Raw genomic sequence first — 57671 nt, 5'->3', positions numbered from 1 at the left:
CAGGAAGCATTATTCGGTGTCTCTTACGAGTCGTGTTGCTGGCAGGTGCGCGTGTTTAGGCGCAGCTATATCGCCGTGACCGACACAACCGCACAAGCCAATACTGACCGTAACTCCAGCACATTCTTTATTGAAGTGACGCTGAAAGGTCTTGCTGGTATTGGCAGTCGCGTAGATGCCCTGCTCGAACGCAACGTAATTGGTTACTCACAACTCGCAAAAACTGAGGACAGCTTCTAATGTGGCGCCCGCTAACAAAACTCATATTTACTTCGACCCTATTGATTTCGGGCCTCTCGAGCAACCTCTGGGCTGCCGCCAAACCCTTAGATCAAATCGCGATTATTGTGAATGATGGTGTCATCCTGAATTCCGATATCGACACGCGTGTTGCGGACCTCAGCTTTCAAGCTCAGCAGCGCAAAACCGCAGTTCCCGACGATAAAACCTTGCGTCAACAAGCGCGTGAGCAGCTCATTCTTGAGACACTGCAAATGCAGTTGGCTGAGCGCAATGGCATTCGTGCTGACGACACCGCCGTGATTGCCACACTCAATGGCATGGCGCGCCAAAACGGCATGACCCTAGATAAGTTCCGTAGCCAACTCGACTCCACGCCCGGAACCAGTTTCGCTGGCGTTCGCGCCGCAGTAGAGCGTGAGCAAGTCATTGAACGCCTGCGTCAACGTCGCATGGGTGAGCGTATTCGTATCAGCGATGCCGACATCGCCCAGTTTATGTCCACACCTGCCGGCTCCGAGCTCAATCGTCAGCTGGATGAACAACTTAAGCCCGCAGCAAAGCCCGTAGCGCCTGAGGTGAAACCCGCCGTCCAACAATTTCTGGTGACACAAATTCTCGTGCCCATGGAAGAAGACGCATCCCCGCGTAAGCAGCTAGAGCTCACTGCCCTGGCGGAGCGTCTGCTAGCCGTACAACGCACGGGGGTAACACCTGAAGAAGCCATTGATAGCCTGAAAGGCAAAACCAGCGACGCCGCCATTGAGCCTTTGGGCTGGCGTGCGATTGAAGACATGCCCACGCTGCTTATTGACCCCATTAAGCAACGCATTGCCGGAACGGAGCCTAGCTTGGTTCGTTCGCCGCGCGGCTGGCACCTGCTTTGGCTGCTCGATCGCCGTGAGCTTAAAGCGCCCGAGTCGGTACTGCCGCCGCCCCCGCCCGCACCCACCACGGTCGTGGCCCAACGCCAGGTTCGGCACATCCTGATGCGCCCTAATGACTTGCAGTCCAGCGACGATGTTCGCCAAGTCATGGATGGCATCTATCGCCAACTGACCAAGGGAGCCGACTTCGCTGAGCTGGCACGCTTGCAGTCGCAAGATCCAGGCTCCGCGGTAAAGGGTGGCGATTTAGGCTGGGTATCACCCGGCGATATGGTTCCTGAATTTGACCGCATGATTGGCAAAACGCCCATGGGCCAGATTAGTCAGCCGTTTTTAAGCAGCTTTGGCTGGCACATTCTGCGCGTGGAAGGCGAGCGCAAGCAGGATATGCGCGACAGCATTTTGAAAGACCGCGCTCGCCAAATTCTCTTTGCTCGAGCCTATGACGAAGAGCTGGGAGCCTGGCTGCGCGAACTGCGCTCCGAGGCTTACGTGGACTATCGCGGCGCGCGCTAAGCGTCCGCGAGTCGATAGCCAACGCCGGGCTCGGTGAGCAAATACCTAGGCTCACTCGGGTTCGGCTCTATCTTCTGCCGCAACTGTCGCAAATAAATCCGTAAATAATGCGTGTCATCACTGTGGTGACGCCCCCAAATAGCCTGCAGTAACTGGGCATGGGTGACCACGCGTCCCCGAGACTGCGCCAAGATGGCCAGCAACTGAAACTCCTTTGGCGTTAGCTTCAACGCCTCCTCAGCCAGCCAAACCTGATGCTTCTCCAAGTCCACACGCAATGCACCCACTGCGTATTGTTGGGCAACCGGTATCGACTCTAGGCGTCGGCGCTGCGCCACGCGCAAGCGCGCTAACAGCTCCGCCACACTAAACGGCTTGGTAAGGTAGTCCTCGGCACCGGCATCGAGCGCACTGATTTTATCGGACTCCTGCGAACGCGCAGAGACCACGACCACTTGCGCATCACAGCGTGCCTTCAGTTCCGGCAACAGCGCTAAGCCATCGCCATCCGGCAATCCTAAATCGAGCAGAATAAGCGCCGGATCATCTAAGGCGACCCGAGCAAGTGCTTCATCGGCACGCATGGCCGTGGTCACGGCATAGCCTTGTGCAGTCAATGTGGTCGATAAAAATCGGGACAAGCTGGGGTCATCTTCGATGATGAGAATATCAACCGTCATGACGCGTCCTCATCCTGAGTGATGGGGCTTGCTTGCGTAGGCCGAGGCAAACTCAAGATAAAAACAGCCCCTCGAGGTTGCCCACGCTCCGCACGAATATGCCCGTGATGAGCCTCTAAAATGGCGCGACAAATCGCGAGACCCAAACCCGCTCCTGGAATGGGGCCTGCGCTATCGCCGCGATAAAACTTTTTAAACAGTTGGTCAGGCTCTTCACTAAAGCCGGGGCCGTCATCCGCAATGGCGAGCTCCACGCGATCCTCGAAAACCTGTGTAGAAATGACAACATGGGCTTCGGGTGGGGTGTACTTGCCGATGTTCTCTAACAAGTTCACCAGCACGCGCTCGATCAAACGCGGATCAAAACGCAGCAAGGGCAATTCATCCGGCAGGCTCAGCGTGATCTGCCTTGGCGCCAGCTGCGCACGCCACGTCGGCATCACAGCGCCAATAATTTCGTCCAGTGCTTGCCAGTCTTGCTGCAAAGTCACGGGCCCAGACTCTAATCGAGCCAGCTCCAACAGATTCTCCACTAGCGCCTGCATACGCCGAGACTCGTCATAAATGAGCCCGACCAAGCCTTGTCGCGCGGCTGGTGTGAGCACGACCTCATCCGACATGAGTGATGAAGACGCGCCAATTAAACCCGCCAGCGGCGTACGCAAATCATGGGATAACGCGCTGAGCACGGAGTTACGTAGCCGCTCTGTCTCCAACTCACGCGTGTAGCGATAGAGTCTATCCAGTTCACGAGCCCGCTCTGCCGACTCCAAGGCCTTATCTCGCCAACGCGTGGTGAGCTGGCTAATGAAAACGCTCATGGCCATGGTGATGACTGCCGTGATCGCATACTGACTGAGTTCGGCCGCATCCAAATAGCCGATCGGCAAGTACAAGCCGGCATAAGCCAAGCTGGCTAATACCGAGGCCAATAGCGCCGCTCGCCCACCCGCCACGTAGGCCACGGAGACCACGGCCAACATAAAGAGCAACACCAAATTCGGCAGGGACACATAACGCTGCAAGAACCACGACGCAGCGCTCGCCGCGGCGACCGTAATTATGGCGAGCAAATAAGGCTTGGCATGTGGCCATAGGCGGTGGATAGCGAATCTCCCTTAGGCAGTACGAGAAGCGGGTGGCATGAGAAGTTTTACGGGATTTTTACTTGGCGACACCGCGTACTACCAAGACAATGCCAACTGTACCCAGCAGCGTCAACTGGACCCCTGGTTACCGGTGATAAGTCTTATGCGGCAAGCCTTGTCATTGCATGTCCGACGTCGGTGTCCACTCCTCTTAGGTTGGCTATGGCACAATAGAGTGGATGACCGACGCCCAGGATGTGATTTCCCCCGATGATCCCCCGACTTGCATTAACACCAGGCGAACCTGCTGGCATCGGCCCCGATCTGCTGGTCATGCTTGCACAATCCGCTTGGCCTGCTGAACTCATTGCCATCACAGATACTCAGTTATTGACGCGTGCAGCACAACGGCTAAAGCTCCCGTTAACGCTACTGCCACATGACCCTTCCAGCGCCGCGTCAGCACATGTACCGGGCACCCTGAAAGTAGCGCAAGTTCCCCTCGCACACATCGAACGACCGGGGCATCTGGATGTCAGCAACGCGCACGCCGTATTGGCGACTTTAGATCGCGCCTGCGATGGCTGCCTGAGCGGTGAGTTTGCCGCCATGATTACCGCCCCCGTGCAGAAGTCGGTCATTAACGATGCCGGCATCGCGTTTAGCGGTCACACCGAATACCTGCAAGCCCGTTGCGATGTGCCTCGCGTGGTGATGATGCTGGCCTGCCCCGGATTGCGTGTCGCGTTGGCCACCACCCATCTGCCGTTGCGCGACGTAGCGGATGCCATTACCCCGGAACGTCTAACGCAGGTCCTGCAGATTCTGCATCATGACTTGCGCACGAACTTCGGCATCGCCGACCCACACATTTTGGTCGCCGGTCTGAACCCGCATGCCGGTGAGTCCGGCCACCTCGGTCGCGAAGAAATTGAGGTGATTGAGCCCACCCTGAATCAACTCAGGGCCCAGGGCATGAACCTATCCGGCCCACTGCCCGCCGACACGCTATTCACGCCACGCCTGCTCGCTGGCGCTGATGCCGTGCTCGCCATGTACCACGATCAGGGCTTGCCGGTACTGAAACACGCCGGCTTTGGCGAAGCTGTGAATATCACACTCGGCCTGCCCATCATTCGTACCTCTGTAGATCACGGCACAGCACTCTCGCTGGCCGGCACCGGCCTGGCTGAAGTTGGCAGTCTTCATGCTGCCGTTCAAGAAGCCATCCACATGATTCACGCCAGAAACAAAACCTAATGAGCCACACACCATGAGTCATCCGCAGGGCAAGAAAGGCAGTCGCGTTGTTGAAGGTCACGTCGCGCGCAAACGCTTCGGGCAGAACTTCCTCAGCGACGACCGTGTTATTCAGCAAATCGTGGCCAGCTTTCAGCCCAGCACAGAGCAAAATGTGGTTGAAATTGGCCCTGGCCTAGGTGCGCTGACCAAGGTGTTGTTGCCCGCGCTAGGGCATATGCAGGTGGTCGAGCTGGACCGGGATTTGGCCGCCCGCCTACCGAATACCCTAGCGGGCATGGGCGAGCTCGTTATTCACAGTGGCGACGCGCTTCAGTTCGACTTTGCCCCCCTAGCAACCGCCCCGGGTGCGGCAGACCTCCGTGTCATCGGCAACCTGCCCTACAATATTTCCACACCCCTGATTTTTCATTTGCTGGACCAGGTGGGTGTGATTCGCGACATGCATTTCATGCTGCAAAAGGAAGTGGTTGATCGGCTCTGTGCCGAGCCCGGCAGCAACGATTACGGTCGCCTGTCCGTCATGGTGCAATACCGTTGCCAGCCCGAATGGCTGTTCGATGTACCACCGGAAGCCTTTAGCCCGCCCCCCAAAGTGACCTCGGCCATCGTGCGCCTGACACCGTACAGCGAGCTGCCCTCCCCCTGCCGCGACGAGAAGCTGCTGGCAGAGGTGGTCATGGCGGCCTTCACCATGCGCCGCAAGACTTTACGCAATGCACTCGGACGCTATCCCGAAGAAATTCTACGCAGTACGGGTGTCAACCTGACCAGTCGCCCTGAGACATTGTCCGTGGCAGACTACGTTGCAATCACCAATGCGTTAGCGGAAGCCAAACCATGAGCCAATCAGTGCATTCGGTCGATGCCCATGGCATCAGCATTCAAGTGCGCAGTGAGTACTTGGCGGAGCCATCGAATCCGGCCGAGAAGCGCTATGTATTTGCTTACCATATTCGAATTCGTAACGAAGGCGCCCGCACCGCGCGATTACTGACTCGGCATTGGATCATCACCGACGCCGAGGCACGCGTGCAGGAAGTTCGGGGCGATGGCGTGATTGGCGAACAACCCACATTGGCACCGGGCGAGCATTTCGAATACACCAGCGGCTCTGTGCTAGAAACCCCCGTGGGCAGCATGCATGGCAGCTACGGCATGATCAACGAAGTTGGCGAGCGCTTTGAGTCGCCCATCCCAGCCTTCACGCTGGCCATTCCGCGCGTACTCAACTAAGGGGCAGATTGCATGGCGCACTATGCCATCGGCGATGTGCAAGGTTGTCGCGCCGCGCTGGAAAACCTGCTCGACACCATCGCCTTCGACCCGGCACAAGATCGGCTCTACTTTGCTGGCGATCTGGTTGCTCGTGGTCCCGATTCCTTAGGCACGCTGCGTCTAATCCATGCCCTCGGTGCGGCAGCAGACACCGTGCTCGGCAATCACGATTTACACCTCATAGCCGCCCATCACGGCCTGGCCACGCTGAAAGCGAAAGACGGCACGCTCCCCATTCTCGACGCATCCGATCGCACGGCACTCATGACATGGTTACAAGCACGGCCACTGTTGATTGAGCTGCCGGATGTCGCCGCGCAGCCGCATGTGCTTTGCCATGCAGGCTGGCTCCCAGGCTGGACACCCGCACAGGCTCGCGATCACGCGCAGGAAGTCGAAGTGGCACTTCGCGGCGCAGATGCCCTGAGCTATCTCGCCAACATGTACGGTAACGAACCGGCCATCTGGCGCGATGATCTGGCCGGCGTGACACGCCTGCGAGCCATCACCAATGTCTTTACCCGCATGCGACTGCTGCATGCCGATGGCGCACTCGATTTCCTGCACAAGGACTCGCCGAATACCGCGCCCAGTGGCCTTAAGCCTTGGTATGCCGCCGACCTCCGTGCCCTGGGCAACACCCGAATTATTTTCGGGCACTGGGCCGCCATTCTCGGCATCACGCATCAGCCGCAGTGCATTGCGCTGGATACGGGCTGCGTCTGGGGCAACCACCTCACGGCCTATCGGCTGGAAGACGGCCGACGCTTCCACAGCCGTCCGGGGTTGCGATGAGCGGACAGCGCTATCAAGCCTATCGCGTCGGCGGCGCTGTCCGGGATCGTCTGCTCGGCCTGGACGTGGTCGATATTGACTGGGTCGTGGTGGGTGCCACGCCCGAGGACTTGCTGGCGCAGGGCTATCGCCAGGTCGGCAACGAATTCCCCGTCTTCCTGCACCCACAAACACAGGCTGAATATGCGCTGGCTCGCACCGAGCGCAAACACGGCAGTGGCTATAACGGCTTCATTTGTGATTTCTCGCCGGATGTCACGCTGGAAGCGGACTTACAACGCCGCGACCTGACCATCAATGCCATGGCCGAGCTCGACGATGGCAGCATCATCGACCCTTGTGGAGGGCAACAGGACCTGGCAGCACGACTGCTCCGCCATGTCTCGCCAGCCTTCGTCGAAGACCCCTTGCGCGTACTCCGTGTTGCCCGCTTTGCGGCACGATTTAAACCCCTGGGCTTTCATATTGCGCCGGAAACCTTTGCTCTGATGCAGCAGCTCAGTCGCAGCGGTGAGCTGCAAACGCTAACACCCGAGCGCGTTTGGCAGGAGATGTCACGCGCATTGGCGGGGCCGCGCCCCGATGTATTTTTTGATGTCCTACAGGACTGCGGTGCGCTTGCCATTTTGCTGCCGGAAGTGAGTCATCTCTTTGGCGTTCCGCAGCGCGCCGACTATCACCCGGAAGTGGATACGGGCCTGCACACCCTGCTCAGTCTGCAACAAGCCGAGCGACTAACGACCGATGCCGCAATACGTTACGCCGTCTTGCTCCATGATGTTGGCAAAGGCCTCACACCCACGGATGTGCTGCCCCGCCATACTGGCCACGAGGCGCGTGGCCTGCCCTTGATTCGCGCCATCGGCCAACGCCTGCGCGCACCCAAGGCGTGGCAGGAACTGGCGCTGCTGGTGGGCGAGTGGCATCTCGACTGTCATCGCGCCGATGAATTACGCCCAGACACGCTGTTGCGCAAATTGACGTTGCTGGATGCTTGGCGTCGCCCCGAACGCTTTGCCGACTTCCTGACTGCCTGTGAAGCCGATGCACGTGGCCGCACCGGTTTGGAAGATCGTGATTATTGGCAGCGGGATTACTGGCTCGGTGCATTTGCTGCCACTCAGGTCGACATGCCTGCACTGCTGGCACAAGGCCTGAAAGGCGCTGATATGGCAAAAGCCATTGCCGAACAACGCCTGAGTCAACTCACCGATTATCGTAACCACTATCGACACCTGAGCCCTCGCCCAGGCTAAAACGAGATGCCCATGACTCACGACGATCCGTTAAATGCTCGCGTAGTGCTTATTACCGGTGCCGGTCGTCGCGTCGGTGCCGCCACCGCACGGCGTCTGCACCGACAGGGCTGGCGCGTGCTACTCCATTGCTTTCACTCACAGCGCACCGCTCACCTGCTCGCCGATGAGCTCAACGCTTTTCGCCCGGACAGCGCCCGTGTGCTCATTGCCAACCTCAGCGATGCCCGTGCCGTGACCGCGTTGGCAGTCGCCAGCATCGATGCCTATGGGCGATTAGACGCCCTGGTGAATAACGCCTCTTCGTTCTATCCCACCCCCGTGGGAACAACGTCACAAGCGCAGTGGGATGACCTGTTTGCCAGCAACGCTCGCGCGCCCTTTTTTCTCAGCCAGGCCTTAACTCCCGCCCTCCAAGCCAGCGCACGGGGCAGCATCGTCAATGTCATTGATATTCATGCCGAGTTCCCACTAGCACAGCACACGGTCTATTGCATGGCGAAAGCCGCATTAGGGACCATGACAAAGTCGCTCGCCAAAGAGCTAGCTCCCCGCGTGCGCGTTAATGGCGTTGCGCCGGGGGCGATTGCGTGGCCTGAGGGCAGTGGCGAAATGTCGGCGGTACTGCAAGAAAAAATTCTGGCCAGCGTGCCACTGGGGCGCGTCGGCGGTTTTGATAGCATCGCCGACACCATTGCCTTCCTGATTGAAGGCAGCGATTACATCAGCGGCCAAATCATCGCGGTAGATGGCGGACGCAGCGTCTGGGGCTAAGGCTTAGCTCGTGCGCTGACCGCGCTCAATGAGTACACCTACGTCCTGAGCGCCACGCACGGCGCCCGGCTTGCTCACACGCAGTCGCATCCAGGGCACCTGAAACTCCTCTCGCAAGATGGTCCAGATCGATTCCGCTAACGTCTCAACCAGCTCGTAATGCGCCGTCTCCACATGCGCTTTTAAACGCTGCGATACCGCCTTGTAGTCCAGCGCATCGGCAATGGCATCGCTAGCCGCTGCGGCGCGAATATCCCAGCCCATCTCCAAGTCCAAACTCAAGGTCTGTTTAATCCGGCGCTCCCACTGGAACATGCCGATGACTGTCTCGAGTTTGAAATCTCGGATGTAAACAATATCCATTCGTTGCCTCGTCGCGCGCAGGTTGTCTTGCTAGGATTGCGACAGGTTTTTTGCCAAGCTGCGATACTGCAACTTATTCATTTTCAGTCATGGAGCAGACATGAGCCCCGACCTAATTGCCTGTACGGCGCTAATTCTCGCTTATCTGCTGGGCTCTGTCTCGGCGGCGATCATCGTTTGTCGTTTGATGGGGCTGCCTGACCCTCGCACAGACGGCTCCGGCAACCCCGGCACCACCAATGTTTTGCGCTTGGGCGGCAAACCTGCTGCCTTGCTAACCCTTACCGGCGATATGCTGAAAGGGGTCATCCCCGTGCTCCTGGCGCGCGAGTACGGCATGAGTGATGTCCTGCTCAGTGCCGTTGGTATTGCCGCTTTCCTAGGCCATCTCTACCCGGTCTTTTTCCGCTTTGAGGGCGGCAAAGGCGTAGCCACGGCGCTTGGCGTCATGCTCAGCCTGCATTGGGGCTTAGGCGTTGCAGTGGTATTACTCTGGCTTGCCGGATTTGCCTTAACCCGAATTTCATCGGTGGGCGCCATTACTGCGTTTATTGCTGCGCCATTTCTGGCCAGCTGGCTCATGCCCCAGGCCATGCTCGGCGTGGTGGGCATGAGTGTGCTGCTGTTGGCACGTCATAAACGCAATATCGTGTCCTTGCTGAAAGGCACTGAGCGGCGCTTTAAGTAAGCCCTGCTCAGGCGATGGCCGACAGCTCCGTCATCGGCCATCGCGCTCTCACACTTACGCCTAAACCAACCGATTCACCCGCCCGTAAGCGCTGACAGCCAGCAAACGCAATCATCGCACCATTGTCTGTGCAGAATTCGGGTGCAGGGTAAAAGGCCTGAGCCTGCATTGGCTTTAACGCCTCCGCGAGCTCTGAACGTAAGCGCTTATTTGCACTTACGCCACCCGCCAAGACGATGCGCTTTAAGCCTGTTTCTTGCATTGCGCGAATGCATTTACGAATTAACGTATCTACCGCCGCGGCCTCAAAGCTGGCACAGATATCCGCCGTTTTATTGGGGTAGTCAGCCGTTTGCTGACGTGCGGTGAGCACCGCTGTTTTCAAGCCGCTAAACGAGAAATCGAGGCCGGGCCGGTCGAGCATCGGGCGCGGAAACTTAAAGGCATCATCCCGCCCCGTCAGCGCCATACGAGCCACCGCCGGCCCACCGGGATAGCTCAGCCCTAACATTTTCGCGACCTTATCAAAGGCCTCGCCCGCAGCATCATCAATGGACTCACCGAGCAGGGCGTAGCGACCAATGCCATCGACCCGCATGAGCTGGGTATGACCACCGGACACCAGCAGCGCTACAAACGGAAAGGCCGGCGGATTCGCCTCCAACAGCGGGGCGAGCAAATGCCCTTCCATGTGATGTACAGGCACGGCAGGCACGCCCCAAGCATAGGCCAGCGACCGCGCCATTAATGCCCCAGTCAACAGCGCACCGGCCAAGCCAGGACCTGCGGTGTAGGCAATGCCGTCGATATCACCCGGCTGACATCCCGCCGCCGCCATGACATCGCGCACCAGCGGCACCATCTTGCGAATGTGATCGCGAGAGGCCAGTTCCGGCACGACACCACCGTAATCGGCATGCATATCAATTTGACTATAGAGGCAATGCGCCAATAACTGACCCTGGCCGGCGTCGTCATAAATCGCTACGCCGGTTTCGTCGCACGAGGTTTCCATGCCCAGAACACGCATTTCAGCACCTGAATTGAAGCCATTTGATGGCACACAGTGTAACGCTGCACACAGGGGGTTTGCCATTCGCAAGATAACTGGCTAAAATCCGCGCCCCACGCCCAGTCGGCGTATCGAATTTCTGAACCCAGGTGAGCATTCATGCCCCAAGTTAAAGTGAAAGAAGGCGAACCGTTTGACGTCGCCCTGCGTCGTTTCAAGCGTTCCTGTGAAAAGGCTGGTGTTCTGGCTGACGTGCGTAAGCGCGATTTCTTCGAAAAGCCAACGCAAGAGCGCAAGCGCAAAGCCGCTGCCGCTGTAAAGCGTCACGCGAAGAAAGTACAACGCGAAGCCGTTAAGGTTAAGCGCCTGTACTAATTTCAGCACGGGGCGCGTCATGCGATGTGCCCCGCTGAAATTCTCGTTGTTGCATCCCTTTAGCATGCTGGTTCCATCATGTCTCTGAAAGCTCGCCTGACCGAAGCCATGAAAGACGCAATGCGCGCCCAAGACAAAGATCGTCTGGGTGTTGTTCGCATGGCGCTAACCGCGTTCAAGCAAATTGAAGTGGATGAGCGCATTGAGCTCGACGATGCGCGATCACTGGCTGTGCTGGAAAAGCTGGTGAAACAACGTCGCGAATCTGCCGCTGCCTTTGAACAAGGTGGTCGTGCCGAATTGGCCGTGAAAGAGCTGGCCGAAATTGCCATCTTGCAAACTTTTTTGCCTGAGCCCTTAAGTGATGCCGAACTTGCATCGCTGATTTCTGCCGCTATTGCAGAAGCGGGTGCTACCAGTGCTCGCGATATGGGCAAAGTCATGAACCTGTTACGCCCCATGGTGGCAGGCCGCGCCGATGTCGGTGCGCTTTCTCAGCAAGTGAAAACTCGCCTCAGCTGATTCCTTGCACTGCATTGCACACTTTGTGATGCTATCGCACACTGCCGCATTGCCTTTTTCTGACTCGAGCTGACATGTCTGCAGGTCGAATTCCACAAGCGTTCATTGATGAAGTGCTGCTGCGCACCGATATCGTTGATCTGATTGATGCCCGCGTAAAACTTAAACGCGCCGGCAAGAATTACGCCGCCTGCTGCCCATTCCACCAAGAAAAGTCGCCCTCCTTTACCGTCAACCGCGAAAAGCAGTTCTACTACTGTTTTGGTTGTGGCGCCTCCGGCAATGCCCTGAGCTTTCTCATCGAGCATGATCGTCTGGAATTCATGGACGGCTTGAAACAGCTGGCTGGCCAAGCCGGCATGACACTGCCCGAAACCCGCGAAGCCGGCAGCAGCACGCGAGATACCCAACAGCCCCTGTTTGATGCCTTGGAGTCAGCCGCGCAATTTTTCGAGCAGCAATTGCGCCAAGCCCCCGCGCGTGATCGCGCCGTGAGCTACCTGAAAAAGCGCGGTGTCACTGGCGCCGTGGCAAAACATTTTCGTCTCGGCTACGCCCCACCCGGCTGGGATAACCTGCTGCAGAACTTAGGCCAAGACCCTGTTGCCAACGAGCGCTTGCTGCAGGCTGGCTTGCTCATTCGTAATGAGCAGCGCAACTCCGTCTACGATGCCATGCGCGACCGCGTGATCTTCCCGATCCGCGATTTCCGTGGCCGCGTCATTGCCTTTGGCGGTCGCGTACTCAACGACGATAAGCCGAAGTACCTAAACTCTCCCGAGTCTCCCGTTTTCCATAAAGGCCAAGAGCTCTATGGTCTGTATGAGGCGCGCCAGTCCGGCAAACTCTCGCGACTTTTGGTCGTGGAAGGCTATATGGACGTGGTTGCTCTCGCCCAAAATGGCATTCCTGAAGCGGTCGCAACGTTAGGCACGGCCACCAGCACCACCCATATCGAGCGCCTGTTTCGAGTTGTTTCGGATGTGGTGTTTTGCTTCGATGGCGACAATGCCGGACGCCGCGCGGCCTGGCGTGCCCTAGAAAATGCCCTGCCCGCCTTAAAAGATGGCGTTAGCGCCCGCTTTCTGTTTTTACCCGATGGTGAAGATCCCGACAGCCTCGTCCGACGCGAAGGCCCCGAGCTCTTTCGGGCACGAATTGAGGCTGACTCAGTACCCCTCACCGAGCAATTGTTCCGACATTTAAGTGAGGGCATTACGCTCACCTCACTGGAGGGCCGCTCAAAGCTTGCTAACGAAGCTTTACCTTTGCTCGCTCTGGTGCCCGAAAGCCTATTTAAAACGCTGTTATTGCAACGCCTCAGTGAACTGACCGAGCTCAGTGTTGATGTCATTGAAAAACAGCTAAACCAACGCGCCGCCCAAAAAGTGGCTCAGCAACAGCAAGCGGCAGTGGATACTGCGCAGTACAACGCACAGCCCCCCGTCACGACAAGCGACCCTCAGAGCTCGGATGAACCCTACTGGGCTCATGGCCCCGACGAAGATGCCGACGCGATGGCTTGGCTGCACCACGAAGACCAACAACACGCAAATCCACCCAAGTTCGGCGCGCGTAAAGTTACTTTTGGTGAGACTAAATTTAGTCGTAACGACAAAAAGCAGCCCTTCACGCCCCGTCGTGAGCGTACGCAGCCCCCTGCACTACGTTCTTTGTCGGCGCAGACAATTCGCCTGCTGCTTCAGGCACCCAACCTTGCCGCACGCTGGCCCGAAGATCTTTTACTCACGCTCGATGATCCTGAATCCAGCGTCCTGCATGCGTTACTCCATGACTTGCAGCGCGACCCTGATCGCAGCTTGGCCGCCCTGCTCGGCAGCTGGCACGGCACGCCGGAAGGTGATGCCCTTGCGGCTATTGCTGCAGAAGCCTGGCTGCTCACGCCAGCGGACCCTGAGATTGAAGCGCGTCATCTCACTTACCGCCTGAGACTACGCGCCCTTGAATTAGAGGCCGACCGCCTCAATAAACAACTACAACACCAACCAGATCGCAGCACCTTGCAAGCGCTGACCGACATCAAAAGACAACACGCTGAACTTCAACGTCAGGCCGCAAGCGAGGCATCGACCTAAGCTTGCTCTACTGACAAATTCAGTCACTTGCGGGTATAATCCCGCTCTTATTTTGCACAGGCTTAACCGGGGGCCCGCATGACCAGCACCGACACCAATACTGCACAGCCCGAAAAACCGGAAAATGAAACGCCCGAGGTCGACAACGTTGACCAGCGTCACTCATTACTTGCGGCGCTGATCGCCAAGGGTAAGGAACAAGGCTTCCTGACCTTTAGCGAAGTTAACGACCATCTCCCGGAAACTGTTACCGAAAGCGAGCAGATCGAAGACATCATTCAGATGTTGATCGATCTCGGCATTCCTGTGCATGAGCGCGCGCCAGAAGCCGATGAGCTGATGCGTGAAGAAACACCGGAAGCCCGCGACGACGATCTGGCGGCGGAAGAAGCCGCTGCTGTGTTGGCCTCCGTGGAAAATGAACCGGGCCGCACCACCGACCCCGTACGCATGTACATGCGCGAAATGGGCACCGTCGAGCTGCTGACCCGCGAGGGCGAAATTGCCATTGCCAAGCGCATCGAAGATGGCATTCGCGATGTGCTGCATGCCATGGCCTACTGGCCTGGCGCTGTGGATTTACTGATTTCCGAATTTGACGCGGTTGAAGCTGGCGAGCGCCGTATTGGCGACGTCATTGCCGGTTTCTTAGATCCCGACCTGCCTGTTGCGGCACCGATCTCTTTGCCTGAAGGCGACGAAGAAGAGCTGGTTGTTGGCGAAGGCGCCGTTGCTAAAGTCGTGGGCGAAGAAGAAGAAGCCGCAGTAGAAGGCGATGCCGAAGAGGAAGAAGCCGACACCGGTCTCGACATGGAGATGGTGCGCGAACGCTTCGAGGCTCTGCGCACACAAGCTGAAAAAACCGAGAAGGCGAAAGGCCGTACCGGTCGCTCCGCCAAAGCGTGGCAAACCAACATGAAAGAGCTGGCTGACATCTTCATGATGTTTAAGCTCACGCCACGCGTCTACGACGGCATTGCCGAGCACATCCGCAGCAGCGTCGATACCGTGCGTGCTCAAGAACGCGCCATCATGATTGCCTGCGTACGTCGTGCCCGCATGGAACGCTCCATGTTCCTGCAGGACTTCCCCGGCAATGAAACCAACTTAGCGTGGTTAGACGAAGAAATTGCCAAGCGCAAAACGCTGGCGAAAGCCTTGGATGCTCAGCGCGAAGACATCATTCGTGCCCAGCAAAACATGATCGACATGGAAACAGCGCACACCATTTCGGTGTCCGAGATCAAGGACATCAGCCGTCGTGTCAGCGTTGGTGAAGCCAAGGCTCGCCGCGCCAAGAAGGAAATGGTCGAGGCCAACCTGCGTCTGGTGATCTCGATTGCCAAGAAGTACACCAACCGTGGCCTGCAATTCCTCGATCTGATCCAGGAAGGCAACATCGGCCTCATGAAGGCCGTGGACAAGTTCGAATACCGTCGCGGCTTTAAGTTCTCGACCTATGCGACCTGGTGGATTCGTCAGGCCATCACTCGCTCCATCGCTGACCAGGCGCGCACCATCCGTATTCCGGTGCACATGATTGAGACCATCAACAAGCTCAATCGCGTGTCGCGCCAGATGCTTCAGGAAATGGGCCGCGAACCCACGCCGGAAGAACTGGGCGAGCGCCTGGAAATGCCGGAAGACAAAGTACGCAAGGTGCTGAAGATCGCGAAAGAGCCGATCTCCATGGAAACACCCATTGGCGACGATGAAGACAGCCACTTAGGTGACTTCATCGAGGACACGCTGATGACCTCGCCAATCGATGCTGCTACCGCTGAAGGCCTGCGTGAAGCGACCCGCGAAGTGCTGGAAAACCTGACGCCGCGCGAAGCTAAAGTGCTGCGCATGCGTTTTGGTATCGACATGAATACCGACCATACGCTGGAAGAAGTTGGCAAACAGTTCGACGTGACGCGTGAGCGTATCCGTCAGATCGAAGCCAAAGCGTTACGCAAGCTGCGTCACCCAAGCCGTTCGGAGCACCTGCGTTCGTTCCTCGACAGCGAGTGAGTCGAGCGCGGTGAATGAACGCTTGGTAAATACAAAGGGTCCTTCGGGGCCCTTTATATTTGCAGGTTTCATTGCATGGCGATCAGGGCGCAGGCCGGACGCCCGAGAGAAACTGCTGGCTACTGTCGCGGATGGTCGCTAACAGATCCTGCATATACGGCAAGGTCACATCCTCTTCGCGAATCGCTGCATAGAGCGTGCACCACACTGGCTCATGGCCCAGCGCCCGCGTTTTCACCCAGCCCCTCGCCACATACTCCGCCGCCGCCCAGCTCGGCAACGCGGCCACGCCACGGCCGCTGGCCACCAACTGCACCATCATCAGCGTCAGCTCGGTACTGCGCAGCTTCGCCGGCATCACGCCCGCCGGCGTTAGGAAGTGCTGGAAAATATCGAGCCTGTCGCTATCCACGGGGTAAGTGATCAGCGTTTCCTCGGCTAAATCTTCGGGGGCAATTTCGCGCTTCTGGTTTAGCGCGTGATCGTTACTCAAAACTAATAGCGACTCGTACTGGAATAAGGGTTGATAGCTTATGCCTGCGACCTGGCTGGGGTTGGAGGTAACCACCCAATCGAGGCGGCTGTTTTGCAGATCATCCTGGGCATCGCCGTGAAAGCCGCTCTGGAAGTCGATTTCGACCTCGGGCCAATGCTGGCGAAAGATGTTCAGCGTCGGCATCAGCCACTCGTAGCAGCTGTGGCATTCGATGGCCATGATTAAGCGCCCCGCCTGCCCGCCGCGCAGCTTGATGATGTCGCGCTCGGCCTCGCGCAAGGCCGGCAACACCGTGTCCGCGAGGGCAAGCAGGCGCTCGCCAATCTGGGTAAAGCGCGGCGGCCGCGTTTTGCGAATCAGCACCACGGCATCCACCTCAGCTTCCAGCTCGCGCAACTGGTGCGATAGCGCGGATTGCGTCAGATGCAGGCGCTCAGCGGCGGCAACCAACGAGCCCGTATCGTGGATAGCCTTCAAGGTGCGGAGCTGACGAATATCCATAGAGACTTTTCGTGAATTAATTTCACTTATAATCTTAAAATTATGAGTTTGTTTCAAGGATTAACTGTCGCCACACTGCTTGCCTGACTTTTGGAGCACATCATGCAAGCACATATCCTCGGTTTTCCCCGCATTGGCGCCGCCCGCGAACTCAAGTTCGCGCTTGAGTCGTACTGGGCTGGTAAGTCTGACCGCGCTGCGCTGGAGCAGACCGGCCGCGACCTGCGCGCACGCCATTGGGCGCAGCAGCAGGCCGCTGGCCTGGACTTCGTCACCGTCGGCGACTTCGCGTTCTACGATCAGGTGCTCAACACCAGCGCTCTGTTCGGTGCCATCCCCGCGCGCTTTCGAGATCATGGCCATACAGTTGGCACGAGCAAGGAAGTCGATCTCGACACCCTGTTTCTGATGGCCCGTGGCCGCACGCCGTGTGGCTGCGATGCACCGGCTGCAGAAATGACTAAGTGGTTCGACACCAACTATCACTACCTCGTGCCCGAACTCACCGTGGATCAGGCCTTCGCGCTGTCATCGCAGCGTCTGTTTGATGAGGTGCGCGAGGCGCAGGCACTCGGTCATTCCGTTAAAGCGGTTCTACTGGGGCCGGTGAGCTATCTCTGGCTGAGCAAGGCCTATGGCGAGGACTTTGATCGCCTGAGTTTGCTCGATCGCCTGCTCCCGATTTATGTAGAAATCATTAACCGCCTAGCCGATTTGGGGGTGAGCTGGCTACAAATTGATGAGCCGATTCTGTCGCTGGATTTGCCGCTGGCATGGCAGGCGGCCATTGAGTCCGCTTTCAACCGACTGCAGACGCGGCGCATCAATCTGCTGCTGGCGACCTACTTTGCGCCACTAGCCGATAACCTCTGGCTGGCCACACGCCTGCCTGTCGCCGGCTTGCACATTGATGTGACGCGCAGCGGCGATGAGTGGCGTCAGGTGCTGGACAACCTGAGTGAGTACAAAGTGCTGTCGCTGGGCCTGATCGATGCCCGCAACATCTGGCGTGCCGATCTGGCGCGGTTGAGCGAGATTGCCCGCACCGCCCATGACCGCCTCGGCGATCGCCTGTGGATTGCCAGCTCGGCATCGCTGCAACATGTGCCCGTGGATCTTGCGGGCGAAACGGAACTCGCGCCGGGCACTCGTCAGTGGCTCGCCTTCGCCGTGCAGAAGCTCAGCGAAGTCGCTCTGCTCAAGCGCGCTGTGCTTGAGCCACAGGCTGCGGAAGTGATTGCTGCGCTTAACGCTGCCAGTGAGGCACTGCAAGACCGTGCCGATACCGCCTGGCGCGTGAATCCTGCGGTCAGTCAGCGAATAGCCACACTGACGCCGCAAGATGCCGAGCGCGTCCCCTTTGCGTTACGTGCGCCGTTGCAGCAACGCAAGCTCAATCTGCCGCTGCTGCCGACCACCACCATCGGTTCGTTTCCGCAGACAGCGGAAATCCGTCACGCCAGAGCCGCCTACAAGGCTGGCCATCTCGGCGCGTCCGAATACGCTCACGCCATGCGCGCCTTCATCGCCGAGTCGGTACAAGTGCAAGAGGATCTGGGCCTGGATGTGCTGGTGCATGGCGAGCCCGAGCGCAACGATATGGTCGAGTACTTCGGCGAGCTGCTCGACGGCTTCCTCTTTACCCGAAATGGCTGGGTGCAAAGCTACGGCAGCCGCTGTGTGAAGCCGCCCATCATCGCCGGCGATGTCAGTCGCCCGGAAGCCATGACCGTGGCCTGGGCCAAGTTCGCGCAATCGCTGACGAAACGCCCCATGAAAGGCATGCTCACGGGTCCCGTCACGATCTTGTGCTGGTCATTCCTACGCGACGATGTGTCCCGAGAAACCATTGCCCAGCAAATTGCTTTGGCGATTCGCGATGAAGTCTGCGATCTGGAAAAGGCCGGCATTAGCATCATCCAGATAGATGAGCCGGCCTTCCGTGAAGGACTGCCGCTGCGCAAATCAGCGCAGGCGGACTACTGGCGCTGGGCCGTCAACGCCTTCCGCCTCAGCGCCAGCGGTGTTCGAGACGAAACGCAAATTCATACCCACATGTGTTATTCGGAATTCAATGATTGCATCGCGCAAATTGCCGCCATGGATGCCGATGTCATCACCATTGAAACCGCCCGCTCGGCGATGGAGCTGCTCACGGTATTCAACGAGTTTGAGTACCCGAACGCGATCGGCCCCGGGGTTTATGACATTCATTCCCCGCGCGTGCCGCAGGCGGATGCCATGGCGCATTTACTCAGCGAAGCGCTTAAGCGCATTCCGGCCGAACGGCTCTGGGTCAATCCTGACTGTGGTTTGAAAACGCGAGGGTGGCCTGAAGTGAAAGCGGCACTGGCGGAGATGGTCAGCGCGACTCAGCGCATGCGCGCGGAGCTGTTGGTTGAAGCCTGAGCTCTTAGGCCTCGCGCAGAAAACCACTGAGCGCTCGCGCAAACCGTAGCGGCTCATCCGTTAAGGGCACATGACCTGAGCGCTCAAATCGCAAGACACGCGAGCGCGGATGAGCTGAAGCCACCAAGGCTTGTCCCGCCTCGGCATACAGTGGCGAATGCACACCGGTGATTACGGTCACCGGAACGGCATCGCGCCCTAAACTACTCCGGTAGTCATGACCGCCTGACGAATACGCAGCAAGATACGCACGCATATCGTCAAGCCTGGCTACGGGTAGCGGCACGTACTTTAGCAGCGAACGGGGCAGACGCATGACCCCACGCAGCAAGGGTAACAAGACCTTGGCACCCGCCATCAGCGCCAGCACTTCAGACAGCGTGTCACTCGCTTCTATTCTTGCTGCCAAGGGTAGATCCGCAAAGCGCTGGCAATTCGGATAGCGATCAATCACAGAAAGGATTTCGCGCAACTTTTCAAACAGTTCCTGCTGACGCGAGCCAAACAAACCATGCGACCAATCCTCGCGATTGCCAACACAGGGCGACTGATCAATGTGCATATAGCGCTTTACGTCGGCGAAACCACCCTCACGCTGCAAGTGCAGCGACGTGGTGCAGCCCAATGAAATACCCACGAGGAGGAAATTACGCAGCCCAAAATGGGCAATGACATCCTGCACATCTTCCGTGTGTGACTGAAAGACATCACCGGGCTTAAACGCGACGCCAGCCGAGCCTCCGGCCCCGCGAAAATCCACGAGGTAGAAGCGGAAACGTGCGAGATGGGGCAGGATGAACGGCAACCAACTGTTTGCGCTCATCCCCAAACCCGGCAGCATCAGTACCGGCTGTCCGCGTCCTAGAACGCGAACATGCAGCGCGGCACCGTCCCGCATAGCAACAAAGGCCACCAAGCGTTACTTCATGCGCTTGGAGCTCATCGACACCAATTTTTGATAGGCCGATGGGAAGAAGCGAACCATCAGGTCGATGGCGACGGCATCTTTGCCGATCAGTACGCGGCGATCGTTCTTTTCCACGCCACGGATGATCACAGCAGCCGCTTCATCGGCCGTGGTAGTGAACAGTTTTTCGAATTTCTCGGTGCTGTTCGTGCTCAGGCCCAACTTATTGACCGAGTCATCCATACGCGCTGCTTTCGCGATGTTGGTCTTGATGCCGCCTGGGTGAACACTGGTGGCACTGACATTGGCTTTTTGCATTTCCAATTCTTGACGCAGGGCCTCGGTGAAGCCACGCACAGCAAATTTGGACGCGTTATAGGCGCTCTGCGAAGGCACGGCCATCAAGCCGAAAACGCTAGAGGTGTTGATGATGTGGCCTTCGCCCGAATCTTTCAGATAGGGCAAGAACGCCTTCGTGCCGTGCACCACGCCCCAGAAGTTGATGTTCATGATCCATTCCAGATCTTCGTAGCTGCCGCCGTCAACAGCACTGCCGAGCGCAACGCCGGCATTGTTGAAGATCAGGTTGATCTTACCGTGGTCACGCGCCACTTGGTCTGCCCATGCAAACACCGCTTCTTTATTGGACACATCGAGCTTTTGCGAAGTGACTTTCACACCTGTGCCATTGAGCAGTTTTACGGTCTCTGCCAAGCCAGTTTCGTTAATGTCGCTGAGTGCAACATGGCAGCCACGGCTGGCCAGCAACACAGCCAAAGAACGACCCATACCCGAGCTAGCGCCGGTAATGGCAGCGACTTTATTCTTGAAATCTTTCATCAGTAATGACCTGTTATTGACAGTGAACGCTGGCAAGGTACATTTGACAACGCCGACTGTCAATAAACTTTTTGTGGGTTTACAAGCTGGCCGCCAACTCCGCACCTTCGCGAATAGCGCGACGGGCGTCCAACTCGCCCGCGAGCTTGGCACCACCAATGACGTGATAGCGCCTGTCGGTAATCTTGCCCTCGGCATCACGAGGGATCAGATCCGTCACCGACTCCTGACCCGCACACAGAATCACATGATCAACATCGAGAATGTGCTCTTCTGTACCGCCCACACGAATGTGCAAGCCCAGATCATCGACCTTCAGATACTCAACTTCGGCCATCATTTTCACGCCGAACTGCCCGAGCAAGGCTTTGTGTGCCCAACCCGTGGTTTTGCCCGGACCGGCACCCATTTTCTTTTGGCCCGGCTTGCGCTGCAGCATGGTGATTTCGCGCTGAGCGAAACGGCGCTCCGGCGCCTTCAGGCCATTTTCTTGCACCTCGAAATCCACGCCCCAGTATTTGGCCCAGTGCTCAACCGACTGGTTGTGCTCTTCCAGCAGGTAAGCGCACATATCCACGCCGATACCGCCGGAACCAATCACAGCCACACGCTGGCCCACTTCTGCCTCGCCGCGCAATACCTGCGGATAGTTCAACACCTTCGGATGGTCCACGCCGGGGAAGCGTGGCGTGCGCGGCTTCACCCCAGTGGCAATAACCACCTCATCAAAACCCGCCAGCTGTTCTGCAGTAACTTTGCTGTTGAGCTTGACCTGAACACCGGTGCGCGCCACTTCGTTGCGGTAATAGCGAATGGTTTCCTGGAACTCTTCCTTGCCCGGCACGGCAGCCGCCATGTTGAACTGGCCACCGATATCAGCCGCCGCTTCAAACAGCGTGACTTCATGACCTCGGTCTGCCGCTACCGTCGCCGCCGTCAGGCCGGCCATGCCACCACCCACTACTGCCACTTTTTTCGACTTACGCGCCTTCACGTAGACCAGTTCAGTCTCATAGCCCGCACGCGGATTCACCAAGCAGGTGGCGCGCTGGTTGGAGAAGGTCAAATCGAGGCAGCCCTGGTTACAGGCGATACAGGTATTGATGGCTTCCGGCTGGCCAGCAGCAGCCTTGTTGACGAAGTCCGGATCGGCCAGCAGCGGACGCGCCATCGAGATCAGATCGGCATCGCCGCTTGCCACGATGTCATCGCACATTTCGGGTGTGTTGATGCGGTTGGACGCCATGACCGGGATTTTCAATTCTTTCTTGATGCGCGCGGTCACGCTGCGGAACGCCGCACGCGGCACTTGCGTGGCGATGGTCGGTACACGCGCTTCGTGCCAGCCAATGCCGGTATTGAGAATATTAATACCCGCCGCTTCCAGCGCCTTAGCAATGGTCACGACTTCTTCCCAGGTGTTGCCACCCGGCACCATGTCGATCAGCGACAGGCGATAGCAGAGAATGAAATTCGGGCCGACTTTTTCGCGCACAGCCTTGACGATTTCCAGCGGCAGACGCATGCGATTCTCGACCGAACCACCCCAGCGATCGGTACGCTGGTTTACACGCGAGCAGATGAACTGGTTCAGCAGATAGCCTTCCGAGCCCATGATCTCGATGCCGTCATAACCCGCCAGCTGTGCCAAACGCGCCGTGTGCGCGTAATCCTTGATGGTCTGCAGAATGAGCTTTTCGCTCATCGCTTTCGGCTTGAACGGATTGATCGGCGACTTCACCGACGACGACGATACCGAGAACGGATGGTAGGCATAGCGGCCGGCATGCAAGACCTGCATCAGAATTTTGCCGTCATGCTCATGCACAGCCGAGGTCACGCGGCGGTGATTGATGATGTCGCCGTAGGTGTTCATGGTGCCTGCAGCAGGCAACAACCAGCCTTGGCGATTCATGGCGATACCGCCGGTGATCATCAGCGCCGTGCCGCCCTTCGCGCGCTCGCCAAAATAAGCAGCGAGCTTGCCGTAGTTCCAGAAGCGGTCTTCGAGACCGGTGTGCATGGAACCCATCACAATGCGATTACGCAGTGTGGTGAAACCAAGATCGAGCGGAGCCAGCATGTTGGAGAAAGCGGTCATGTTCTTAAATCCTCGTCATCGCCCGAAAAAGGCGGTAAAGTTAACGCCGTTAAGATACGAGGATTTACGGGCATGTCAAGTCCGCAAGAAAAACAGGCCTATCACCACGGCGATCTCAAACGCAGCTTAATTGACGCGGGCTTGGACTTAGTCCGTGAAGTCGGTATTGAAGCGATCAGTCTGCGCCAGCTCGCTGAGCGCGTGGGCGTCTCCACGCCGGCTCTGTATCACCATTTTCGCAACAAAGAAGCCCTGCTCGGCCAGCTCGGCGAGGCCGCCATTGACGCCTTCGATGACGCCATAGCCACAGCCATGCTTCACCCTCAGGATGAAGATGCATTGAGTGCATTTGTGTTGGCTTATGTGCGATTTGCCCGAGATGAGCCCGCGCTTTACGAGCTGCTGTTTGGGCGTCGCATTTGGACCAGCCCGTCGGCCACGGATTTTCAGCGCAAAGCGCGACACAGTTTCCGTCTGCAAAGTGAGCGCTTATTGCACTTGCAGCAGCTTGGCATCCTGCCGGATCACGCCAATCCCTTACGATTAGCGCAGGTGGCTTGGGCGACGCTGCATGGACTCTGCTGCATGTACAACGATGGCCTGGCCTTTACGGCGGAGACCATCGAAGACATTGCCCGGCACGCGATTCAACTGTTGCGGCAGGCGGTGCTGGGCACCATCACTACTCGTCCACTTTAACGGAGAAGGTGACCTGGCCTTCCGCACCGGGCGCTAGGCTGCCCGTCAAATCCCAACGGATATTACCTACGGCGCCGACACTCGGCTTCGTGGTTACTGCACAAGCGGTGATGCCTGCAGGTAATGGCGCTTGGCAGGCCGCCACGATAAAGGTCGTGTAGGACGGCGTTACATCGCTAATGAAAACATTCCGCAAGGCTTCGGTGCTGACATTTCGGTACAGCAAGCTGTATATCAGCGTTTCACCCGGTTTAGCGGTGGGCTTATCAACGGCTTTGGTCAGCTGCAATCCCGAACCTTGATTGCCCGTCACGGTCACATCAGCGACTTGCGACGTGGTGGTCAGTGCGGAGCTCGCATTGCTGTAGGTGAACTGCGCATCAATTCGCGCTTCATTACGCAGGCCGTTAGGCGCACCTGGCGTCAGGCTTTCGCGCTGGATCAGACACACCTTGCCGCCCGCTGCAACTGAAATTGCCGCACCGTTGTAGGGCGTCGTTTCGCCGTTCTCTAAAACGCCGTCGCAGTCATCTAAGTAAAGGGTTTCGACCCAGCCCGTAAACGCAGGCGAAGCGGTAGCGGAACGGGTAAAGGTGACGGTTCCCGCACTGCCCGCAACAAAGCTATGTGGATAGAACAACACACCCGAGGCCCCCATCACACCCGCATTATTGGGTGTGAAGGAATTGCTGCGCACATCTGCAAAGTCGATGCCGCTGTAGCGCGTGCCTGGCACCAAATTGAATGTGGTGGTATCGGTACTGCGAACATAAGCGCCACCGGTGTTGCCGGCACTGCCGCCAATCGAAATAAAGGGCGACGGATTGCGCTCAATCACTTGAACCGACGTCAACGTCGAGGTTGACGGCACTACCACTGTCCAGCGGCCATCGCTGCCCGTTCGGGTGCTGGCACACAGCGGCAAGGACCCACTACCGCAGCTGCCATGACGCACTTCAATGGCAACGTCATTGAGGCCGGCCTCTTGGCCATCCAGAACGCCGTTATTGGCGGTGCCACCACTGCTGCCGTTATCGTCAAACACTCGGCCACTCAAGCGCGCGCCCTGAACCAAACCGAAATTGAGCTGGGCACTGTCGCCAGCAGCCAAGTCAATGGAGCGCAATCCAGGATCGTTTTCTGTGCCGACCCAACCGGCAGGATATGTCGCCGATACATCCGTTAGCGTGTTGTTCGTATCCAGCACCAAGCAATAGCTACCCTCGCTCACACCGGTAAATGCGTAAGCGCCAGTGCTTGGGTTAACGGTCGCGGCTTGCTGCGCCGTGCTGGCACAGGTGGCGCCGGTGCGTGTTAGCAACTTCACAAACAGCGGCAAGTTCGTGCCCGCTTCCGGCGCAGCCTGAACATGGTCAGCATTGATATCGTGGTAAACCGTGCCCGATAAGCCAAAGCCAGAAACCACGAGCGTCGCCGTGGCGCTAGCGCCCGTTCCGCCATTCGTTGAGGTGACAACGCTGGTGGTGTTGACATAGCTACCCACCGACGCCGCTGTGACCTCAACACTGACCGTACAACTGCCGCTCGGCTTAAGCGTGCCATTACTGAGGCTTAAGGTATTACCGGCTGCGACACCGCCCGTAACGGTCACACTGGACCCCGCGGTACAGGCCGTTTGCATATTACTCGGCGACGCATTCAGCAAGCCCGCAGGATAGGTGTCGCTAACGGCAACTCCCGTCAGCTCATCGGTCCCGCTGGTGTTACTGATCGTGATACGCAGCTGACTGGTGCGTCCGGCGCCAATTTCACTCGGTAAGAATGATTTACTGACATTGGCTGGCGCCACTACGCCCAAACTGGCCGATGCCGTATTACCTGCAGGTGTACCTGTGGCGCCAACAGCACCCGAAGTGTTGAGATAGTTGCCTGCGGCATTCACCGAGACACGTACCGACAGCGTACAACTGCCGCCGGCAGGCAGTGCACCATTGATTAAACGAATGCCGGTATCACCCGCCGCCAATGTGGTGCCATCACCATCTTGCACAGTACCTGAACAGGTATTGGAGGTCGTGAGCGGCGTAGCAACTCTCATCGCCCCCGGAAGGGTCGGGAATACATCGCTGAAATTAACCCCCGCCAACGCTGCAAACGGGTTGGGATTGGTCAATGTAAAGGTCAGCACGGAGGTATCGTTCAGCCCGATGGTGGCAGGGCTAAAGGCTTTAGCGATATCGGGTGGCAGCAACGCGACCACTAAATTCGCCGTGGCTGCCGAGGCACCGGTTGCCGTTACGCCATTGCCATTACCGCTGTAGTTAGCCGCCGGAATGGTATTGGTGTAAGTGCCAGACGTGGGTGTTACGGGCACAGTCACACCGACCACAATGGCACAACTGCCGTTGGCTGGCACACCACCGTTCAACAACCGCACACGGTCAGCACCGGCAGCCAGAGGGACACCCGCGGCGCCTTCCAAAGTGCCACCACAACTATTGCTCACCACATCGGCCACACGCATTTGCCCGGGGCTAGTCGGCAATACATCGGTGAGCTGCACGGCATCCAAAGGCAGCGCATTGGTGTTGGTGATCGTGATGGTGAGCTCGCTGCGTGCGCCCGGCGAGATGGTGGCCGGCGCAAAGCTTTTGCTTGCCACGGGGCGGGACAGAATCGTCAGCACCGCTTGTGCCGGCTCGGTGTTATTACCTGCGTTTGTTTTCAAGCCGTCAGCAGGAATCACGTTGGTATACACACCCGCCGAACCGGTGATGTTAGCCGTTACCGTACAGGTGTTAGCACCCAGCAACCCAAGCACCGGCGCTGGAATGGTGCCGCCACGAAGCGTTACCGACGCGCCACTGGCTGCTTTAGTACCCGCGCAGGTTCCACCGGGGGTAGACGCTACCAAACCTGTTGGCAGGTTATCGTCAAGGCTAACGTTGGTTGCAGTTGCGGGGTTGGGATTGAGCAAGGTAATGGTTAAAGCGGATGTACCGCCTTCAACGATGGTGCTGGCATTGAACACTTTCGAGACACTGGGCTGACCCACCGACAAGGTGTCTTCAGCCTTCACTTCATTGCTACCACCGTTGGTTGAAGTCACTCCCCCAACCGGAATGGTATTAGTGTATGCGCCCGAATTCGCAGCACGGGCATTCACTGTGATTTGGCAACTACCCGACGCGGGAATAACCCCACCCACCAGTCGCACACTACCACTACCGCCGGTCGCGGTTAACGTGCCGCCGCAGTTATTCGTCGCCCCTGGTAATGGCCCGATGACCAATCCTGACGGGAAGGTATCAGTGAAGCTAACGCCCGTGATGGCTGTAGGCACGGCATTGTTTAAGGTAATGGTCAGCACCGAATCCACATTGCGCCCAACCGGGTTAGGCGCGAATGACTTCTGCACTTCCAAGGCACTGACATTTAACGTTGCACTGGCAGGAGCAGTGCTATTTCCCTGAGCCGTACTGAGACCGCCCGCTGGAATCGTATTCAGGTAGCTGCCCGAGTTACTGGCAGTCACGGCCACGGTGATACGGCAAATCCCGGAGGATGCCACCGTGCCATTAGACAAGCTCACTGTAGTGGCGTTTGCTGCCGCACTGACACTACCTGCACAACTGTTGCTGACCGCCGGTGTCGCCGCCACTCTCACGCCCGAAGGTAAGTTGTCAGTTAGATTCACCGAGGTGAGCGGCGTCGCTTGGGGGTTTGTAATATCAATCGTTAGGGTGGCCACTTGGCCCGGCAAAATGGTCGCCGGAGAAAAGGACTTACTCACTTGTGGCGCTCTGACCACCGTCAGTGTTGCTGAGCCAGCGGTGGTATTGGCCCCAGCCTCCTGGCTAGTGACCGAGCCAGCGGCCAACGTATTGGTATAGCTTCCACTGCTCGCTGCGGTGACATTGAATGCCACGGCGCAGGTACCACCACCCGCGAGCACACCGCCCGTTAACTTGACCGTAATATCCCCCGCATTGCCGGTCACAGTGCCAGAGCAGGTGTTGGTCACGTTGGGCGTGGGCGAAACCACCAGGCCAGACGGCAGGGTGTCATTAAACGCTAACTGCGTGAGGGTGCTGGCGTTATCGTTATTCAGGGTGATGGTTGCCCGCGAAGAGCCACCCTCGGCGATAGAGGTCGGACTAAATGCCTTACTCACCCGTGGCGACTGCAGGCCAGAGTTCGTGGCCGTGACACTTTGGGGCTGGATAGGACCGTTGCCATCCGCATCAATGGTTGCCGTATTGGTGATTTGTGGGGACGCGCTGGATACCGTGACTTGGAACTGCACAACGGCAGATGCCCCCGTGTTAATCACGCCAGCGGACGCGCCCGGACTATTAATCAGGCCGCCCGCGACATAGGGCATGGTTCCCGCCACATCAGCTACCGCCCCGCCGTTTAAGCGCGTACTGCCGGCCACATACGTCGTGTTTGCCGGGATCAAATCGCGCAACGTGGTGCCTGCACTGGCGACTGCGCCAGTATTCGGCACCGAGATGGTGTAGGTCAGCACCGCGCCTGGCGCCACCGCACCTTGAGGGCTAACCGTTTTGGTGGGCTCCAAGCGAACGGCGCGGGAGGTAATGCTATTAGAAAACGTGCTACCGGTCTGACGTGGACGACCACCACAGGGAATGTAGTCGTAATCCCAGCGAGCCGTATTCACATACGTTGCTGGCGCTGGCGATGCCGGCAAGGTGTTAACACGCGCCTGAAAGCGAACCGTGGTCGTAGCACCAGCCGCCACACTGCCAACTGGCACACCCGTCAGCGGACTGGCTGTGGGCTGAGCAATGCCATTCACAAACACCGAGCCGGAAACAAAGCTGGTGCCTGCTGGTGGTGTGTCAAAAAACGTGGTGGTATCCGAAGCCGCATCACCAGTATTTTGGATACTAACCGTGTAGGTCAGCACATCGCCCACAAACGTGACTGCTTTGTCTACTGACTTGGCACTGATCACATTAAAGCGTGGGGCGGCCAGATCAATCGCTAGGCCAAGGCTGGAAATGGTGAACGCATCACCATTGGTGGTGCCTTGAGCAAAGGCGGAGGTCTGGCTAAATTGCATCTGCGCAGAAGCATCCACACTGGTGATATCCCAGCCCTGACGACCACCCGCAATGGCAGTACCGGCCGCCGCATCATGATTGCGCGAACCCAACGTGCCGGAAGTATCGAGCGCACCAGAGTCGCCATTAATCTGACCAGCGAAAAAGTTATTAATGGGGTTGTTCGGACCGCTCAGGCGATTTGCTGTGCCCAGCGTGGCGGTTGGTCCGAAGCGAAAAGAGTCGCCGGTAATGTTGCTGTCGCCTTCAATCGCGCTGACATAGGCGCGGGCGCGCAAGGCGCCTTGAGTTGGCGTACAGAAGCCACTCACCGATGCCGGCGCTGCGCCATCACGCTCAGAACCAACAAATAAACTCAAATTACGCGCGGGCTGCGCACTATTCCCATAAATGACCGCCAGCGTCCAACCGGCTGTGTGGTTATTCGCGTCATTGCCATAAGACGCCGGGACGCCTTTGACCTTGTAGCGCCCAGATCCACCCAACTGAACCAAGCCGGTGACATTGGCACTACGCACATAGCGAGAGTTGTTTTCTTGCGCGGTCGCTCCCTCGGGTGAAACCGAATAGCTTCCACTAGGGGTACTAAAAGTGACTGGCGTAGCACGCTCGGTGGTCACATTCGATCCACCGGAGTTGAAGTCTCCCCCCCAGATCAGTTCCGCATAAAGGATATTGCTGCCCGACGGGAGATTCAGCGTTGCTTCGGAAGCGTTACTTTGCCAAAGCGTATTACTGGCTGCGTTAGCGCCGATCGTGGGCGCAGGATAAGTCCCCCAGGCCGCACTGCCCTCGCTGTTAATGAACGCGCCGATACTGCCGCTGGTGCCTTGCTGCGTAAAACTAGATCCGTTTCGCGAGAGGCCCAGAGCATTGCCCGTAAACACGATGCCGCCATTGGCATTTTGCGAGTAACGGCTCACATAGGCGGCTTGAGTGACCGATGCAATACCCGCACAAAGCAACCAGGCGCTTGCCCGAACGACCCGCCACGTCATCGCGGCGCGCATTTATTGCACATCCTGCTGCTGACGCTGCAGTCGTATGCCTGGGATATCACCACGCAACCTCAACTCCACGCGACGGTTCTCCGCCGCCTGCAATGACGTGGGGGCGCGCTTACCTTGGGCCTGTGTGAGCAAACGCTTCGGCGAAATACCCGCTGCCATAAAGAACTCTCTCACCGCCAAGACACGACGGGCCGACAGCTTCTCATTCAGCCCATCCATACCCTGCATATCCGTATGACCAATGAGGTCTACTGCCAAGTCTGGCTGCGAACGCAACAATTCGATCCACGCCATCAGCAACTCTTGTGAACGCAAGCTCAAGACATCGCTGGCGAAGGCAAAGTGAACGCGATCGGCGTAGACCTTAACGGTAGGCTCTGGCGCAGGGGCCGGAAGCGGCACACAGACCGGGCTATCTTGCACGATCACTGGCACAGGCTCTGCGACTGTCGTGGACGCTTCAGCGGGGGCGGCAACAATCTCAGGCACTATCACCGGCTCGGGTTTTGGCTTACAGGCCTCATCGTCGAAGTCAACTTTAGCCCGCTTAAGAAGACGCTCGGCCATAGCGACCCGAGGAACAGCATGACGCCAACCCAGCTCATCGTAATCATGGCCTGCGCCCGCCAGCATGACTTCCAAGCGCGCTGTATTGGCTTCGGCACAAGCAAAGGCACTCGCAGCCTTTAGCTCCGCCACGGCCCGCCACATATCCTCGCGCAAGGGCTTGGACGGCTTAGGCTCAACACGCGTCAGGTCCGCTGGTTTATCGGACTCCATGAGCACCAGTAAGCGCTCTACCTCTGCAAGCACAGCGCGCACATAGTCACTGCGATCATTCATGCGATATTCCGCATTGGCTAAATCCCACCACGCTTGCGCTTTCGCCAAGGCGTAGGAATTGATTGCCACGCCGCGCTCGCTGTTCAGCAGCGACATGCGCTGCTGCAGGTTTGCAAAGGCCTTTTCGTCGCGCGCCATGACCGAGCTCACCACACGCTCAGACGGCAATGACAAGCCAGCGGCGCTGCCGCCCACTTCGCCATCTGCCCAAAGAGCCAAGGGCATGCTCGCCAAAATGAGCAAGGAAAGTCGTTTCAGGCTCATGGTGCTACCCCGTGTGCAGACGCTTTATCGAATGCTGTTTCATCAAATTTGAGACGCAGACGCACATAAGCGCCTTGGTCCAGATATTCGCCGCCAGCCAAATCCTGCTCGCTAAAGCCGAACAGATTGTAGCCGCCAGATAACCAGAAATTGGCCTTCACTAAGTAACCCGCCTCAGCGCCCAGACCATACTCTTGCCCCGCGCCCTGTACCGCCAAGGTGCTGGCCATCAGGCCCAAATCCCAACGCTCAGTAACATCCCACAAGGCGCGGCCAGACAGTAAGCCAGAGCGTGTGCTGGTGCTGATATCCGCCAGACGATCACGGCCCAACTTACCGGCCAGGCGACCACTGAAGGTCCACGCGCGTAAGGGCTGCCAATTCGCTGACAAGCTAACGATGTCCGCTACACGGTCGATCGGCAGCGCAACACTGGTACTGTCTTGTTCGTACAAGCGCTCGTAGCGTGCCAAGCCATTCCAGCGATTGGTGTCGGTGTCGCGGTAGGCTACGCCGATCTGTCCGCGGGCGAGCGTTCTTTCGCTGCCATCGTTATTTTGCGTCAGGTTGTAGATAGTACGGCCCAACAGCGTCCAATCACGCTCGAGCTTCACGGCCACAGCCAGCGAGGTCAGCCACGAGTTGCTGTCCGTGCCATCACGCCATTCCACACGGGCATTACCCTTCCAATACTCGCTGGCGCTGTAGTCCAACTGCGAGGTTAAGGCGATGCTTTCACCTGCGCCGGTGCCCGAGAAGACATGCACACGTTCGGCGCTACCGCCCACGCGAATGCCCTGCGCGATATCCCAGTTTTGACGCACACCAATAGCCGCTTCGGCGTCACGCTGTGCAAGCGCATCACGGATACGGTATTCACTAAACAGACGGCCTTGCTTGAGGTAATCCGTTTCAAAACCCACCACCGTGGCATTGCGCTGCTGTTGATCGCTGAGCGCGTACTGGCCCTGTAAGGTCGAAATCAATTCGTGTCGGAAGTAAGCACGGCCACGATTTTGGAAACTGTAGTCGCCACCTAATGCGGCAACGCGCTGAGCGCTCTCATTCACATCCTGTTCGAGTTCGGCATAAATTTTTGCCGCACCTATCCAGGGTAATTCTTGGTTAATCCGAGCGCGGATGGTGTTGATGTCGGGCGTATTTTCCGTGCCCTGGCCTGACTGCGTGACATGGCGTACGCCCAGTTCGAGCTCGGTGGTGTTGCCCACGCGCTGAATTACATTCAGCAGGCCGCCAGCGCGGGAGGTATTTGCAGTGACATCGTTGCTGTAAAGCAATTCACTGGCCAAAGCCGTATCGCTGGTGAGCTTCACTTTGGCATTCACACGGATTTCTTGGCGACCTTTGGTGACGCCACCCGTGGGATTATCAAAGCTTTCGTCGGCATCCAAAGCACGAACCTGTAAGGCCACCTTGCCGGTGTCATGCCGTACTTCAATACGTGACGCCATGCCCGTGCCCAGCAGTAACGAATCCGACTGCGCCATCTCAAAAATAGCGCGCGTATTTTCACCGACCTTATAGCTGGCATTTGCACCGACCAGTTGATACGGCGCCAAGGGGTTTTCATCCCTGGCCATCATGGCGCCAACACTGAAGTTAGGGGTGAGTTGGTACTGCGCATCCGCGCCATAGACCCAGAACTTATCGCCGCCTTGTTCAACTTCATAGGTGACGCGAATAAAGCGGGGATTCAGCTCTTGATCGACACTGGCGACCGGCGACTTAAACAACAGGCGGCCGCTAAACGACTCCACTTCGTAGTCGACAAAGCGCTGCACCGTTTGTGTGGAAAGCACTAACGCGGGTTGATTGCGATCCCGCGTGACGATTTCTACGCGCTCACTATTAATAAAGATGCCGCGCTTGCTCAGGCTAAAGGGGCCAGAGGTGCCGTTAGCGCGGAACTCATCCACGACTTGCTTTGTGCTGTCATTTGCCACGAACACATTCGTTTTTAATGCGCCAACATCTCGGTGCAACTTCAAACCGGTCAATCCACGGCTGTACTGCGTCAGCTCGCGGCCATCACTTTCCGGTGCTGTGCTGAAGTCGCCATAAAGTAAGAATGACTTACGGTGGTCCACACGGATATAGAAGCGGCCTGTCGATTGCGCGTCGTAGCCCCGTACAGATGCATCGCCATAGACCGGATAGAACTCATCGGGGCGGATATCGCGGAACAGGCGATCGCGCACCGCCTTGTCGGAGTCATAGGACAGCGTGAGCAGATACTCGCCTTTCACACGGCCCTTCAAGAACATGGCTGCTCTCGCGCCACCGCGCTCAGACGACAAGAGCTTGAGCTCTCGCTCAAAGCTGTCACGCTCACGCACAGGCAGGACACTGCCGCGATTTAGGTTATTAATCCGCAGCGTCCCTTCCAGCAAACCCACGGCCAACATGGGGCGCAGCTCAGGCAAGAACGTTTGCGAAATACGCGAAACCAACACGCCGGAACTAATCGCGACCGGCACATCACCCGGCTCTTGTGGCGACTGCAACTTAAAGACGGCTTCGCCACCGGCCATAAAGACCTGTGTGCCGGGCTCGTCTGGGTTGAGGTCCTTCTCTAACCACTCGCCTGCAGCGGCTTCCAAGGTCAGTGGCGTACGCACTGTCACGGGAACACCGGCAGCGTCGCGCAACTGGACCCGTATTTCTGCAGTGCTACGGCCATCCGCCACGACATCACTCGGTGCAACAAACGCCTTCAAAATCGCGAGGTTTGCTGGAGCTACTACCGTGACCTGACGACGGCCACGCTCATTACTAAATCCATCTTTGGCGATCAGGGTCAGTGTGTTTTTGCCCGGCTTTAAGTTAATGCCCAGCAGCTCCCAAGCCATGAGGGCGCGGGCGCTGTCTTCCACTTTGCGGGCCAAGTGGCGAGACGGCAGAACGTCGTCATTCACCAAAATTTGCAGCTGAGAATTCAACGGGGCCTTCACCAGCAAGTCGATCTGATCAATTGGCAGGGTATCGCCATCATTCAATCCGACGAATGCCAGACTGTTATCCAGCGCTTTTAATTGCTCTTCTAAGGTGGCTGCGGGCGCTGTGGCGAGCGAACGATTCGAGCTTTTAACGGTCGTCAGAGCAGCCGGATCATTACTCGGCTTAGCCGCTGCCTGCTGCCAGAACTTGGAAAAATCTGCTTTGTTATCGCCAATTACGCCGGTGGCGGGCAAGGTTTTGAGATTGTCCGCTGTTGCCACCGTCACATTGGTTTCTAAACGCGTGCCTAAGCGTTGTTCAGTCTCGGCTTTAAACACCTCACCTAAACGACGACGCTCCTGCACCTGCTGTAAGACTTCAGGCGAGCAACTGCCTTCAGCGAAATCAGCGCGATGCAACTCGCCCTTCTTTAAGTCAACAAATCGGCTATTGCCATCACCGGCATGGCGATTCGAAGTCGCTACCAGGATGGCACCTTGTGGCAACGTCGTTGCATCCGCCTTAAGCACATGGGTTTGCGGTGTCAGCCCATAGAAGCTGTATTTGCCTTCGCTATCCGAGATAACAAAGCTGCCATCTTCTAAGTAGAAGCGCACACCGGGAATGCCGATCTCTTCTTTGCCCTGAACACCATTGCCATCGCAATCAACAAAAATCTTGCCCAGCACAAAACCGTCATCGGCAAAAACACCACCAACGACCGTAATTTTTTGGCTTGCGGTGTTGGAGCGGAAGCCCTGACTACTCGTACCAAATACCCTGTTAATGCCGTTCCCGCGCTGCGCGCCCGCACCCACCCGCACGCGATAGACCACGGTAGCAATCGCATTCGGCGCGAGCGATTGAGGCACATCAAAAGTAAGGCGATTGCGACTGCTGGTGGTGGTCATAGGTACCGGCTTCGAGCCATCTTCCGGCACAAAGCGCGCGCTACCGGGCACGTACACAAAACCGAAAGGCAGGTCATCCTCCAGTTTCAAGCCAAGCATCTCAATGCTGCTGACATTGCGAAGCGCTAACTTGTAGTCCACCACATCGCCTACGCTGGCCTCACTGCGGTTAGCCGTTTTCTCAACGAAAAGATTGTTGCTTTCATTAGGTGATGGTGCGCCATTGGGGTCGAGCGGGATGTGGTTGTCGACCACATCAGGCGAACTACTCACGTTGATATTGAAGCGGAAATAGTAGGTTGTATCCGTACCCGTCTGAGGGGCTTTTCCGCCATTCAATGGGTTTCTATTCACTGAGTAAGGTGACGCACCGGTGGGTGGCGTTAAACAGTTGGCTGCGTTACCACAGGGGTCATTTGCCGAGGTAGCACTAGCGGGAATGAGCAGAGACGGCGCTGCCTTATAACCCGTGGCAGCATCAACCTGAAGCGTATACACGCCAGAGGGTGCGCCTGCCAGTAAGAGGAACTGGTAGTAGCCATCATCACCCGTACTTTGGCTGACATTATTATTTCCGCCAATTAAGTGTTGGCTGGGCACAAAACCGGGCGGCCCTTGAAGCGTCACGGTCGCGCCTTTCACGGGTTGGCGTGTCACTGAGTCGTATACAACGCCTGAGGGGTCTAATGGCAAGCTTTGATTGGCAAAGTTATCGCCCGCTTTGAGCGGCTCCAGATAACGCAGAGTGCCATCGGAGTTATCGGCATTCGATCCGCCCTGATCCACCGGCCGGCCCAAAATAGCCGAGCCTGTCACTGGCTCACGGAAGCGCAGCTGATAACCCGTACCGGGCCGAATGCCCTCGATGACATAACGACCATTGTCATCGGTCTGGGTCATGGCGACTACACGGCCGTCGCGCAGCAATTCAACCGTGTAGCCAACGAGTGATTTTTCATTTTGGCGGATGCGGTCATGGTTAGTATCCAACCAAGCCTCGCCACTGAGCGTTGCCGAGGGAAATACATCGACCACATCCTGACCGGTGTTATTGCCCTGCTCAGGCGCTGCTTCGCCTCCACCCGACACGGTCGCCACGTTAACTTGTTGCGCATTCTGAGCCGCACTGGTTGGGCGAACACCAATGACTAAAGGCTCCGCAGCCTGACCGCCGCCAATGGTGGGGGCATAGTTACAGGTCACCGTGATGCCGCCATCCGGACGCATGGCACCGGTACATTGCCACGCCGTTTCCTTGGTCTCCGCTGGCACCCACATCAACGCAGCGGGCAGCTCGTCCACTACTCGCACGGGCTCCGTCGTCGGCTGCTGGCCCACGTTGGCGACATTAATTTGGTATCGACCCACCACACCAACAAAAAAGCTGTCACCGCGATGCTGCTTGCTCACCGTGAGATCAATGGCATCGCCGCCGGCGCGCTGCACCTCATAGGTCACGATGTTATTGCCCAGCTGATTGATCTGCGTGGGCATACCATCACTGCCGATCTGCGTGAAGCTAACGGCTAGACCATTTTCAGTTGTGCTAGTTCCGGTTGCCGCCGTGGCATCTACGGTGACGCGGAAGGTAAAAATGCCCTGACTGCCTGCGGGCAGTGAGCGCAACTTAAAAGAGAGCTTTTTCGCAGCGCCCTGATCCACAACAGCATAATCAACTGTCGTGCTGGGCTCGCTATTTTCCTCATCCGTAAGCGTTTGATTACTTTGCGATTGCCAACGTGCAGAGTTAGCAACGTAACGAAAGCCCGAGCTGTTATAACGCCCGGTGCTTGCGCCAATGATGTCTACAATTTCAACATCACGCGCTTCGCGCTGACCTAAGTTATCGTAAGTCACGGTGACGGTAATTTCTTCGCCTGTTCCCGCCGCACCTAAGCTACGCGACAAGGCCTTAGTGACACGCAAGACCGCTGCCGTGCCGTTATCAATGGCCTGCGCCACATCCACATTCGTTTGCGCTGCTGCTGGCTGGCTCGTAGCCGTTGCACGTGCCGTGATTTGCAGGGTAAAGCGGGCATCCGTCTCGGCGTCGGTTGGCATCCCGGCCACCATCACCACATACGCCACCTCGCCCGGCTGCAGCACGCGCGTTTGCGAGATAGGCGCTGAACCTAAGTCCGGTTTACCGTTTTGATCCTCATCGGGATAGATCAATACATTGCCCAGCTGCGCAGACTGCGCGCTGAGGAGAAATTGGTCCGGGCCATTGCCGGTATTTTTAATCGTATGCTGGAAAACAATTTGATCGCCCTTAGCGATCCGGCGGAACTGATTATTGGTATTGAGCTGAAATGCTGATACCTGAGTGACCACCGACACAACGCTATTCGATAACGCGCTGAACTCTTCACCGGCGTCATTGAGATAGGTTGCTTGTGCTTGGTTTGAAATCGTTTGCCCTACCGACGGCTGCGACCAAGCTGGCATCATGACGACGCCCAGGCTCAGCAACAGCAGTAAGTAGAGCTTACGAATCATGTCAAAAAACCTTATGGCTGACAGAACAATGCCCGGACACAACGAGGTCATCCGGGCATTGCATTTACCGCAGCAACTGATTACTCAGCGACTTTGACTCGGAAGGTCAGAACAACTGTCTGGCCTGGCTCCAGATTCACGGCATCCGTACGGATGGCGTTACCAGAGACCACGGCAGTGCATCCAGTGACGCTACAACCCGGAGTGCCATTGAGGCTGGTGAAAGCAGGCACCGTATCGGCAACACGCACACCTGTGGCCGTAGTGGAGCCATTATTCTTGGCCGTTACGGTGTAAATGATGCACTCACCTGGCTTGATCTGTGAGGCATCTGAAACATCAACGGTACCGTCACAGTTGCTGTCCTTTGCGGCCTTCTTTTCGAGCTGAACAAAACCCGACACAACATTCGTTGTATCCACAGCGGTATCGGTTGCTGTGCCCGCAGTTGCGGTCAATGTTGTGACGTTAGACGAACCTGCAGCTACGTTCGAAGGCACCGAGACACGAACGAATACCTTAACGCTATCGCCAACAGTGCCCGCTTTCGTCAAGGCCAGTGGCGCAGTGAGCAAGGCATCGTTTTCATCAAAGACGCCATTACCGTTCGAGTCGTAATACATGACCGAGGCAAATACACCGTTGCTATCTGCCTTTGTCACGGTGACGTTCTCAGCGACGTTACCCAAGTTCTGCAAGGTGTGGGTGTACACCACAACGCCACCAGGGAAGGCTTGCTGAACATTGTCAGGGTTCAACGCGATTTTGTGCGTTTCACCAACAACCACGTCGTCACGCTTGATATCGGTCGCACCGGTCAGCTGCGAAACTACGCGGAAGTAGATCTTGGTAGTCGCAGGAGCGGCCGAGGCGGATACAGTCACTTGAGCACAGAACTTAGCTGAAGCGCCCGCATTGATATTGCCCGTGTCGCTAACCTGCGCACCCAGCGTGGTACACGCCGCACCAGATGCAGTTGCATCCTGGAAGAAAGCCACCGTGTAACCTGGCGCGTTAAATGCCGTGTATGGCGCAGAGAACTGATTCACTGCCGACAAGGCATAGGTATCAGCTACGCCGTTATCTGCTGCAGATGGATTGGTAACTACTAACGAGAACTTAACAACGCTACCGGGCGTTACCGTTTTCGTTGTAATGGCCGAGTCTGTACCAGCACCCACACCCAGCCCACCGGCCTGAGTGGTACCTGCACTATTGTCAGCGCCGTTAGTCAGGTCGACCGTTGCTCTCTTAATTGTCGTCAACTCATTCAGCACAGTGTCTGACTTTGTTGGATCAATCACAGAAGTTGCCGTTAATGTAGCTGTGTAGGGGCCATTACCAGGCGCTGGCGAAAAGTCCTTAGGCAGCTGCGCTTTCACGACCACGTTGTAAGGCACTGTGGTGCTTGGCGAAACATCACCGGTGTCAGGCGCACCATCGCCATTGGTATCCAGCAATGGCGTGAACCCATCGGACTTATAGAGCTGGAAGCTCGTACCAGCCGGGAAAGTGCCCGGAGCAATTTTAATGTTGAACTGATCAACACCATTACCCGTGTTGTAGATGAAATCGGTGAACGTAACCGTGCCGCCTTGGTTAGCAGAGGCTACAAGCACCTTATCGTCGCCGCCGTTACCCGTGCTGGCATTGCCCACGTCATAGGCAACGACTGATGCTGCCTGATTGACCTGGAAAGCCACTGTGTTGGTATTCGTAGTAGGCGCACAGTTCGAATCATTAAAGCAGTACTTAGCGGTGTTGTTGATTACACCCGCTGGTGTTGCCGCTTTAACAGTGACCGTGAATTGCAACGTACCGCTGCCACCCGCTGGAACACTAGCGACTTGAGCACTAATGGTCTGGCCGGTAACGCTGTACGTGACGCCCGCAGAGTTAGTTTCTGCATCAGCGGCATCAGTGAGCGCGGTGTTCGTGTTTGAACGCCCAGTACCCGCCTTGTAAGTCAGGTTGCTATCGAGCACATCGGAAAGCTTCACCGAAGTCGCTGGTGCGTTACCAATATTCTGATAGGTCAGGGTGTAGATGTATTCATCGCCCGCCACACCAGATGTCTTACTAATCGACTTGGTGACCTCAATGACAGCACCCGTGACAACGTTCACCGTGTCGGTGTTGGTCACTGTTTTGGTGTTGTCGCCCTGACTGGTTGCTGTCAGCGTGACCGAGTCAGTCTGGTTGGTGGTCGTTTGCGTTTGAACAATTAACGCAACCTGCTCGCCCGCCGCCAGATTGATCGACGCAATTTCTTGATCGCCGACATCCACAACGCCATTGGCATTGTTATCGCGGAAAACTTTAGGTGCTGCCAGGTTTGTTACGCCAGGAGTGCCATCAGCCTTGGTGAGCGCAAATACATCTGCACCATTGCCGGTGTTGGTCAGCGTATGCGGGAAATAGACAAACTGACCTTGAGCCGCCGACTTGGACTGCGTCGCAGTCAGCGTAAGGCTATAAACCTGCTGAACTGTCGAGGTCACCAAGTTGGACGTTGCCGTAAATTCATTACCAGCCGCGTCGGTATAACTGGCCGACGCTTGGTTACCGATGACGGTATTGGCTGCTGGTGCCGCAGCATACGCCGCAGGCAGGAAAGCACAGGCAAAAACACCTGCGACTAACCGTTTCTTCCACTGAGTGGCATTCATGGTGTAGCTCCAATATTTAAACTAATGCGTGTCCTTAGTTAGCGTTAACGCGCGCCCGCAAAACCACATCCCGCGAGGCGCCCGCCGCCAACGCGCCCAGCGACCAACGCAGGGCACGATACTCACTCAGCGGTACATTCACGGTTCTCAACTGTCCATCCGCTGCTCGAACCTGTCGAGTCAGCGGCACCGGATAAAACAGGCGACCATCACTGCTAGCTTGCACAGGCAATGGTTTCGCCGAATTCAAATCTATCGTCATGCCCGAAGGAACAGGCAAAACAGCCTGAACACCACGCAGCTCTTTGGCGCTGGTGTTTTTGTAGTTAGCACGGTACTCAATAATGTCCGCAGGCTTGATGGCTTTCGCCGCGTCGCGTCGCTCTTCCGACCTACCTTGCAGCACGACGGTAGTGATTTTTTCAGACTTAAGCTCAATCGCCAGCGGCCCTGCAGCCCACAACGAGGTCGACACAAGCAGAAACACAAACGCTATTAATCGTGTCAGTAAAAACATATTCACTACCCATTATTTTAACGTGGCCATTCTAGCTGCAACTTTATATTTACAGTCAAGGTACTCTGTTATTAAATTGTTAACAGCAGTAATAAGTTAGCGATGTTTTTTGTCATTATTTTGACGCATTTACACGTGTTTTGTTACAGACCTTGCAGTCAAGTAATTCCTGTAAAGCGCCGCACAAAGGGCTTTTCTCTTGCTACACTCTCGCTCCGTTTGCTGGCGCAGATCGTCTTTGCGCCGACGCAATGGGCCTCTAGCTCATGCTTGGTTAGAGCAGCGGACTCATAATCCGTTGGTGCCGGGTTCGACTCCCGGGGGGCCTACCAATCCCTTTTTCTGCGTTGAACCTGCCCCGTGACGACTAGTTATCTGCCTTTACACCCAGAGCACAACACGCTCTTTAATGAGCTGCATGCAAGGCCCTTCCCTGTGCTCAGCCAGGGAACTCGTGTTTCGCAACTGGCGCTGTTGCACGAAGGGCAGACACGCGAAGCAGAAGTACAGCATCTCACCCAGCTGTGCTTGCACTTAGGCTTTCCACCCCCAGCCAACTCACAGGCTTGTCAGCATTTACATTTTGGTCAGCTGGAATTGCGCTGGGAACGTCACACCGAGTTTTCAACCTATACCGTCATTCACGCCGAAGCTGCCGCCGCGCCATTTTTGGTTCCCGCGCTTTCCTTGCTGCCTAGCGCATGGCTAGCGCAGCTGCCGGGCAAAATCATTAGCGGCGTGCACATTGAAATTCATGCCTTACCGACACGCGCCCCTGATGCCGACAGCGTGCGTAAACACTTCGATGGCCATCGGCTTATTAGTTCGTGGGTGATCGATCGCAAAGCACGGCTGTGGACCGCTTTCCGCCTCCATAACGACAGCATGGGGCGCATACTGATCCAAAATGGCAGCCTAAATCCCTGCCAGCTTGGGCGCTTAGTGCGTCGCTTATTGGAGCTAGAAACCTATCGCATGATGCTGTTGTTGGCGTTCCCGTTGGCGCGCCAAATGGCGCCTGCGCTCACCTCCATGGACGAGCAGCTTGCCACCATTACCGCTGAAATTAATGCGATTCGGGACTTAGGGGATGAACGCCTCCTGCTCTCAGCACTCTCCACGCTGGCAGCCGAGATTGAGCACCTGCGCTCCCAAACCAATTTTCGCTTTTCCGCCGCACGCGCCTACTACGAGTTAATTCAAAATCGTTTAGCGGGTTTACGTGAGCAGGAAGAGTCTGGCCTGCAAACCTTTAGTGAGTTTTTACCCCGCCGCCTGACACCGGCTTTCCGCACCTGCGAAGCCACTGTGAGCCAGCTCGACGACCTCGCGCGACGCATCGATCGGGCTAGTGAACTGCTGCGCACGCGCATTGACCTCACCCTAGAGGCTCAAAATCAGGAACTGCTTCACGCCATGAACCAGCGCAGTCAAATCCAACTCAAACTGCAACAAGCAGTCGAGGGGCTGTCGGTCGTGGCTATTAGCTATTACTTAGTCGGCCTGGTGAAATATGCCGCTGAGTCTCTACATGAGATGCAACTCCTGGCGCATCCTGCATTGATTACTGGGCTCTCAGTCCCTGTCTGTGTCGCGCTGGTGTGGCGAGGTATGCGCCAGTTAAGACGCGGCCTAGGCCAGTGACCGCTTAGTCTAAATTTGCTACCGTGCCGTCCTCACTTCTCGAGGACGCGCACCGTGACCGCCATTAGCTTTGAAGATTGCCTCCGCCAACGCCGCTCTGTCCGTGGCTATTTACCCACCCCCATCCCCGAAGCCACGCTAAATGCGGTTTTCGAACTGGCGCAATGGGCACCGTCCAACTGCAATGTTCAGCCGTGGCAGGTCTACGTCGCTTCTGGCGCAACACGCGATAAATTACGACAAGGCTTCTTGGACGGCGTGGCCAGTGGTCGCGCCATGACCCCAGATATTGGCTTCATGCCGTCATTAACCGGCACACATCGTGACCGCCAAGTGGAATGCGCGCAGGCACTCTATGGCGCAATGGGCATTGAGCGCGGCGACAGAATGGGTCGTATGCAAGCCACCCTGCGCAATTTCGAACTTTTTGATGCGCCACACGTTTGCTTTATTGGCATGGATAAGTCGTTTGGCATTCCCATGGCGCTGGATGTGGGCATGTACGCGCAAACGCTGATGCTGGCCATGACCGCGCATGGCATTAGCTCCTGCGCGCAGGGCTCCATGGGCTATTACCCCACGGATGTGCGCGAAGCCTTCGGCATCAGCGAAGACATCGCCATCCTGTTCGGCATTTCGTTTGGGTATGAAGATCCCGCCATTGCTGCTAACAACGCACGCACAGTACGTGCGCCGTTAGCAGAAAACGTTCAGTTCAAGGACTAGGCAGCGCGAAAGGAATCGGCAGCGGACTGGCGGGCTTGGGCGCAGGGCGGAGAATCGCCTTCGCCGTTGGCTCCTTCACCACATTTCCCGCCAGTTTAATGCCCTGCTGAGAAGCCAAGGTACTTTCCCAGGTTTGCAGATAGCGCTCAGCGGCATTAAACACATCCTGCATGTCCGTGGCCGTGCCTTCCTGGCGCAGCTCTTCAACGAAATCGCTGAGCATGCCGTAGTGCGCGCTGCCATCCACATCCAGCGACCATGTTTTACCAATACCCGCCGCATTTCGTTCAGACGGTTGATTAAAAACCACCGGCTTAAATTGAGCGGCGTTTTTAAATTCGGGGATAGAGCTGAATGGCTCGCCGGTAAAGAGCGTGAAGGGGTATTTCACGCGCTTAGTTTCCGGCACATTACTGCGCGGCCCGGCTTGGGCAGACAGGCCATTGGTGTCGGTTCCGAAACCAAAACCAAAGAACGGCCGTGGTTCGGGCAGCGATTCCCACAGCGCCTTCACTTCGCGCTTATCAGCGAGCAGGCTGGGCGCATTACCCAAACTGGGGTAGATAAAACCGTTATTTTTTAGGATACGGCGCGCTTGGTCTTTGCTGGTGCCGCCAAATGTGCCGTGGGTGGACACAAATGGATAAGCCGGCGTTTGCGCTTCTGCAAGTTCCAGCGCCTGAGTCTTCATTTCCAGCTCGAGGTGATCAATATCAAAGATCATCCCCGCCTTCATGATTTCCTTGTAGGTCAGCAAGCCCATGGGGGTCATCCAACGCGCATTACATTGCTTCTTGGCGGGGTAGCACAAGAAAAGCCCGCCGGGGCGGCCGCCCTGCCCCAAGAAGGGACAAATTTCACCGGGAAGCGGCAACCCTAAAGTGTTTAGGCTGGTCATGGTCGCACCACCTGAGCTACCCCAGAGGTAGTCGAAGCCATTAACGCCTTCTTCCGGACAGTCATAGGTTGTCCAGAACTCACCCGTGGGTCGCTCTGCGGATTGCAGATAGCCCAGTGGAGAGATCTGTGAGGGCGAGCCCGAGCTTAATGCATTGGTGATTGTTGTGAGATCACCAGAGGGGATGCCGCCGCTATTTTCACGATTACCTAAGTTGAGAATCGTTCCATCAAAAATACCGTTACCACCGAAGGCGTTATCGAATTCATGAATGGTGATGATCTGCCGCACGCCCAAACCTAATAAGCGCCCCAATTGCTGCTTCATAGAGGCTTCGGTACAGGTATAGGAGTTTTCCGTGAGGCCCGAACCGGTCTCCTGCCAAGGCTCTTGCTGACGCAGCGGGTTGTATTTGACCTTGCAATCCAGCACGTTGGAAATCTCAATACCAATCACCAGCGCCAGCTTGCCATCAGCAATAACCTGACGAGCATCTGCAGGGGACAAAACAATGCGGAACCAACCTTTGCCGCGACCGCCGTACTGGGCATCAATGTAATCCTGCATGGCATAGAGCGTACCGACTTGGCGAGCGGCGCTATTCATTTCATTGCAGTCGAGCAAGGGATTTTTGGTGACGTTACGCTGCAGTTCGCACAGTGTTTCATTCTCAACCAAATCATTGACCATCACGCGCAAGCCGCCCATCCACGCACGCTCTAACCATTTCCAGTAGATCGCTTCATGGGTCAAGCTGCCACGTGACGGCCAATCCGAGAAAGTCGGAAAGCCATCGGTAAGGTGACCATCAAGGTCATTCACAAATAGGCTGCCAATCAGATCGAGCATGCCGTTCTCGCCATGATCGCCCTTGCAATCGGCCAGCGCGTGCGTCACGCCAAAGCGGTGGAAAGGGTCGCCATATTGCGCGTTACCCAAGAAGTTGGTTGAGCTCAAATGCACATGGGCATCGACCATGCCCAACACACGGCCATCCGTTGTCGTTCCCTTGAACGTCTCACCTACCGCGTTGTTCTGCGCTTCAGGAAATGTAGCGCAGCTTTCGGCAGAAACAGTAAGCAAACGGAACTGCTGTGGCAGAGCTGACGTGGCCGCACCTTGGCTCAAAGCACCATCGCTCGTGGTTTGAACGCGCTGGCCGGTTGCGGCGGCGGTGAGCGTGTAGATCTTTCCTGACAAGAGCGGGTCTACAAACGACCGATAGGCCGTAATTTCAGCCTCAGTGGGTTCGCGATTTGTGACCGGCGGCTTGACATAATTGGTGGTGTCGCCCAGTACGTTAACCGTGATGATATTTGCGTTTGTGGCTGCGGATAATGGGTTACTGGTTATCGGCGTATTCGCTGTGAGCAGGTTGCCTGACTTCGTAAACAGCAGGTAGTCACCGAGCGCCGTGGGCTTGAAGTAGAAAGCTTCCGCCCCGGAGATAGCCGAGGCCGACGCAGTAAACCCAGCGCCTGAAGCCGCAACAAAGCGCGAATTACTCAACGACTGCAAGACGACGCAACGGTTATTGAACTCGTAGCGGGTGCGTGACTCCGTACTGTCTTCAACAGGGCCAGGGGGCGGGGGCGGCGGGGGCGGATCACCGCCGCCCGGACCCACAATGACATCAGAGCTCGAAGAGCATGCAGAGAGCGTAAAGATAAGGCTTAGTAAAGTTGCTCGAAGCGCAAGATGGCGGGGCATAACGACCTCTTATTTTTATTATTTGCTGATTTGACAGCTCTTGTTGTCGGTAGCTTAGCGCAGCCCCTCGTTATCGGCCAGAAATTAATCATTCGCGCTTTGCTCATCCCCGCTCCGCCGCGCTACCATGCGCTTCCATCGTGACTACTTGGCCACTTCTGCTGAGCCACCTGTTGAGCGCATGCGCCATGAATGATGACGTCAATCCAGACATTCCATCCGAACCCATTTCCCAGCCGAGTAAGACGCGAAGCGCGCTTGACCACTCGATGCGCAATGCCGTGCGCAGCGCGCGAGAGCTCGCCGAGCGCGCCAGCTCCGCTGCACGTGACGTCGCCGGCGCTGCCAGCGAAACGGCGAGGGAAATTGCCGGACTAGCCAACGAAACGGCCAAGAGTGTGACGGAAATGGCCAGTGAAACGGCACGCTCGGCTATTCAAATCGCCTCTGAAGGCGCGCAAGTCGTTGCCCAGCTCGCCGAAGACGGCGCCAAAGTGGCCGCGCAAATCGCCGGTGATACCGCCAAAGCAGCGAGCCAAATAGCGAAAGAAGTGGCGCTCCAGATGGCGCAGGCCTATTTGCGTAAATCCACGCTCACCCTTGCCTTGCCAGAAAGCCTGCTGAATAAGCAAGTTCGGCAAATCGCTAAGCGCAACCCCAGTGTGGACCATGTTGCCGTCTATTGCGGAGATGACCGACTAACCGTTGCGGTTGATGGCCACCAAAATCGCTTGGTCTATACCGTTGAGCTCGAATTCGATGTGTTGGAATGCAAGATCTCTCGGGACGAACAGTACCTTCGCGTTCGACAGGTAGACGAGTCTCTTGATGCACAGTTTCGTCAGACGAATTTGGTCGCTAACTGGGCCACAAGACAAATCGCTAGAGGCAGCTTTTTTATGGCGAATCGGCTGCCTACGCGCTCGCCCATTAATCAAATGCTGGAAGATCTGCCAGGTTTTCGCCGCGAAGGCCCGCGTTTGTGGCGCATCGACCTGCAAAAGTCCGACTTGATTGAGTTGCTGAATAACCGCGCCTGGATGGTCGACAAGTTGCTCAGCCTGAGTGACTTAAGCGTGCTGCCGGGTTTGACCACCCTCAAGGACAGCCGCGACCTACTCATGCAGTTGGTTAATCAATTTGAAATTCGCGATCTTCGGGTACGCCCCGGTCGCTTAGAGGTGCTGGTGGGTATCAACGCCGGTTGATACCCACTTTTCACTTACAGACCGCGTGCTGCCAACTTTTTCAAACCGGCGCGAATAGGCGCTTCTAACGCCTTCTTCACCACCCAGCCCGTGCCCGGCAGGGCCGAATCAAAGTCAATGGTGTAGTGCAAGCGGCAGCCATTTTCGGCCGAGTAAAAGCGCATCACGCCGTAGTGATTCTTGACTGGCCAGCCGCCTTTGCTAATGGTGTATTCAATCAGCTCATTGGTTTCGGCTTTCGTGACCGTTTCTTCTAAAACCACGCCCGGTGCAATCGTCATGCGACGAGTTGAGCCCACGCCATTGGCATGGTCTTGACCATCTTTTACGCGCTTGATTTTGGCAGGGAAAATCGCGGACAGATTTTCATGAACTGCGAGAAAGCCATACAGCTTATCGACGGAAAATGGGAAGGAATGCAAAATTTCGATGTGTTGTCTGGCCATGTCACCCTCTTCTGAAAATAGTTATCGTCAGATTTGATCGATGGCCGATGATGCCGGAGCAGCCCCCTTCAGGGCAAGCCCGTGTGTCACTTCAACAGGTAGCGATCGAGGGCGCGCAAACACTGTTCGCGCAGGGTTTCCTGTTCATTGGCCAAGTGATGTGCGGCGCCTGCCACCTCAACATAGCCTTCTACATAGAAATGCTGACGCACGTAATTAATGTTAAAGCGCCAATCAACGGTTTCATCTTGATCGCCTTGCACCACACTTATTGGGTAACGACACGCGGGCATCGCCTGCATTAGGGCGTCCCAGCGAATCATACTGCCCAACCAGCCCATCGGGATGTGCCGATGCTGCAGAGGATCGTGGTGCCAGATAAAGTCTAGAAAGGCTTGATCGCTGGAGCTACGTCGAAAATGTCGGGGGACTGTGTTACGGAAACGATGCAGCAATCGGTAGCCAAAGTTGATTTTTCGCCATTGCGCCGGTCGAACGAGGGGCGCCCAAAGCTGCACACGCTCAAATGCCGGGCGCTTTCCTGCCTGCAAGGAGCTGAGCACGTGATGCTGCAAAATTGCACCGCCGGTACTCTGCCCCACCGCTACCCAAGGGCCGGGCAACTCTGGCTTCAATGCCTGCAGAATGTCGTGCAAGACTTCCTGGTAGTGCACAAACTCTTCTATGTCACCCGATGCGCCATTCGATAGCCCATGACCCGGCAGGTCATAGCACACCACGGCATATCCCCGCTCTAAGCCCCGCTGAATTAAGTGGGTGAACAGACCGACATGATCAAAGTAGCCATGCAGTACCAGCAAAGTGCCCTTCGCTGGTGTGCGCGGCAAGAACACCTGCGTGGCAATGTCGTAGCCGTAGGCTTCGAGTTTGCCCCAGCCATAATAGCTGGCGTGATTATTAGCAACCTGGTCCAAGCCATAATGCTTTGCATACTCAGCAAAAGAGCCCACTAAGGGGGCTTTAACATGCATATCAAAGCGAGGCAGGCCTCGCCTGAGTGTCTCTACCGAAAATGGACTTACCACGAAAACGGCTTATCACTTGAGCCCGGGGTTTCACGAGCTGGCGCTGTATCAATTGGCTGTGAAACAACAGGAATTTGCACCCGAATCGAGCCCGCCGCCGAAGGAGCCACCAAGGCCAACACGGCCTGCTGAACTGGCAGTGTCATGGACTTTAATAAGCTCTCTTCAAATCGATCTGGGTATTCACGAGGATTCACACCCGACTGATCGGCCCATGCTTGCACTTCTGCTTGTGACCAATATTTTTGCACTTCATTCGTCTTAATCAACTCGCCCGTAGCCACATCAATGATGCGAATGTCTGCCTGCAATTCGGCCTCTAACTTCGCCAGATGAGCGCCATAAATTTCACGTCCGCGATCGACTAAACGTAAGCGCTGTGCATCAATCACAACGACATAGTCTGCAGAGAAGCGCTGGCCTAACTTCGCTAAATTTTCCGCCGTGGGGTTGGCATCAGCAATGGTTAATTCATCCGCTTGAGCGGCGAAATTGTCACGCTCAAGCACGCGAACAGCTCCGCTTTGCAACAATGACTGCTGCAGTCTTGCACGGAAGCGCTTCAGAACGGTCTGCCGATCCCCGAGGTGTGAAAACGCCACATCCGTAGCCTTAGACTGCGTCACAACAACCGCTAAACGCGGCATGGCATCACGCGCTGCATCAGCTCCACCTGCTTTTAACACCGCCGCTCGCACACGAACCCGCCAGCCTTTGCCCACAGGTTGCTCACTTAAAACGCGATAGGACTTAACACTGCCTTGGGAAAAGGTCAGCGTACTACCCGTGCTCTCTGCTGCCCAATTTGCAACAGCAATATCACCGTTAGGTTTCACCACGGCTAGCGTATTCAAGCTCGTCTCAACATGACCCAGCTGGGACGTCGCAACGCCCGTCACCTGTTGCACCGCATTTGCTAAGGCGCGGCTCAATGCGGCGGCAGGCGATGCACCCGAGCCATCTGCAGTGACCTCAACAGTTTCTCGTGCAGAAGGCAGTGCCGATTTCACTGGGGCAGCCTGCACTGATCCCAACAACATGGTCAGCACCATCCCAATTCCGATCCACCCATGACGCTTGCTCATAATGCCTCCTGCACGAGAATTCGGGTTACAGCCCGAAAGTAGATTTTTTACCTGTCTTACGAATCTCTTTTTCGCCCGACCACTCCAGAATTCCCGTCTCAAGATTGGTCAGCTTCAGCGTGAACTTGTAGTAAACGTCTTTCACACTGCCGTTGTACTTAACGATCGAGGACATGTTGCCGTAAAGCATGAATTCAGCGCCCATTTGCTTTCTTAAACGCACAGCAGTGGACGGATCAACCATGCCACCACTCTGCTGGAAATCCATCTGGTCTCGCATTTGCTGAACCGCTGTCATATCCACAAAACGAAAACGACCTGAATTGAGCAATTTGCTTGAAATCGTGTCAGTGATCGATTCCGTATCAATATGCTCAGTGGTCTTATTCTTAATAGAGTCCACGAACATCACAGGACGACGCTTTGCGGTCATTTCCACCAGCGGGGGGAACATCAGCATGTCGTCGACCATCTTGGCCGCGATCATCTGCAAGTCGGTGGAGCCGAAGCCTGTAGTCGTCGTTTCAACCGCTGTGGCGTCACCGTACTGAATAGCGGGGTTAGCGGCGCAGCCTGTCATTGTGAGTGTTCCTGCGGCTACAGCCGCCATCATCCATTGACGCTTATTCATGATTAACGCTCCTCAATTTGAATCTTAAAAGTCACTACATTGGATTGCGGCGCGACCGCTTGAACTGCTTTAGTTTCTTCGCCCAAAAGCGATAAAGGGGTCCAAGGTCGGCCATCCGGTTGCACTTCAAAGCCGTCTCGATCAAACCATAAAAACTTGTACTGCAAGTCTTTACGTGAAAGATCTTCATTTTTGATATCAACAGAAGCCATCAACAAACCTGCGGATATACGCTGCCTAACGGCTTGAGCAGTGATATCAGTAAGAAGTCGGGGAAACTTCGAATCCAATATAGCTTGGTATTGTCCCTTGCTGTCTGGAGACACCGTCGTCACTTCACTTGAGGCGCACGCCACTAAAATTGCTGCGAGCCCAGCGGTTAGTACTTTTTTCATTGTGGAATCCCTCTCACAGCTCATAGGTCTGAATAAATAGTCTCGATCTCGTATTAACAACTCGAACCAGCGTCGTTCTCCGCGACTTAACGTCAATTTTATGTGTCATTGAAACACCCGGCCCCATGAGGTTTACCGATTGCTCGCCGGGAGGAAGCTCCATTTGCATAGCGGCGGTATACGCCGGCAACAATAACCACGAGCGCAAGTCTGCATTTTCGGAAATGAAGTTATAGACATTGCCGGCCAACTGCCCCAAAGGTCCGAAATGATCGCCCGCTTGTTTTTGAATTTGATGCTTGGCCACGGCTCTCAGTGTTTGCCGAACGATCATGCCGGGAACTTTTTCCTTCAATGAACGAGCAGCCAGTGCCCCCACATTCGTCAACAAGGGCAACGACTTCTCTTGCCCGTTGTAACTAATCGAAAGTCCACCATAAGGCGCTTGTGAGCTGGCGTGATACGTCGGGAACGCCAACGTCACGATGGCTCCCGTAAACGTCGGAATAGGTACTTTTATTTCGTCTTTTTTTGGCGCAAAACCTTCTTCATAAAGAAAGACAATAGTGCCGTTGTTTTTGGGTCTTACACGTTTCTCTGCCCGCGTCAGTGCTGCTTGCAGTTCCGTATTTGAAGGGTACATCTCTACCGCTTGGCGATAGTCGACAACTGCACGCCCCCATTCGCCTCTCGCCTCCCAAACCGCACCGGAGAGGAAGAGTACATACGCATTTTGAAAGGAGGACTTCACTTGACCAGCGACTTCATCCAGTCCTGCAAAATGACCCGCCACTTTATTTAAGGGAACTTTTTTCTCTTCAGCTTCTTTTTGAGCCTTGGCAATTTCTGCCTCATTCTTTTCAGCCAAATTGCGCTGCTGATCTGCCGCCCTTCTCAACTCAACTTCTGCACCATCAAACTGCTTTAATGCCAAATAGTTAAAGGCTTGAAAAGCGTGGGCAAAAACACGCTCAAAGGCCTCACCTGAATATCCAATAGCATTATCGTTTGTCACCATGCTGGCCATGCCTGAGACGAGCGAGGATGCCTGCACGGTCGCTTTCATATCGCCCTGCTCGAAGGCATTACCCACCCATTCAAAGTCAGTTTTACTGTCTTCAAATTTATCTAGCAATTGTGTCAATCGAGCACGCTCAAGGCGATACAGCAATGCGTCGGCACCAGACTCTGCTTTGGGTGATAACGCGATAAGACTCTGGTCGCCTGTACCCGCATTAAGGGAAGACTGAATCGTTGCGATTTGGTTTGGATAGGGAGAAAAGAGTGAGGTTGTTGCGCAACCTGTCAATGCCAAGGGCAAAAGTGCGATCTGCACTAATTGTTTAAACATAAAAAACATCCTGTTTTTAATTATTCGTTTTGACTGCAACCGGTCATTGCAGCCAAAACTATCAAACTTTTAGCGTTACTGCACCTGCTGACGCAACTCACCACGAATATAGCGCTCGGTCATTGCATCCAGCGACAATGCACGAATCTTGCTGGCCTGACCGGCGCAGTTAAAGGCTTCGTAGCGATCAATGCAGACATCGCGCATGGCCACGATGGTGTCCTTGAAGAACTTGCGCGGATCGAACTCGGCCGGATTCAGCGCCATGTGGCGACGGATGGCGCCAGTCGAGGCCAGACGCAGGTCGGTGTCGATGTTGACCTTACGCACGCCGTGCTTAATCGCTTCAACGATCTGCTCGACCGGCACACCGTAGGTCTCTTTGATGTCGCCACCGTACTGGTTGATGATCGCCAGCCAGTCCTGAGGCACGCTCGACGAACCGTGCATCACGAGATGCGTATTCGGGATGCGCTGGTGAATTTCTTTGATGCGGTTGATGTCGAGGATGTCGCCGGTGGGCGGACGCGTGAACTTGTAGGCACCGTGCGAAGTGCCGATGGCAATCGCTAGGGCATCCACACCGGTATCCTGCACGAAGCGTGCAGCTTCTTCCGGGTCGGTCAGCAGCTGCGAATGATCGAGCACGCCTTCGGCGCCAACACCATCTTCTTCGCCGGCCATACCGGTTTCCAGGGAACCGAGGCAGCCAATTTCACCTTCGACTGAAACGCCACAGGCATGCGCCATCTCGACCACGCGGCGGGTAACGCTGACGTTGTACTCGTAGCTGGTCGGGGTCTTGCCGTCTTCACCGAGCGAGCCATCCATCATGACCGAGCTGAAGCCGAGCTGGATCGAGCGCTGGCAGATTGCCGGCGAGGTGCCGTGGTCTTGATGCATAACCACAGGCACATGCGGAAACTCTTCGATGGCGGCGAGGATGAGGTGGCGCAGGAACGGTGCGCCAGCGTACTTACGCGCACCGGCCGAGGCCTGCACGATCACCGGCGAATCGGTCTTTGCAGCCGCTTCCATGATGGCGCGCATCTGTTCGAGGTTGTTGACGTTAAACGCAGGCACGCCGTATTGGTTTTCGGCGGCATGATCGAGCAATTGACGCAGGCTGATGAGAGCCATTTGAATTTCTCCTAAAGAGTTATTTTTTAGCCGCAGCTTCGAGCGCAGCAACCGCTGGCAGCACCTTGCCCTCGACGAACTCGAGGAAGGCACCACCACCGGTGGAAATGTAGGACACGCGATCGGCTACGCCGTACTTGTCGATGGCCGCCAAGGTATCACCCCCACCGGCAATCGAGAAGGCATCCGACTCGGCGATGGCCAAGCTCAGCGCTTTCGTGCCGCCACCAAAGGCATCGATCTCGAAAACACCGACCGGGCCGTTCCAGAGAATGGTCTTGGCGGCCTTCAGCAGCTCGGAAAAACGCGCAGCGGTATCCGGGCCGACATCGAGAATCATGTCATTGGGGCCGACATCGGCCACGGCTTTGACCACGGGGGTAGCTGCTTGCACGAAGGCAAAGAAATCGTCGATCGGACCGGTGACTTCGGCAACCACAACGTCGGTCGGCAGCGGCACACTGACCTTGGCGGCGATGGCACGCGCGGTATCGAGCAGGTCGTGCTCGCACAGCGACTTGCCGACCGGATAGCCCGCAGCCGCAAGGAAAGTGTTGGCGATGCCACCACCGACAATAAGCTGATCGCAGAGCGTGCTCAGCGAGGTCAGCACATCGAGCTTAGTGGACACTTTCGAGCCCGCCACGATGGCGGCCATTGGGCGTGCTGGTTTGTCCAGCGCCTTACCCAAGGCTTCCAGTTCGGCCGCCAGCAGCGGGCCAGCGGCAGCGACTTTGGCGAACTGAGCGACGCCGTGCGTCGAGCCTTCGGCGCGGTGGGCGGTGCCGAAGGCATCCATCACGAAGACATCACAGAGCGCGGCATATTTCTGTGTCAGCTCGTCGAGGTTTTTCTTCTCGCCCTTGTTGAAGCGCACGTTCTCCAGCAGCACGACCTGACCTGGCTCGACCGCAACGCCATCGAGATAGTCGGCGATCAGCGGCACGGTCTGGCCGAGCTTGGCAGAGAGCCACTCAGCGACCGGCTTCAAGGAATTTTCCTCGCTGTATTCGCCTTCAACAGGGCGACCCAGGTGCGAGCAAACCAGCACGGCCGCGCCCTTCTCCAGCGCCAGCTTGATGGTCGGCAGTGAGGCCACGAGGCGGGCATCGGAACGGATCACACCGTTCTTGACCGGCACGTTCAGGTCTTCGCGGATCAGCACGCGCTTGTTGCGCAGGTCGAGGTCGGTCATTTTCAGGACGGTCATTTTCTTAGCTTCCTATCTTGCAATAAACAGGCTCTGCCTCTGGAGCGGAGGGGGTGCAGGGTGTGGAAGACGCATAAACCTCTCCATGGGGCTCTCCTCGGCATCCATGCCTCGGACGCTTCCACACCCTGCACCCCCTCCGCTCCAAAGACAGCATCAATTCTCTTTTGACAGTCGGTGGCAGACCCAACGACCGTCCCTCATCCGGTTCGGCGCGACACTCCCGATTCGTGAGCGCTCGCGCTTGGTACTGAACGAGTGTGGTGGCTGCGAGGCCCTGCACAGGCGGGAAACTTCCGAGGCATGGATGCCGAGGAGAGCTCCATGGACGGATTCACGCGTTTTCCAGCCTGTGCAGGGCCTCACAGCCACCACACGCACTACGGAGCACTATCGCAAAACAGCCAATGCAGCACACAAATCGAGCAGTCGATTCGCATACCCCCACTCATTGTCGTACCAAGCAAACACTTTCACTTGGCTCCCGACCACTTCAGTCTGCGTCAAATCCAGAATCAGCGACTCGGTGCGATGATTGAAGTCTGCCGACACCAGCGGTTCATCGTTTATGGCCATCCAACCTGCGCCATGACTAGCCGCGTATTGACGCAAGCCGTCATGCAATAAATCCACGCTCAGTGGGCGACTCATCTGCACGGTTAAATCAATGGCGGCAACATTCACGGTCGGCACGCGCAGCGAGTAGCCGCCTAATTTGTCGGCCAGCTCTGGAAAAATTTTACGGGCCACGCCCAGTGCGCTGGAGGTGGTCGGAATCATGTTCTGCGCGCCGGCACGGCCACGACGCGGGTCACGATGGACATGATCAAGCAGAACCTGGTCCGAGGTGTAGGCGTGAATTTCGGTCATCAGCGCCGACTCGATGCCGGTCATCTGCTCGAACGCCTGCAGCAGCGGGCAGAGTGCGTGCGAGGTGCAACTGGCCGCGGAAATGACGCGATGCTCGGGGCGCAAATCGGCGTCGTTGACGCCATGCACGATGATGGCATCGGCGTTGTCGAACGGAGCCGCGCCGATGATGACGCGCCCCGCTCCGGCTTCAAGGTGACGTGCAGCCTGAGCGTGAGCACGGAACTGACCCGTGCATTCGAGTACGACATCGACTGCAAGATGCCGCCAGGGCAGCTTGTCGGGATGCGCCTCGCTATACAACGCAATGCGCTGACTGCCGACACGAAGAATACGGTCCTGCAACACAACATCCGCTGGAAAGCGGCCGTGTGTGGTGTCGTAACGCAGCAAATGCAGCAGCGCTTCCGGCTCACCGAGGTCGTTAATTGCCACAATTTGCAGCGGGTGACGCTCACCCGCTTCAATCAGCGCGCGCAGCACATGGCGGCCGATTCGGCCGAAACCATTGATGGCAACGCGCATGGTCATGTCCGGCCGCTCGCCGTTAATGTCCCGCTCAGGCCAAGCCTTTGGCGGCAGCAACCACGGCATCTGCGGTGATGCCGAAGTGCTTGTACAAGTCGCCCGCCGGAGCCGATTCGCCGTAAGTGGTCATGCCAATCACCGCGCCATCGAGACCGGTGAAGCGATACCAATAGTCACTGATTGAGGCCTCAACCGCGACGCGCTTGCGCACCGCCAACGGCAGAACTTGCTCACGGTAGGCGGCATCTTGCTTGAGGAAAATATCCGGCGATGGCATGGACACCACACGAACACCCAGACCCTCTGCAGTGAGCTGATCGGCAGCGGCCTGCGCGACAGACACTTCCGAGCCGGAGCTAATTAAAATGATGTCAATCTGAGCGGCATCGCGCAGCACATAGCCGCCACGGGCGATATCCGCAATCTGCTGCGCCGTGCGGGTCTGGTGCGGCAGGTTTTGGCGCGAGAATACGAGCGCGGTCGGGCCGTCGTTGCGCAACAGGGCTTCACGCCAGGCAACAGCCGATTCGACGGTATCGGCTGGACGCCACGATGCCAGGTTAGGCGTCTGACGCAAGCTGGCCAGCTGCTCGACCGGCTGGTGCGTTGGGCCGTCTTCACCGAGACCGATGGAGTCGTGGGTATAGACATGGATCGCGCGCTGCTTCATTAACGCGGCCATACGCAGGGCGTTGCGGGCATATTCCATGAACATCAAGAAGGTCGCGCCGTAGGGCACAAAGCCGCCATGCAAAGCAACACCGTTCATGATGGCGCTCATGCCGAATTCGCGCACGCCGTAGTAAACGTAGTTACCGTCGGCGTGGTCTTGCACGCCCTTGCAGCCCTTCCACAGCGTCAGGTTAGAGCCTGCGAGGTCAGCGGAGCCGCCGAGCAGTTCCGGCAACAGCGGCCCAAAGGCATTCAGCGTGTTCTGTGAGGCTTTACGCGAGGCGATGGTCTCGGCCTTTGCGTCGCAAGCAGCGATCCACTCATTGGCCTTGGCAGTGAAATCAGCGGGCATGTCACCGGCGAGGCGGCGCTTCAGTTCAGCAGCCAGTTCGGGGTGAGCTTTCGCGTAGGACGACCACAGGCCATCCCAGTTTTGCTCCAAGGCATCGCCTTTCGCGCGGCCATCCCAGGCATCGTAAATCTCTTGCGGCACGTCAAATGGCGCGTGCGTCCAGCCCAGCGCTTCACGTGTCAGTGCAATTTCGGCATCACCCAACGGTGCACCGTGGCAATCTTCTTTGCCCTGCTTGTTTGGCGAGCCAGCACCAATCACGGTCTTACAGATAATCAAGGTGGGGCGGGCGCCGTCAGCCTGAGCTTCCAGCGTGGCGGCGCGGATGGCATCGCTGTCGTGACCGTCGATGGGGCCGATTACCTGCCAGCCATAGGACTGGAAGCGCTGCACGGTGTCATCGGTAAACCAGCCTTCCACTTCGCCATCAATCGAAATGCCATTGTCGTCGTAATAGGCAATGAGCTTACCCAGACCCAAGGTGCCCGCCAGCGAGCAGACCTCGTGCGAGATGCCTTCCATCAGGCAGCCGTCACCGAGGAAGCAGTAGGTGAAGTGGTCCACAACGGGGAAGCCGTCGCGATTGAACTGTGCTGCGAGGGTCTTTTCGGCCAGCGCCATACCGATGGCATTGGCAATGCCCTGACCCAGCGGGCCCGTGGTGGTTTCAATGCCGGGGGCATAGCCGTATTCGGGGTGACCCGGCGTCTTGCTGTGCAGCTGACGGAACTGCTTGAGGTCATTGATGGATAAATCAAAGCCGGTCAGGTGCAAGAGCGCGTACTGCAACATGGAGCCGTGGCCATTGGAGAGCACAAAACGGTCCCGGTTCACCCAATTCGGGTTGCTCGGGTTAAAGCGCATGAACTGACGCCACAGAACTTCAGCGATATCGGCCATGCCCATGGGCGCGCCGGGGTGACCGGAGTTGGCCTTCTGCACGGCATCCATGGCAAGGGCGCGGATGGCATTGGCGTAATGGCGTTGATTCAGCGGCAGCGCGGGCATGCAGTGGCTCCAGTCGGCTCATGCGCAAACCGTTAGGGCACGGTCTGCACGAAAGGCGCAATTTTCACCGATTACAGGGGTCGGGGGCAAACGACTTGAGAGGAAAACTCCATCAACAGTTTTCTATATTTATATATTTTGATATTTAAATTCGCTACAGCTACACTCTCGCCCCATGAGCGAATCCGACAACAGCACTGAGAAGTCCCCACTCGACCACCTGGCCAATT

43 protein-coding genes and 1 tRNA gene (2 of these 44 cut by a window edge) are annotated in these 57671 nt (G+C 56.7%); 20 read left to right on the top strand and 24 right to left on the bottom strand.

Features of this window, described 5'->3' with window-relative positions:
• Both lptD and A8710_RS03015 read left to right on the top strand, forming a co-directional pair.
• Positions 1-240, top strand: partial view of an LPS-assembly protein LptD gene (lptD, locus tag A8710_RS03020; RefSeq protein WP_068857982.1) — the final stretch only. 2379 nt of this gene lie to the left of the window's left edge; only the last 240 of its 2619 coding nucleotides appear in the window; the start codon falls outside the window, past its left edge; its stop codon occupies positions 238-240.
• Positions 240-1643 carry a peptidylprolyl isomerase gene (locus A8710_RS03015; protein ID WP_068857981.1) on the top strand — a complete coding sequence of 468 codons (1404 nt, stop codon included), beginning with the start codon at positions 240-242 and terminating at the stop codon, positions 1641-1643. Before lptD ends, A8710_RS03015 begins: the two co-directional genes overlap by 1 nt.
• Here A8710_RS03015 and A8710_RS03010 read toward each other — a convergent pair.
• Positions 1640-2323: a response regulator gene (locus A8710_RS03010; RefSeq protein WP_068857980.1), complete on the bottom strand. Its 684-nt coding sequence runs from the start codon at positions 2321-2323 to the stop codon at positions 1640-1642. The two genes, A8710_RS03015 and A8710_RS03010, sit on opposite strands and share 4 nt — an antisense overlap.
• On the bottom strand, positions 2320-3396 hold the full coding sequence (locus A8710_RS03005) for a sensor histidine kinase (RefSeq protein WP_082968614.1): 1077 nt from the start codon (positions 3394-3396) through the stop codon (positions 2320-2322). The genes A8710_RS03010 and A8710_RS03005 overlap by 4 nt, the downstream gene beginning before the upstream one ends.
• A gap of 285 nt (positions 3397-3681) precedes the next feature.
• On the opposite strand from A8710_RS03005, the gene pdxA reads away from it, so the two are divergent.
• Genes pdxA through A8710_RS02975 form a run of 6 tightly spaced genes read left to right on the top strand, consistent with a single transcriptional unit; the run spans position 3682 to position 8774 of the window.
• Complete coding sequence (gene pdxA, locus A8710_RS03000) at positions 3682-4671, top strand: 4-hydroxythreonine-4-phosphate dehydrogenase PdxA (RefSeq protein WP_068857978.1); 990 nt, start codon at positions 3682-3684, stop codon at positions 4669-4671.
• Between the two features lie 13 nt (positions 4672-4684).
• Entirely contained in the window at positions 4685-5515 is an 831-nt protein-coding gene (rsmA, locus tag A8710_RS02995) for a 16S rRNA (adenine(1518)-N(6)/adenine(1519)-N(6))-dimethyltransferase RsmA (RefSeq protein WP_068857977.1), read from the top strand.
• Positions 5512-5907 carry a Co2+/Mg2+ efflux protein ApaG gene (apaG, locus tag A8710_RS02990; RefSeq protein ID WP_068857976.1) on the top strand — a complete coding sequence of 132 codons (396 nt, stop codon included), beginning with the start codon at positions 5512-5514 and terminating at the stop codon, positions 5905-5907. The genes rsmA and apaG overlap by 4 nt, the downstream gene beginning before the upstream one ends.
• A 12-nt stretch (positions 5908-5919) precedes the next feature.
• The gene (locus A8710_RS02985) at positions 5920-6744 is read left to right on the top strand and encodes a symmetrical bis(5'-nucleosyl)-tetraphosphatase (protein ID WP_068857975.1); all 825 of its coding nucleotides are present in this window, start codon (positions 5920-5922) and stop codon (positions 6742-6744) included.
• Positions 6741-8000, top strand: a complete 1260-nt coding sequence (locus tag A8710_RS02980; RefSeq protein ID WP_068857974.1) for a multifunctional CCA addition/repair protein — start codon at positions 6741-6743, stop codon at positions 7998-8000. The genes A8710_RS02985 and A8710_RS02980 overlap by 4 nt, the downstream gene beginning before the upstream one ends.
• Before the next feature lie 12 nt (positions 8001-8012).
• Positions 8013-8774, top strand: a complete 762-nt coding sequence (locus A8710_RS02975; RefSeq protein WP_198341600.1) for a pteridine reductase — start codon at positions 8013-8015, stop codon at positions 8772-8774.
• A 3-nt stretch (positions 8775-8777) separates the two neighbouring features.
• On the opposite strand, the gene folB is transcribed toward A8710_RS02975, so the two are convergent.
• A complete protein-coding gene (gene folB, locus A8710_RS02970; protein WP_068857972.1) occupies positions 8778-9137 on the bottom strand; it encodes a dihydroneopterin aldolase in 360 nt (119 codons plus the stop codon).
• Positions 9138-9237: 100 nt separating this feature from the next.
• On the opposite strand from folB, the gene plsY reads away from it, so the two are divergent.
• On the top strand, positions 9238-9825 hold the full coding sequence (plsY, locus tag A8710_RS02965) for a glycerol-3-phosphate 1-O-acyltransferase PlsY (RefSeq protein ID WP_068857971.1): 588 nt from the start codon (positions 9238-9240) through the stop codon (positions 9823-9825).
• Between the two features lie 7 nt (positions 9826-9832).
• On the opposite strand, the gene tsaD is transcribed toward plsY, so the two are convergent.
• Positions 9833-10855: a tRNA (adenosine(37)-N6)-threonylcarbamoyltransferase complex transferase subunit TsaD gene (gene tsaD / locus A8710_RS02960; protein WP_068857970.1), complete on the bottom strand. Its 1023-nt coding sequence runs from the start codon at positions 10853-10855 to the stop codon at positions 9833-9835.
• Between the two features lie 141 nt (positions 10856-10996).
• Between tsaD and rpsU the strand changes: the two genes are divergently transcribed.
• From rpsU to rpoD, 4 genes are all read left to right on the top strand, one after another.
• Positions 10997-11212 carry a 30S ribosomal protein S21 gene (gene rpsU, locus A8710_RS02955; protein WP_068857969.1) on the top strand — a complete coding sequence of 72 codons (216 nt, stop codon included), beginning with the start codon at positions 10997-10999 and terminating at the stop codon, positions 11210-11212.
• A gap of 78 nt (positions 11213-11290) precedes the next feature.
• Positions 11291-11734 (top strand): GatB/YqeY domain-containing protein, encoded by a 444-nt coding sequence (locus A8710_RS02950; protein WP_068857968.1) that lies wholly within the window; start codon positions 11291-11293, stop codon positions 11732-11734.
• 74 nt (positions 11735-11808) lie between these two features.
• Positions 11809-13830, top strand: coding sequence for a DNA primase (gene dnaG / locus A8710_RS02945; RefSeq protein WP_068857967.1), 2022 nt, complete (start codon positions 11809-11811; stop codon positions 13828-13830).
• Positions 13831-13908: 78 nt separating this feature from the next.
• Positions 13909-15846 (top strand): RNA polymerase sigma factor RpoD, encoded by a 1938-nt coding sequence (gene rpoD / locus A8710_RS02940; protein ID WP_082968613.1) that lies wholly within the window; start codon positions 13909-13911, stop codon positions 15844-15846.
• An 82-nt stretch (positions 15847-15928) separates the two neighbouring features.
• Here the strand turns inward: rpoD and A8710_RS02935 are convergent, their stop codons facing one another.
• Positions 15929-16843 carry a LysR family transcriptional regulator gene (locus A8710_RS02935; RefSeq protein WP_068857966.1) on the bottom strand — a complete coding sequence of 305 codons (915 nt, stop codon included), beginning with the start codon at positions 16841-16843 and terminating at the stop codon, positions 15929-15931.
• A 102-nt stretch (positions 16844-16945) separates the two neighbouring features.
• On the opposite strand from A8710_RS02935, the gene metE reads away from it, so the two are divergent.
• The gene (gene metE, locus A8710_RS02930; protein WP_068857965.1) at positions 16946-19252 is read left to right on the top strand and encodes a 5-methyltetrahydropteroyltriglutamate--homocysteine S-methyltransferase; all 2307 of its coding nucleotides are present in this window, start codon (positions 16946-16948) and stop codon (positions 19250-19252) included.
• A gap of 4 nt (positions 19253-19256) precedes the next feature.
• Here the strand turns inward: metE and A8710_RS02925 are convergent, their stop codons facing one another.
• The 3 genes from A8710_RS02925 to A8710_RS02915 form a co-directional block, all read right to left on the bottom strand.
• Positions 19257-20165 (bottom strand): alpha/beta fold hydrolase, encoded by a 909-nt coding sequence (locus A8710_RS02925; protein WP_068858149.1) that lies wholly within the window; start codon positions 20163-20165, stop codon positions 19257-19259.
• Positions 20166-20171: 6 nt separating this feature from the next.
• Positions 20172-20999 (bottom strand): SDR family NAD(P)-dependent oxidoreductase, encoded by an 828-nt coding sequence (locus tag A8710_RS02920; RefSeq protein WP_068857964.1) that lies wholly within the window; start codon positions 20997-20999, stop codon positions 20172-20174.
• Positions 21000-21078: 79 nt separating this feature from the next.
• Complete coding sequence (locus A8710_RS02915; RefSeq protein WP_068857963.1) at positions 21079-23100, bottom strand: NADPH-dependent 2,4-dienoyl-CoA reductase; 2022 nt, start codon at positions 23098-23100, stop codon at positions 21079-21081.
• Positions 23101-23172: 72 nt separating this feature from the next.
• Here A8710_RS02915 and A8710_RS02910 point away from each other — a divergent pair, with 72 nt between their 5' ends.
• Positions 23173-23799, top strand: a complete 627-nt coding sequence (locus A8710_RS02910) for a TetR/AcrR family transcriptional regulator (RefSeq protein WP_068857962.1) — start codon at positions 23173-23175, stop codon at positions 23797-23799.
• Here the strand turns inward: A8710_RS02910 and A8710_RS02905 are convergent.
• The 5 genes from A8710_RS02905 to A8710_RS02885 form a co-directional block, all read right to left on the bottom strand.
• Entirely contained in the window at positions 23783-29860 is a 6078-nt protein-coding gene (locus tag A8710_RS02905) for a DUF7933 domain-containing protein (RefSeq protein ID WP_068857961.1), read from the bottom strand. The two genes, A8710_RS02910 and A8710_RS02905, sit on opposite strands and share 17 nt — an antisense overlap.
• Positions 29861-30967 (bottom strand): OmpA family protein, encoded by a 1107-nt coding sequence (locus A8710_RS02900; protein ID WP_068857960.1) that lies wholly within the window; start codon positions 30965-30967, stop codon positions 29861-29863.
• Positions 30964-37335 (bottom strand): SdrD B-like domain-containing protein, encoded by a 6372-nt coding sequence (locus A8710_RS02895; protein WP_198341599.1) that lies wholly within the window; start codon positions 37333-37335, stop codon positions 30964-30966. The genes A8710_RS02900 and A8710_RS02895 overlap by 4 nt, the downstream gene beginning before the upstream one ends.
• Positions 37336-37415: 80 nt before the next feature.
• The gene (locus tag A8710_RS02890) at positions 37416-40004 is read right to left on the bottom strand and encodes a DUF7619 domain-containing protein (protein WP_068857958.1); all 2589 of its coding nucleotides are present in this window, start codon (positions 40002-40004) and stop codon (positions 37416-37418) included.
• Between the two features lie 34 nt (positions 40005-40038).
• The gene (locus tag A8710_RS02885; protein ID WP_068857957.1) at positions 40039-40521 is read right to left on the bottom strand and encodes a hypothetical protein; all 483 of its coding nucleotides are present in this window, start codon (positions 40519-40521) and stop codon (positions 40039-40041) included.
• Positions 40522-40774: 253 nt separating this feature from the next.
• Here A8710_RS02885 and A8710_RS02880 point away from each other — a divergent pair.
• The 3 genes from A8710_RS02880 to A8710_RS02870 all read left to right on the top strand — a co-directional run bounded on the left by A8710_RS02880 (position 40775) and on the right by A8710_RS02870 (position 42891).
• Positions 40775-40853: transfer RNA gene (locus A8710_RS02880), tRNA-Ile, on the top strand.
• A 28-nt stretch (positions 40854-40881) separates the two neighbouring features.
• On the top strand, positions 40882-42165 hold the full coding sequence (locus A8710_RS02875; RefSeq protein ID WP_068857956.1) for a DUF3422 family protein: 1284 nt from the start codon (positions 40882-40884) through the stop codon (positions 42163-42165).
• Between the two features lie 54 nt (positions 42166-42219).
• Complete coding sequence (locus A8710_RS02870) at positions 42220-42891, top strand: nitroreductase (protein ID WP_068857955.1); 672 nt, start codon at positions 42220-42222, stop codon at positions 42889-42891.
• Here the strand turns inward: A8710_RS02870 and A8710_RS02865 are convergent.
• Positions 42881-45499: a hypothetical protein gene (locus A8710_RS02865; RefSeq protein WP_157686253.1), complete on the bottom strand. Its 2619-nt coding sequence runs from the start codon at positions 45497-45499 to the stop codon at positions 42881-42883. The genes A8710_RS02870 and A8710_RS02865 overlap by 11 nt on opposite strands.
• A gap of 188 nt (positions 45500-45687) precedes the next feature.
• Here A8710_RS02865 and A8710_RS02860 point away from each other — a divergent pair, with 188 nt between their 5' ends.
• A complete protein-coding gene (locus A8710_RS02860) occupies positions 45688-46707 on the top strand; it encodes a hypothetical protein (protein WP_068857953.1) in 1020 nt (339 codons plus the stop codon).
• A gap of 14 nt (positions 46708-46721) precedes the next feature.
• Here A8710_RS02860 and A8710_RS02855 read toward each other — a convergent pair whose 3' ends face one another.
• The 10 genes from A8710_RS02855 to tkt all read right to left on the bottom strand — a co-directional run bounded on the left by A8710_RS02855 (position 46722) and on the right by tkt (position 57441).
• On the bottom strand, positions 46722-47153 hold the full coding sequence (locus tag A8710_RS02855; RefSeq protein ID WP_068857952.1) for an SRPBCC family protein: 432 nt from the start codon (positions 47151-47153) through the stop codon (positions 46722-46724).
• An 86-nt stretch (positions 47154-47239) separates the two neighbouring features.
• Positions 47240-48145 carry an alpha/beta hydrolase gene (locus A8710_RS02850; RefSeq protein ID WP_068857951.1) on the bottom strand — a complete coding sequence of 302 codons (906 nt, stop codon included), beginning with the start codon at positions 48143-48145 and terminating at the stop codon, positions 47240-47242.
• A 47-nt stretch (positions 48146-48192) separates the two neighbouring features.
• Complete coding sequence (locus A8710_RS02845; protein WP_157686251.1) at positions 48193-49239, bottom strand: CsgG/HfaB family protein; 1047 nt, start codon at positions 49237-49239, stop codon at positions 48193-48195.
• A gap of 70 nt (positions 49240-49309) precedes the next feature.
• The gene (gene lpoB, locus A8710_RS02840; RefSeq protein ID WP_068857949.1) at positions 49310-49915 is read right to left on the bottom strand and encodes a penicillin-binding protein activator LpoB; all 606 of its coding nucleotides are present in this window, start codon (positions 49913-49915) and stop codon (positions 49310-49312) included.
• Positions 49916-49917: 2 nt separating this feature from the next.
• Positions 49918-50310 carry a YcfL family protein gene (locus A8710_RS11990; protein WP_157686249.1) on the bottom strand — a complete coding sequence of 131 codons (393 nt, stop codon included), beginning with the start codon at positions 50308-50310 and terminating at the stop codon, positions 49918-49920.
• 13 nt (positions 50311-50323) lie between these two features.
• On the bottom strand, positions 50324-51661 hold the full coding sequence (locus tag A8710_RS02830; RefSeq protein WP_068857947.1) for a COG3014 family protein: 1338 nt from the start codon (positions 51659-51661) through the stop codon (positions 50324-50326).
• Between the two features lie 75 nt (positions 51662-51736).
• Positions 51737-52801, bottom strand: coding sequence for a class II fructose-bisphosphate aldolase (fba, locus tag A8710_RS02825; RefSeq protein ID WP_068857946.1), 1065 nt, complete (start codon positions 52799-52801; stop codon positions 51737-51739).
• A 19-nt stretch (positions 52802-52820) separates the two neighbouring features.
• On the bottom strand, positions 52821-54011 hold the full coding sequence (locus A8710_RS02820) for a phosphoglycerate kinase (protein ID WP_068857945.1): 1191 nt from the start codon (positions 54009-54011) through the stop codon (positions 52821-52823).
• 390 nt (positions 54012-54401) lie between these two features.
• Positions 54402-55412: a type I glyceraldehyde-3-phosphate dehydrogenase gene (locus A8710_RS02815; RefSeq protein ID WP_264753520.1), complete on the bottom strand. Its 1011-nt coding sequence runs from the start codon at positions 55410-55412 to the stop codon at positions 54402-54404.
• 28 nt (positions 55413-55440) lie between these two features.
• Positions 55441-57441, bottom strand: coding sequence for a transketolase (gene tkt / locus A8710_RS02810; RefSeq protein ID WP_068857944.1), 2001 nt, complete (start codon positions 57439-57441; stop codon positions 55441-55443).
• A 175-nt stretch (positions 57442-57616) separates the two neighbouring features.
• Between tkt and A8710_RS02805 the strand changes: the two genes are divergently transcribed.
• Positions 57617-57671 carry the beginning of an ArsR/SmtB family transcription factor gene (locus A8710_RS02805; RefSeq protein WP_068857943.1) on the top strand. It continues 947 nt past the right edge of the window, so the window shows 55 of its 1002 coding nt (coding positions 1-55); it begins with the start codon at positions 57617-57619; the stop codon falls past the right edge of the window.

The organism is Perlucidibaca aquatica, from assembly GCF_001676655.1.
GTDB classification, from domain to species: domain Bacteria; phylum Pseudomonadota; class Gammaproteobacteria; order Pseudomonadales; family Moraxellaceae; genus Perlucidibaca; species Perlucidibaca aquatica.
This window is presented reverse-complemented; position numbering and strand designations above follow the sequence as displayed.

Excerpts from the sequence above, each read along its gene's own strand:
- A8710_RS02935 (WP_068857966.1), bottom strand. The coding sequence starts at position 16,843 with ATGGATATTCGTCAGCTCCGCACCTTGAAGGCTATCCACGATACGGGC.
- A8710_RS02895 (WP_198341599.1), bottom strand. The coding sequence starts at position 37,335 with ATGATTCGTAAGCTCTACTTACTGCTGTTGCTGAGCCTGGGCGTCGTC.
- dnaG (WP_068857967.1), top strand. The coding sequence starts at position 11,809 with ATGTCTGCAGGTCGAATTCCACAAGCGTTCATTGATGAAGTGCTGCTG.
- A8710_RS02855 (WP_068857952.1), bottom strand. The coding sequence starts at position 47,153 with ATGGCCAGACAACACATCGAAATTTTGCATTCCTTCCCATTTTCCGTC.
- lpoB (WP_068857949.1), bottom strand. The coding sequence starts at position 49,915 with ATGAATAAGCGTCAATGGATGATGGCGGCTGTAGCCGCAGGAACACTC.
- A8710_RS02985 (WP_068857975.1), top strand. The coding sequence starts at position 5,920 with ATGGCGCACTATGCCATCGGCGATGTGCAAGGTTGTCGCGCCGCGCTG.
- pdxA (WP_068857978.1), top strand. The coding sequence starts at position 3,682 with ATGATCCCCCGACTTGCATTAACACCAGGCGAACCTGCTGGCATCGGC.
- A8710_RS02845 (WP_157686251.1), bottom strand. The coding sequence starts at position 49,239 with ATGTTGTTGGGATCAGTGCAGGCTGCCCCAGTGAAATCGGCACTGCCT.
- metE (WP_068857965.1), top strand. The coding sequence starts at position 16,946 with ATGCAAGCACATATCCTCGGTTTTCCCCGCATTGGCGCCGCCCGCGAA.
- A8710_RS02830 (WP_068857947.1), bottom strand. The coding sequence starts at position 51,661 with ATGTTTAAACAATTAGTGCAGATCGCACTTTTGCCCTTGGCATTGACA.
- A8710_RS03010 (WP_068857980.1), bottom strand. The coding sequence starts at position 2,323 with ATGACGGTTGATATTCTCATCATCGAAGATGACCCCAGCTTGTCCCGA.
- rpoD (WP_082968613.1), top strand. The coding sequence starts at position 13,909 with ATGACCAGCACCGACACCAATACTGCACAGCCCGAAAAACCGGAAAAT.
- tsaD (WP_068857970.1), bottom strand. The coding sequence starts at position 10,855 with ATGCGTGTTCTGGGCATGGAAACCTCGTGCGACGAAACCGGCGTAGCG.
- folB (WP_068857972.1), bottom strand. The coding sequence starts at position 9,137 with ATGGATATTGTTTACATCCGAGATTTCAAACTCGAGACAGTCATCGGC.
- A8710_RS02890 (WP_068857958.1), bottom strand. The coding sequence starts at position 40,004 with ATGAATGCCACTCAGTGGAAGAAACGGTTAGTCGCAGGTGTTTTTGCC.
- A8710_RS02885 (WP_068857957.1), bottom strand. The coding sequence starts at position 40,521 with ATGTTTTTACTGACACGATTAATAGCGTTTGTGTTTCTGCTTGTGTCG.
- A8710_RS02850 (WP_068857951.1), bottom strand. The coding sequence starts at position 48,145 with ATGCATGTTAAAGCCCCCTTAGTGGGCTCTTTTGCTGAGTATGCAAAG.
- A8710_RS02820 (WP_068857945.1), bottom strand. The coding sequence starts at position 54,011 with ATGACCGTCCTGAAAATGACCGACCTCGACCTGCGCAACAAGCGCGTG.
- A8710_RS02905 (WP_068857961.1), bottom strand. The coding sequence starts at position 29,860 with ATGCGCGCCGCGATGACGTGGCGGGTCGTTCGGGCAAGCGCCTGGTTG.
- apaG (WP_068857976.1), top strand. The coding sequence starts at position 5,512 with ATGAGCCAATCAGTGCATTCGGTCGATGCCCATGGCATCAGCATTCAA.
- A8710_RS02910 (WP_068857962.1), top strand. The coding sequence starts at position 23,173 with ATGTCAAGTCCGCAAGAAAAACAGGCCTATCACCACGGCGATCTCAAA.
- A8710_RS02915 (WP_068857963.1), bottom strand. The coding sequence starts at position 23,100 with ATGACCGCTTTCTCCAACATGCTGGCTCCGCTCGATCTTGGTTTCACC.
- A8710_RS02860 (WP_068857953.1), top strand. The coding sequence starts at position 45,688 with ATGAATGATGACGTCAATCCAGACATTCCATCCGAACCCATTTCCCAG.
- A8710_RS11990 (WP_157686249.1), bottom strand. The coding sequence starts at position 50,310 with ATGAAAAAAGTACTAACCGCTGGGCTCGCAGCAATTTTAGTGGCGTGC.
- A8710_RS02980 (WP_068857974.1), top strand. The coding sequence starts at position 6,741 with ATGAGCGGACAGCGCTATCAAGCCTATCGCGTCGGCGGCGCTGTCCGG.
- A8710_RS02815 (WP_264753520.1), bottom strand. The coding sequence starts at position 55,412 with ATGACCATGCGCGTTGCCATCAATGGTTTCGGCCGAATCGGCCGCCAT.
- A8710_RS02950 (WP_068857968.1), top strand. The coding sequence starts at position 11,291 with ATGTCTCTGAAAGCTCGCCTGACCGAAGCCATGAAAGACGCAATGCGC.
- rpsU (WP_068857969.1), top strand. The coding sequence starts at position 10,997 with ATGCCCCAAGTTAAAGTGAAAGAAGGCGAACCGTTTGACGTCGCCCTG.
- plsY (WP_068857971.1), top strand. The coding sequence starts at position 9,238 with ATGAGCCCCGACCTAATTGCCTGTACGGCGCTAATTCTCGCTTATCTG.
- tkt (WP_068857944.1), bottom strand. The coding sequence starts at position 57,441 with ATGCCCGCGCTGCCGCTGAATCAACGCCATTACGCCAATGCCATCCGC.
- rsmA (WP_068857977.1), top strand. The coding sequence starts at position 4,685 with ATGAGTCATCCGCAGGGCAAGAAAGGCAGTCGCGTTGTTGAAGGTCAC.
- fba (WP_068857946.1), bottom strand. The coding sequence starts at position 52,801 with ATGGCTCTCATCAGCCTGCGTCAATTGCTCGATCATGCCGCCGAAAAC.
- A8710_RS03015 (WP_068857981.1), top strand. The coding sequence starts at position 240 with ATGTGGCGCCCGCTAACAAAACTCATATTTACTTCGACCCTATTGATT.
- A8710_RS02900 (WP_068857960.1), bottom strand. The coding sequence starts at position 30,967 with ATGAGCCTGAAACGACTTTCCTTGCTCATTTTGGCGAGCATGCCCTTG.
- A8710_RS02975 (WP_198341600.1), top strand. The coding sequence starts at position 8,013 with ATGACTCACGACGATCCGTTAAATGCTCGCGTAGTGCTTATTACCGGT.
- A8710_RS02920 (WP_068857964.1), bottom strand. The coding sequence starts at position 20,999 with ATGAAAGATTTCAAGAATAAAGTCGCTGCCATTACCGGCGCTAGCTCG.
- A8710_RS02865 (WP_157686253.1), bottom strand. The coding sequence starts at position 45,499 with ATGCCCCGCCATCTTGCGCTTCGAGCAACTTTACTAAGCCTTATCTTT.